Consider the following 56108-nt stretch of genomic DNA (forward strand, 5'->3'; position numbering starts at 1 on the left):
GTCATTCCGCGGATGGAATATCCCAGGCAAAAAAAAGCCCGATCTCGCTAAAGCGTTCAATCGGGCAGATGCACTCAGGAGCAATAAGTGCAAAGGGAGGTTCGATGCGCAAAACGGTTTGAAGGGAAGCGCCGAGTCAATAGACCACTCGGCGATTATCCGAAGATTAACGGCTCAGGCGACCTGGGAAAGCTTGGCGTTGGCCTGGTTCAACCCCTTCTCCTGGAAGTCGCCGCCCAGGTTCATGCCCTCGGCATGGATGAAGGTGACGTCGTGAATTCCGATGAAACCCATCACCTGGCGCAAGTACGGTTCCTGGTGATCGGACGCGCCGCCAGCATGAATACCGCCGCGAGCGGTGAGCACGAAGGCACGCTTGTCGGCCAACAGTCCCTGGGGACCGGTGGGGGTGTACTTGAAGGTCACACCGGCACGCAGCACGTGGTCGAGCCAAGCCTTCAACGTGCTGGGGATCGCGAAGTTGTACATCGGCGCCGCCATGACCAGCACGTCGGCAGCCAGCAGTTCGTCGGTCAGCTGGTTGGAGCGCTCCAGCGACGCGTTCTCGATGTCGTTGCGCTGCTCGGCCGGCTTCATCCAGCCACCCAACAGGTTGGCGTCCAGGTGCGGAACCGGATTGACGGCCAGGTCGCGAACGGTGATTTCATCGGCCGGGTGCGCGGTTTTCCACTGGCTGATGAAGGTCTGGGTCAGTTGACGGGATACCGAGTCTTGCTGGCGGGCACTGCTTTCGATGATCAGAACGCGGGACATGGCTTGTAGGCTCCATCTGAGAATGTTGTAAGTCGATGGAGTGAAGGTTAAGCGTGATCATATCGATGAAAAAGCGCAAATAATTGCTGCAAAGCATCGATAAATTCGTTTATAAGCGGAGCACACCTTATGGCGTTGCCCCGCCGCTGGCTATTTCGGCTTGCAGGTCAGCTCGATGCGCAGCTTGATGATGTTGCGGTTGAACTTGGCGGTGGCGTTCTTGAACTTGCCGGCAGCGACTTCGATGGTGCGGGTGCGCGGCGCTTCCGGGCCGTTGCGAAATACTACTTTGCAGGTCGCATCGGTGCTGCCGTAGTTGTTGACCTGGATCGAGCCGATGTCGGCGTCGGTGTCGTAGGCGGTGTAGTCGATGCTCAGGCCGTTGAGGTGTTTTTCCACGTCGATCGGGTAGGCAAACGCAGTCAGCGGCAGCAGGGCCAGCAGCGCACAACAGATTTTTTTCATTCGGCAGTCTCCACCAAGGGACCGCCAGCTTAGGACAAGAGGAGCTCAATATGAAAGCGCCCCGCGTGACCCTGGATCAATGGCGAACATTGCAGGCGGTGGTGGACCATGGTGGTTTCGCCCAGGCCGCCGAAGTGCTGCATCGTTCCCAATCCTCGGTGAGCTACACCGTGGCTCGCATGCAGGACCAGCTCGGTGTGCCGCTGCTGCGCATCGATGGGCGCAAGGCTGTGCTGACTGAAGCCGGCGGCGTGCTACTGCGCCGCTCGCGGCAACTGGTGAAACAGGCCAGCCAACTGGAAGACCTCGCCCATCACATGGAGCAAGGCTGGGAAGCGGAAGTGCGCCTGGTGGTCGACGCGGCCTACCCCAGCGCCCGCCTTGTCCGGGCACTGACGGCATTCATGCCGCAAAGCCGGGGTTGCCGGGTGCGGTTGCGTGAGGAAGTGTTGTCGGGCGTCGAAGAAGTACTGCTCGAAGGCGTGGCCGACCTGGCCATCAGCGGCTTCAGCATTCCCGGCTACCTGGGCGCGGAACTGAGCGACGTCGAATTCGTCGCGGTGGCCCATCCGGAGCATCCCCTGCATCGACTCAACCGCGAGCTGAACTTCCAGGACCTGGAAAGCCACCTGCAAGTGGTCATCCGCGACTCCGGTCGCCAGCAACCCAGGGACGTCGGCTGGCTCGGTGCCGAACAGCGCTGGACCGTGGGCAGCCTGGCCACCGCCGCGACGTTTGTCGGCAGCGGCCTGGGATTCGCCTGGCTGCCGCGACACATGATCGAACGAGAACTCAAGGAAGGCTCACTCAAGCGTCTACCCTTGGAGCAAGGAGGCAGCCGCAACTCGACCTTCTATCTTTTCTCGAACAAGGAAAAACCCCTCGGCCCGGCGACGCAAATCCTGGTCGAGCTGCTGCGCACGTTTGATACCGCGCCGCTGGATGCGCCATTCGCCGCCCCTGAACAAGCCTGACAAGGACTTCGCCGATGGCCTATTTCGAACATGAAGGTTGCAACCTGCACTATGAGGAATACGGCCACGGCGCACCCTTGGTGCTGGTCCACGGATTGGGCTCGAGCACGCGGGATTGGGAAAAGCAGATCCCCGCGTTGTCGGCCCGCTATCGCCTGATCGTGATGGATGTACGTGGCCACGGTCGCTCCGACAAGCCCCGCGAGCGCTATAGCATCGAAGGTTTCAGCGCCGACCTGAGCGCGCTGATCGACCACCTCGGCCTGGGCGCGGTGCATCTGGCGGGCTGGTCCATGGGCGGCATGATCTGCTTTCAACTGGCCGTGGACGAACCCGCGCGGGTCAAGAGCCTGTGCATCGTCAACAGCGCCCCCGAGGTCAAGATCCGCACGCCCGACGATTGCTGGCAATGGTTCAAGCGCTGGAGCCTGATGCGCCTGCTCAGCCTGGAAACCATCGGCAAGGCCCTCGGCGCCAAGCTGTTCCCAAAGCCTGAACAGACCGAGTTACGACTGGAAATGGCCCGGCGCTGGGCAACGAATGACAAACGTGCTTATCTCGCCAGCTTCGACGCCATTGTCGGCTGGGGCGTACAGGAACGCCTTTCGCAAGTTGCCTGTCCAACCCTCGTCATTTGCGCCGACCACGACTACACACCGGTGGCACTGAAAGAGGCTTATGTAAAGCTTTTGCCTGACGCACGACTGGCAGTCATCGCCGATTCACGGCACGCTACGCCGCTGGATCAACCCGAACGCTTCAACCAAACGCTGCTCGAATTCTTGACCGCAATCGATTCCACTACTCAGGATCACTGACCCCATGCTGAAGAAACTCGCCCTCGCCGCCGGCTCCGTCCTCTTTGCCGCCAACCTGATGGCCGCGCAACCGGCCAAGGCGCCGCACGTACTGCTGGAAACCACCAATGGCCAGATCGAAATCGAACTGGACCCGGTCAAGGCCCCCATCAGTACCAAGAATTTCCTTGAATACGTCGACAGCGGCTTCTACAACAACACGATTTTCCACCGTGTGATCCCGGGCTTCATGGCCCAGGGCGGCGGTTTTACCCAGCAGATGCAACAGAAAGACACCAAGGCGCCGATCAAGAACGAAGCCAGCAATGGCCTGCACAACGTTCGCGGCACCCTGTCGATGGCCCGCACCTCCAACCCGGATTCGGCCACCAGCCAGTTCTTTATCAACGTGGCCGACAACGCCTTCCTCGATCCGGGCCGCGACGCCGGCTACGCGGTGTTCGCCAAAGTGGTCAAGGGCATGGACGTGGTGGACATCATCGTCAACTCCCAGACCACCACCAAACAAGGCATGCAAAACGTGCCGATCGACCCTGTGATCATCAAGTCGGCCAAGCGCATCGACTAAACCCGCAGGGCAAGCCTGGGCGGCGTCGGCGATCCCGCGCCGCCCACAGCAAAAAAGGAGAGCCCTGCCCGGGCTATGTAACCCATGGTTTATCGCCGTTTCGAAAAACTGATCGACATCTTCCGCGACGCCCCGACCTCGGCCCCGCCGAACCGCGTCCTGCCCTTCTACACCTATTACCTGAAGCAGGTCTGGCCCAGCTTCGCCGCGCTATTGGTGGTCGGCCTGATCGGTGCACTGATCGAGGTGGCACTGTTCAGCTACCTGAGCCGCATCATCGACCTGACCCAGGCCACGCCCAACGCCGATTTTTTCAAGCTCCACGGTCTCGAACTGGCGTGGATGGCGGTGGTCGCGCTGGTGTTCCGGCCGATTTTCGTCGCGCTGCACGACCTCTTGGTGCACCAGACCTTGAGCCCGAGCATGACCAGCCTGATCCGCTGGCAAAACCACAGCTACGTGCTCAAGCAGAGCCTGAACTTCTTCCAGAACGATTTTGCCGGGCGCATCGCCCAGCGCATCATGCAGACCGGCAATTCGCTGCGGGACTCGGCGGTGCAGGCGGTGGACGCGTTATGGCACGTGCTGATCTATGCCATCAGTTCCCTGGTGCTGTTTGCCGAAGCCGACTGGCGCCTGATGATCCCGCTGTTGATGTGGATCGCCGCCTACATCGGCGCGCTCTGTTACTTCGTACCGAGGGTCAAGGAACGCTCGGTGGTGTCGTCCGATGCCCGCTCCAAACTCATGGGGCGGATCGTCGATGGCTACACCAACATCACCACCCTGAAGCTGTTCGCCCACACCAACTTCGAACAGCAATACGCCCGCGAAGCCATCGAGGAACAGACCGAAAAAGCCCAATTGGCCGGTCGCGTGGTGACCAGCATGGACGTGGTCATTACCAGCATGAACGGGCTGCTGATCGTCGGCACCACGGCCCTGGCCCTGTGGTTGTGGACCCAGTCGTTGATCAGTGTCGGCGCCATTGCATTGGCCACCGGCCTGGTGATCCGCATCGTCAACATGTCGGGTTGGATCATGTGGGTGGTCACTGGCATTTTCGAAAACATCGGCATGGTCCAGGACGGCTTGCAGACCATCTCCCAGCCCGTCAGCGTCACTGACCGCGAGCAGGCCAAGCCGTTGGCGGTGGCCCAGGGCGAAGTGCGCTTCGAGCACGTGGATTTCCACTACGGCAAGAAAAGCGGGGTGATCAGCGACCTCGACCTGATGATCAGGCCGGGCGAAAAAATCGGCCTGATCGGCCCATCCGGCGCCGGTAAATCCACATTGGTGAACCTGTTGCTGCGCCTTTATGACGTTCAGGGCGGGCGGATCCTCATCGACGGCCAGGACATCGCCCAGGTCGGCCAGGAAAGCCTGCGCGCGCGCATCGGCATGATCACCCAGGACACGTCGCTGCTGCACCGTTCGATCCGCGACAACCTGCTCTACGGCAAGCCCGACGCCACCGACGCGCAACTCTGGGAAGCGGTGCACAAGGCCCGGGCCGATGAGTTCATCCCGTTGCTCTCGGACGCCGAAGGCCGCACCGGTTTCGATGCCCATGTGGGCGAGCGCGGAGTGAAGCTCTCCGGCGGCCAGCGCCAGCGCATCGCCATTGCCCGCGTACTGCTCAAGGATGCGCCGATCCTGATCATGGACGAAGCGACCTCCGCGCTGGACTCGGAAGTCGAGGCAGCGATCCAGGAAAGCCTCGAGACGCTGATGCAAGGCAAGACGGTGATCGCCATCGCCCACCGCCTCTCCACCATCGCCCGGATGGACCGGTTGGTAGTGCTGGAGAAGGGTCGCATCGCCGAGACCGGTAGCCATGCCGAGCTGCTGGCCAAGGGCGGGTTGTATGCGCGGCTCTGGCAGCATCAGACGGGTGGGTTCGTAGGCATCGACTGATCTCTGCCCCGTGGCGAGGGAGCTTGCTCCCTCGCCACGAAGTCTCAGACAGCCTCAGCACAGCCGATAAGGCAGTGCTGTCCTGGCCTCTTCGGCATACGCCAGCACGCCCTCTTCTTCCCGAGCGAGAAAATCCGCAACCGCCGCTTTCAAGCCTGGATGGCGCAGGTAGTGCCACGAGCGCGTGATTACCGGCTCGAACCCGCGGATCAACTTGTGCTCACCCTGGGCCCCGGCGTCAAAACGTTGCAGGCCATTGGCAATCGCGTAATCCATGCCCTGGTAGAAACACGTCTCGAAATGCAGACGGTCGAATTCCGCCAGGCATCCCCAATAACGCCCATAGAAACTGTCGCCAGCCACCAGGCTGAACGCCATCGCCACCGGGCGTGAGCCTTGCTTGGCCAGCACCACGCGAATGGCCTCCGGCATGCGCTCGGCCAGCAGGCTGAAAAAAGTGCGAGTCAGATAAGGCGCCTGCCGACGCACCGCGTAGGTGTTGGCGTAACAGGCGTAGACAAAATCCCACTGCGCCTCGTCCAGTTGATGGCCTTCCAGCCACTCGAAATCGATGCCCTGCCCCGCTACCTGTTCGCGCTCCTTGCGCATCTGCTTGCGCTTGCGGGAGCTGAGGGCATCGAGGAAATCCTGGAAATCCCGATAGCCGCGATTCTGCCAGTGGTACTGGCAACCAATCCGCTGCAACCAGCCCTCCTGCCCGGCCAGAGCCGCATCGGTAGCGGCATCGGTGAAGTTGATGTGTGCGCTGGAAAGCCCTTCGATCTCCAGATACCCCGGCAGGCTGCCCAGCAGCTCCAAGCCATCCTCCACACGCGCCGTCAAAAGTCGCGGACCACTGACCGGACTGAACGGCACCGCCGTCAGCAGCTTGGGGTAATAGTCGATGCCGGCGCGGGCGCAAGCGTCGGCCCAGCCGTGATCGAAGACGTACTCGCCATAGGAGTGCCATTTGCGATAACTGGGCAACGCCGCCAGCAAGCGCCCCTCTTCGATGTGCAGCAAGTGCTCGGGCTGCCACCCGGTATGCGAACCCAGGCTGGCGCTGTCTTCCAGGGCTGTGAGAAAAGCGTGGCGCAGGAAGGGCTGATTGACGGGCACCAACGCGTCCCACTCGTGTGGCGCGATGGCGGACAAGCTGTCCAAGACGTGAAGCGGCATGCGGTTCCCCGATATCCAGACGACGGATTGCGCGAGTATCGCCGATCCGGGCCGGATGGGGATAAAAAAACCCCGCCGGAGGCGGGGTTCAAAGGAGCGTAACGGATGAAAGTGAAGCGGTGTATCAGGTCACGATTTAGAACACGTACTGGGCGCGGACTACGAAACCTTTGCCGTCGTCGTCACCGTTGACGTTGGTCACGTTGTCAGTCTTGGCCTTGACATAAGCAGCCGAGATCTTCACCGCTTCGTTGGCGTACCAGTTCACACCCAGGTTGTGCACCTTGGCTTCGGCATCGCCCACTTCGCGGGTTGCCGAGGCAGTGGTGATGTTGTCGTCTTCGACGGTCATGCTGTCGAAGCGGTAGAACACTTCCCAGGCGCCGATGGACTTGTTCTGAGGTTTGATGGAGTCAAACTTGCCGATTTTATAACCACGGGACTCGCCAGTGATGGTGTAGGCACCCTGGACGTAGAAGCCGTGGCCTTTGAGGTCTTCGAAGGCGTCGCTGTCGGCCTTGGTCTTGCGGGAGATGTATTCACCCTGGATCGACGCTGGTCCCATGGCGAAAGCGGCTTCCAGGCCAAAAGCAGTGTCGGTGTCATACGAACCGGCTGGCGAATTGTTGGCGCCGCCCAGGACCGGACGGTTGCCGTTAGGACCGGCGTCATTGCCGCCCAGGGTTTCAACACCACGCATGCCCAAGCGGGAGCGATAACGAGCGTCGAATGCGGTGTCCGAAACATCACGGGAGGCCACGTTCAAACCGAAGTGCAGCACATTACCGGCTTCGTGCATCGGGGCGAACACGAAACGACCGTTGGCTTGCTTGATGCTGTTGCCGTCGGTGTCGTCGGTGTCTTTGCTGAATACACCAGCCGAGGCGTAGAACGAATCGGCGAAGGTGCTGGAAGCCTGGATGCCCAGACCGTTCTGATGGCCGTTGGCCCAGTCAATCAGGTCGTAGGCGGCGTTACGCTCAGGCGCGGTCACCCACTTGGAGCTGGTGGCTTTTTCCAGACCGAAATCCGGGTCGAAGCGGCCGACCTTGATCGAAACCGGCTTGAAACCGTTGTAAGCCAAGGATGCTTCGTCGAAGTAGCCGTTATCGGAATCGCCGCTGTTGTGAGAGAAATCGTAGTTGATGGTGTAGGCCCAGTCCGTGTACAGCACGCCGGACAGCTCCAGGAAGCCACGGCGAATGTAAGCGGCATCGGCCTTGTCGCCGTTGTCGGTGTAGATGCCATCAAACTGGCTGTAGTCAGCCTGCAAACGACCGCCGAGCTTGAAGCTGAACTCTTTGTCAGTGGTAGCGACCTCCAGGCCGCCCTTGGTCTTGACCACGATATCGGCGCCATCGGTGGTGACGGTGCCGGCGAAAGCCTGGGCGGTTACTGCCATTGCCAGAGCGCTGGCGGCAAAACCTGCGAAGTGCTTACGGATCATCGAAGAATTCCCCTAGTTGGTAGTCTATGCGTTAGAAAACACGCGGAACTGGGCCCGCTGGTGTTGGGAGGGGATCTTGGCGGCGGGGTGTGTCAGGCAAGTTGCTATCACATAAAGATTTTATGACAGCGGAACTTTTTACTTCGAAAGGGAATAACAAAAATGCCACAAAACTGTGGGAGCGAGATTGCTCGCTCCCACAGGAATTTTATTGCATTGGACGATGGATCAACGCTTGCGCAGGATCACGCTGCCGATCGAATAGCCAGCGCCAAACGAGCTGAGCACCGCGACCGAACCGCTGGGCAGGTCGTCCTGGTACATGTGGAATGAAATCACCGAACCGGCCGAGCTGGTGTTGGCGTAGCGGTCGAGGATCACCGGGGCTTCCTCTTCGGTGGCCTCGCGTCCCAGCAGCTTGCGCACGATCAGCTGGTTCATGCTCAAGTTGGCCTGATGCAGCCAGAATCGCTTCACTTCGCCGACGTTCAGCTGGTTTTCCTCCAAGTGGGCGCCGATCAGTTCAGCGACCATCGGGCAGACGTCACGGAACACCTTGCGGCCTTCCTGGACGAAGAGTTTATCCCGGCTGCCGACGCCCTCTTCCGCCGCACGGTTGAGGAAACCGAAATTGTTGCGGATGTTGTTGGAGAACTTGGTGAGCAGCTTGGTGCTGACCACGTCGAACTGGTACGGCGAGGTCGCCTGGTCCGCGCGCTCGATGATCACGGCGGTGGCTGCGTCGCCGAAAATGAAGTGGCTGTCGCGGTCACGGAAGTTCAGGTGGCCGGTGCACACTTCCGGGTTGACCATCAGGATCGCCCGGGCCTGGCCCAGCTGCACGCTGTTGGCGGCGGCCTGGATGCCAAACGTCGCCGACGAACAGGCCACGTTCATGTCGAAACCGAACCCTTCGATGCCCAGGGCTTCCTGGACTTCGATGGCGATGGCTGGGTACGGACGCTGCAGGTTGGAACAGGCGACGATCACGCCGTCGATGTCGGCGGCGGTACGGCCGGCACGCTCAAGGGCTTGTTTCGCGGCGCCGACGGCCATTTCGCAAAGCACCGACCACTCGTCGTTGGAGCGCTCGGGCAAGCGTGGGGTCATGCGTTGGGGATCGAGAATACCGTCCTTGTCCATGACAAAGCGGCTCTTGATGCCGGAAGCCTTTTCGATGAACGCGGCGTTGGATTCGGTCAATGCCTCGACTTCGCCGCGCTCGATGGCGTCGGCGTTGTCGGCGTGGAATTGGGCGACATAGGTGTTGAAAGATTGCACCAGCTCTTCGTTGGAGATGCTGTTGGCCGGGGTGTACAGGCCGGTGCCGCTGATGACGACGTTATGCATGGGTCGTGTCTCTGATCTGTTCAGGCAGAAAGTATTGGCACCGACGTACCAACACGCAAAGGGACTTTTCCCATCCGGGGGAAGCAGCCCTGGCATCGCTTTATTCCGATCCGCCCGTGACATTGAAGCGCAAAACCACGGGACCGGCATTTATAGGCGCGAAGTTTGCCATAAACGCTGGCGTTTGGCCCATTCTCCCTTCACTACAACACTCCTCCCTGTGCGAGCTTGCTCGCGATGGCGATGGTTCTGCCTGCATTGATGTTGACTGATACACCGCTATCGAGAGCAAGCTCGCTCCCACAGGGCTTCACAGGAAGTTGATGCTGGGTGGCATCACCCCTCCACCAACCCCCACTGCTTGCCCAGGCGCTTGTCCGAGATCGGCACCTTGGTGCCCAGCTGTTGGGCGAACAGCGACACGCGGTACTCCTCCAGCCACCAGCGGTACAGTTCCAATTGCGGGTCGCGCTTGCCTTCCTGGGCGTGTTTGCTGGCGCGAGCCTGGTATTGGGCCCAGAGGTTGGAGAGTTCGCCGCTCCAGACCCGGTCCTTCTGCACCTGGCTGCCCAGCTTCTCGAAGCGTTGCTCGATAGCCTTGAGATAGCGCGGCAGCTCCTTGAGCCATTGATGCGGGGTTTCCCGCACGAAGCCTGGATACACCAGGTGGCTGAGCTGTTGCTTGATATCGTTCAGCGCCACGGCCTGGGCGAGGTCGATCTTGCCCTTGAAACGCTTTTGCAGGCCATGCCAGAGCTTGAGGATGTCCAGGGTCAGCTTCGCCAGGCGTTCGGCGTGCTCGGTCCAGCCGCCACGCTTGCGCTCGGCCAGGGCTGCCAGTGCGGCACCGTCACGGGGCAGACTCGGCTCGTCCTCAAGGATGCAACTGTCGAGGCTGGCCAGCAGGATGTCTTCCACAAGAGCGTCCACGCGCCCAAGCTCGCGATAGAGCAGGCCCAACTCCGTCAAACCGGGCAGCTTGCCACGGAGGAACTTCGCTGTTTCGGCCAATTGCTGCATGAGCAAGCGCTGCAAGGCGCGACGATGCTGGAACTCGGCTTCGGCCGGGGTCGGGAAGCGCCCTTCCTTGACCACCCCGCCCTCTTCCACCAGCGCCGGGTACACCGTCATCGACAGCCCGGCGATCTTCTGCTGGGTCTTCTCGGCCACCGGCGCGAAGACCTTCGCCTCCACCGGTTCCTGGCTCTTGGCCGTTTGCGGCACGGCCAACGCGGCCTGGCTGGCTTCGGCAAACCGCGCCGTCAATTCGGCCAGGTCTCGCCCTTCGCCGAGAAACTTGCCTTGGCCATCGACGATTTCCAGGTTCATGCGCAAGTGGCTTTCCACCTGCTGCGCCGATTCCGCCCAGGCTTCATCGCTGACTCGCGCGCCGGTCATGCGCAGCAACTCACGGCCCAGGGATTGGGGCAGCGAGCCCTCGGCAAACGTGATGCGTTGCAGCGCCGCCTTGACGAAGTCCGGCACCGGTACGAAGTTCTTGCGCAAGGCCTTGGGCAGGTTGCGCACCAGGGCGATGCACTTGGCCTCGGTCATCCCCGGCACCAGCCATTCCAGGCGCTCCGGCGGCAACATCGGCAGCAGTGGCGCCGGCACTCGCAGGGTCACGCCATCGCGGGGATGGTTGGGCTCGAAGTGATAGCTCAGCGGCAAAGTCAGGTCACCGACGCGCAAGGTGTCGGGATACAGATTGGCCGTCACCTCACTCGCCTCGCGGGCCAGCACGTCTTCCTCGCGCATGACCAGCAACTGCGGATCTTTCTGGCTGTTGATCCGGTACCAACTGTCGAACGTCGCGGTCTGGTGGATCTCGGCGGGCAGGCGCGCATCGTAGAAGGCGTAAAGGGTTTCCTCGTCCGCGAGGATGTCACGGCGACGAGCCTTGGCTTCGAGTTCGTCGAGTTGTTCCAGCAAGCGCGTGTTGGCGCTCAGGCACTTGGCCTTGGACTGGATCTCGCCACGCACCAGCGCCTCGCGGATGAACAGCTCACGGGACACCACCGGGTCCACCGGCCCGTAGTGCACCGGCCGGCGACCGACGACGATGAGCCCGAACAGAGTGATCTGCTCATAGGCCACCACTTGCCCGCGCTTCTTCTCCCAATGAGGCTCGAAGTGGTTTTTCTTGATCAAATGCCCGGCCAGCGGTTCGATCCAGTCCGGTTCGATCTTGGCCACCATGCGCGCGTACAACTTGGTGGTTTCCACCAGTTCGGCGGTCATCAGCCACTGCGGGCGTTTCTTGCCCAGGCCCGACGAAGGATGAACCCAGAAGCGTCGCTGACGGGCGCCGAGGTAGTCGCCGTCTTCGGTTTTCTGGCCGATCTGACTCAACAGGCCCGACAGCACGGCTTTATGCAGTTTCGGGTAGTCGGCCGGATCCTTGTTGAGGCTCAACTGCATGTCGCGGCAGATCAGGCTCAACTGGCGATGGGAATCGCGCCACTCGCGCAGGCGCAGATAATTCAGGAAATTCTTGCGACACCAGTTGCGCAGCGGGTTGGCGGTCAGGGCCTGGCGCTGCTCTTCGAAACCGCGCCACAGGTTGACCAGCCCGGCGAAGTCCGAGTCTGCGTCCTTCCACTGGGCGTGGGCCTGGTCGGCGGCCTGTTGGCGCTCGGGCGGACGCTCGCGCGGGTCCTGAATCGACATGGCACTGGCGACGATCAACACTTCTTGGAGGCTACCGAGTTTCGCCGCTTCCAGCAGCATCCGGCCCATGCGCGGGTCCACCGGCAAACGCGCCAACTGCCGCCCCAACGGCGTCAACTGGCTGTTGCGGTCCACCGCCGAGAGTTCTTGCAGCAGGTTGAAACCGTCGCTGATGGCCTTGCCGTCGGGCGGCTCGATGAAGGGAAAGTCGGTGATCTCGCCGAGGCGCAGGTGCAGCATCTGCAGGATGACCGCCGCCAAGTTGGTGCGCAGGATTTCCGGATCGGTGAATTCGGGCCGGCCGAGGAAATCTTCCTCGCTGTAGAGCCGCACGCAAATCCCCGGCTCGACCCGCCCGCAGCGGCCCTTGCGCTGGTTGGCGCTGGCCTGGGAAATGGCTTCGATGGGCAAGCGCTGGACCTTGGCGCGATAGCTGTAGCGACTGATGCGCGCGGTGCCGCTGTCGATCACATAGCGGATGCCTGGCACGGTCAGCGAGGTTTCGGCGACGTTGGTCGCCAACACCACGCGACGGCCGGGGTGGGACTGGAAGATCCGTTGTTGTTCAGCCGGCGACAAGCGCGCATACAGCGGCAGGATTTCGGTGTGCTTGAGCTGGGCCTTGCGCAACATTTCCGCCGCGTCGCGAATCTCCCGCTCACCCGGCAGAAACACCAGCACGTCACCGGGACTGCGGCGTTCGCTGCGCTCATGGGCGGCGATTTCGTCGAGGGTGGCGAGGATCGCCTGGTCGACGGTCAAGTCGTCCTCGACCCGGTTGCCCTCCTCGTCTTGTTCCAGGGTCAGCGGGCGATACCAGGTTTCCACCGGGAAGGTGCGGCCCGAGACTTCGACGATTGGCGCGTCATCGAAGTGTTTGGAGAAACGCTCCAGGTCGATGGTCGCCGAGGTGATGATGACTTTCAGGTCCGGACGGCGCGGCAGCAGGGTCTTGAGGTAGCCAAGCAGGAAATCGATGTTCAGGCTGCGTTCGTGGGCTTCGTCGACGATGATCGTGTCGTAGCGTTCGAGGTAGCGATCGTTCTGGGTCTCGGCCAGCAGGATGCCGTCGGTCATCAGCTTGATCAGGGTATTCGCGTCGCTCTGGTCTTCAAAGCGCACCTGATAACCCACCAGCGCCCCCAACGGCGTGGCCAGTTCCTCGGCCACACGACTTGCGACGCTGCGGGCGGCAATACGGCGTGGCTGGGTGTGGCCGATCAAGCCCTGCTGGCCGCGGCCGATTTCCAGGCAGATCTTCGGCAACTGCGTGGTTTTACCCGAGCCGGTTTCACCGGCGATGATCAGCACCTGATGCTTGAGCAGCGCCTCCTTTATCTCGTCGCGCTTGGCGGCGATCGGCAGGTTGTCGTCGTAGCGAATCGACGGCACGCTCGCCTTGCGCGCCAGCACCTGGTCGCACGACGCCTGCATGCGCGCCACCCACTGGGCCAGCTTGGCTTCGTCAGGTTTCTTGCGCAGCTCGAGCAACTGCCGCCGCAACCGGTGGCGGTCGGCGAGCATGGCGTGGTCGAGGTTTTTCAGCAGTTTGTCGATTGCAGGGGCTTGGTCAGTCATCAGGTACGCAAGGGTCGTCGGTTTGAGCAGGGGGCGATTGTCGCAGATTTGCAGCTATTGCGCCGAGCACCAGAAGCGGCCCCACCACCCTCCCACAGGGGATTTGCGTCAAGGAATGCTGTTGTGGCGAGGGAGCAAGCTCCCTCGCCACGGGGAATTCGTTCAGCCGCCTGGTTATTCGCTGTCCAGGTCCTTGCGCCGATACGGGAAAACGTCGATCACCTTCCCGGCCCGAATCGCCTCTTGCAGGCCTTTCCAGTAGTCGGCGTTGTACAGCTCGCCATGCAACTGGTCGAAGAGCTTGCGCTGCCCGGCGTCGGCGAACAGGAACGGCGGGAATTCCTCGGGGAAGACGTCCAGCGGCCCGATGGAATACCAGGGCTCGGACGCCATTTCATCTTCCGGCGTGCGCGGCTGGGGAATGTGGCGGAAGTTGGCTTCGGTGAGGAAGCAGATTTCATCGTAGTCGTAGAACACCACGCGGCCATGGCGGGTCACGCCGAAGTTCTTGAGCAACATGTCGCCGGGGAAAATATTCGCCGCCGCCAGTTGCTTGATCGCCAGGCCATAGTCTTCCAGCGCCTCATGCACCTGGGCTTCGCTGGCGCTTTCCAGGTACAGGTTCAGCGGAGTCATCCGGCGTTCGGTCCAGCAGTGGCGAATCAGCACGGTGTCGCCCTCCACCGAGACCGTGGACGGCGCCACCTCCAGCAACTCTTCCAGGCAGGCCGGCTCGAATTTGTCCAAGGGAAAACGGAAGTCGGCGAACTCCTGGGTATCGGCCATGCGCCCGACCCGGTCGACGCTTTTCACCAGGCGGTACTTCTCGATGACCGTGGCCCGGTCGACGTTTTTCGACGGCGAGAAGCGGTCCTTGATGATTTTGAACACGGTGTTGAAGCCCGGCAGCGTAAACACGCTCATGACCATGCCCCGCACGCCCGGCGCCATGATGAACCGGTCGTCGGAGTTCGCCAGATGATTGATCAAGGCCCGGTAGAACTCCGACTTGCCGTGCTTGTAGAAACCAATCGAGGTGTAGAGCTCGGCGATGTGCTTGCCCGGCAGGATGCGCTTGAGGAAGCCGATGAATTCGGCGGGCACCGGCACGTCCACCATGAAATACGAGCGGGTGAACGAGAAGATGATCGACACCTGCGCCTCGTCAGTGATCAGCGCGTCGATCTGGATGCCCCGGCCCTCACGGTGCAAGAACGGAATCACCAGCGGCCATTGGTCGTCGCGGGTGTAGATGCGCCCCACCAGGTAGGCGCCCTTGTTGCGGTAAAGCACCGAGGAAAACAGTTCGACGGTCAGCTCCGGGTCCTTGCAGACCCAATCCGGCAGGTTCTCGCGCAGTTGGCTTTCGAGGCGTTGCAAGTCGCCGGGCAGGTCGGCGTAATTCTCGCTGAAGCGATAATCGGCGAAGATCGCCGCCAGCATCGTGTCCAGTTGCCCTTCCGGTTTATAGATGCGCGTCTGGGCTGCGCGGGCACGACGCAGGCTTGGCCGAGTCGTGTGGATGAACATGGTGCCGTCGCTGATCAAGTCATGGCTGAACAAGCCGCAAAAGATCGAGTTGTACCAGGTCTCCGACAATTCATCGTCAAAACGCAGGTCAATCAGGCTGATATAGGCGCTCTTCACCAACGGCCAGCAACCGACGTCCATCAAGGCTTGGGCCTCGAAGGCCTGGCGCAACCTGGCAACGGTTTCGAAAACTTTTTCTTCATAGAGATTGATGCGCGCCGCCGAAGCCGCCTGCGCCTCCAACCATTGGGCCTGCTCGAACCGGGCGCGGGCGCCATCGGTGATCTGCCGGAAATGCTCACGATAATCGTCGAAACCATCAAGGATCGATCGGGCGATATCGGTGGCGGGCCATGGCTGCGACATAGGGTAAACCTCGGCGGGTCATGCTTGTTATTGGCGACTGAGCTTAGAGGTCAATCCCTCGGCAACGCAACCATTGCCATCGGTGTTGGGCGGGGCGACACTTGCGGCCCGATCAAGGAAGGACACATTCGTGAACCTCGTCGATATCCTGCGCTTGCTGTCACTGGCTGCCATCTGGGGCGCAAGTTTTTTGTTCATGCGCATCATCGCCCCGGTCATCGGCACGATTCCCACGGCATTTTTTCGCGTTTCCATCGCCTTCGTCGGCCTGCTGGTCATCCTCGCCCTGATGCGTGTCGACTGGAATTTTCGCGGCAAGCTCAAAGTCGTGATGCTGCTGGGCCTGATCAACTCCGGCATTCCGGCAACGTTCTATTCGCTGGCTGCCCAAGTGCTGCCGGCCGGTTACTCGGCGATATTCAATGCCACCACGCCGCTGATGGGGGTATTGATTGGCGGTTTGTTCTTCAGCGAAAAACTCACCCTGGCCAAGGTCAGCGGCGTCTTCCTGGGATTGCTCGGCGTTGGCATCCTGACTCGCGCCGGCCCGGTGGCCTTCGACCTGCAACTGCTGATGGGCGCCCTCGCCTGCCTGCTTGCCACCACTTGCTATGGCTTCGCCGGTTTTCTCACCCGGCGCTGGCTCGATCACCAAGGTGGCTTGGACAGCCGTTTATCGGCCCTGGGCAGCATGCTTGGTGCCACGGTGTTTCTACTGCCGCTGTTTGGCTACAGCGTCATCAGCCAGCCACCGGCCAGTTGGGGGGGGTGGAGCGTCTGGCTGTCCTTGCTGGGACTGGGGCTGGTGTGCACGGCGCTGGCGTACATTCTTTATTTCCGGCTGCTCAGTTCCATCGGCCCGGTCAAATCGATGACCGTGACTTTCCTGATCCCGCCATTCGGCGTGTTGTGGGGCGCGTTGCTGCTGGATGAGCCGTTGGGCATGGCGCATGTGTATGGCGGGGTGTTGATTGCGGCGGCGTTGTGGCTGGTGTTGAAGCCTGGGGCAGTGAAACCCGCCGGGGTGTCTGCCCGATAAAATGCCTTCGCGAGCCGACTCGCTCCCACAGATTATTCGCAGTCCTGGTGGGAGCGAGCCTGCTCGCGAAAGCAGTAGTGCGGTCACTGGAAATCTAAGGGCTAGCGGCTCTTACGAAACACAAACACCAACCCAACAATGATCAGCGCCATCCCCAGCAAGCTCAACAACGCCAACCGGTTGCCGAACACCAGGTAGTCCATGATCGCCGTCACCGCCGGCACGAGGTAGAACAGGCTGGTCACATTGACCAGGTTGCCCCGGGCAATCAGCCGGTACAGCAACAGCGTCACCATTACCGACACCACCAGTCCCATCCACAGCACCGGCCCGAAGAACCCCATGCTGTATTCGAAGTGAAACGGCTGGAACGGCACGAACACCGCGCACAGCACGAGCCCGGCCAGATACTGCACCGGCAGCGTGCCAAGGGGATTGTCGGTGATGCGCTTCTGCATGATGGAGCCCGCCGTCATGCTCACCAGTGCCAGTAACCCGCACAGCATGCCACCCAGGGACATGCCGGCCAGGCCGATGCCCTGGAACACCACCATGACCAACCCCACCAATCCCAGTGCCAGGCCGAACATCCGCTGCCAGGAACGCTGACGCTCCATGAGCACCACGGTAAGGATCGGCTGCACGCCCATCAACGTCGCCATTACACCGGGGGTGACGTTCAGTTGCAGCGCAAGCAGATAGAAAATCTGATAGGCGCCCAACAACACCAACCCCGTCGCTGCCGCGTACAGCATCGGCTTGCCCGTACTGGGCAGCTTGAACTTCAACATAGGGATCAACAGCAGCAACGCGCACAGCGCGATGGCGAAGCGGATCAACAAGAAGGCGAAAGGTGACGCGTGGGCCAGGCCCAGTTTGGAAAAGATCGCCCCGCTGCTCCACAGCAAAACGAACAGGCTCGTGGAAGCCGTCGCCAATAAGGCGTTTTTGGAAAAGGAAAACATGTAAACCACCTGTAGTCAGGCATTAAGCCAACTCAGCCGAAGCTGAAATCCAGTCGTTTCTTTCAGGCGGGCACAGGGAACGGCAACCGTTGCCGATCAGCCCTGAACGCCAACACCCGGCGGTGATACGCAGGCGTATACCGGTGAGCGACTGACAGGTGGGGGGTATTGACCGATCTGCTCAGGCGACCTATTCCCGCACGGCACGACGCCAGCGTTGAACGCTGGAACCACGACCGCGGTGAATGGAAATGCTGGCATGAGCCGATCTCTTGGAGGATGGGTCCGAAAACCGAGCGCCGACTATAACCAGCGCCCGACGTGTAACGCAATGTTTAAACGAACAACCAGTAACCCAGTGCCGTCAGTGCGGCTGCGGCCAACACGGGACGCATCACCCGATACGCCTTGGGATGCCTGCGCTTGAATTGCCTGACCCGACCGCTGATACCGTCGCTGAACGACTTGCTCCAGGCGTAGGCCCGGTTGATGCCGCCGACGCGTTCGTCGTCGAGATTCTGCGGCGCGGTGGCGCGGCCGAGGAACGCGCTGATGGTGCGGTTGACGCGTGTCATCAGCGAGCTTTTCAACGGACGTTCGACATCGCAAAACAGGATCACCCGAGTCTGTGGCGTTTCATTCTTGACCCAGTGGACGTAGGTTTCGTCGAACATGACGTCTTCACCGTCGTGCCAGGCATAGATCTGGCCGTCGACGAAGATCCGACAATCCTCGGAATTGGGCGTGGACAGCCCCAGGTGATAACGCAACGAACCGGCGAAGGGATCTCGATGAGGGTTCAGATGACTGCCACCCGGCAGCAGGGCAAACATCGCCCCCCGGACGTTGGGGATCCGGCTGACCAGCTCGACCGTCCTGGGACACAGCAACTCGGCCGACGGCAGCGGTTTGTCGTACCACTTGAGGTAGAAACGCTTCCATCCCTTCTTGAAGAACGAACCGAAACCGGCATCGTTGTTTTTCTCGGCAGCCCGAATGTAACCCTCGTCGAACAGGTGCATGGCCTCGTCGCGGATGACTTGCCAGTTGTCCTTGAGCACATCCAGTTCGGGAAATTGGCTTCGATCCAGGTAAGGTTTGGAGGGCACGCCGGAGAACAGATACATCACGGCGTTATAAGGAGCGAACAGCGCCGAATGGTTGACGAACTGGCGCAGCACCGGCAAACGCGCCTTGCCGCGCAAGTGCACAAAAAGCGTACTGCTCAGGAACAGCAGCAATACCGAGGACTTGGTGACAAACGAAACGGTCATTCCCTTCGACTCCTTGTATCAACGCAACTTGCGCAACGCCTTCAGCCCGACGCTACGGCGGCCATGTTAAATCTCCTCTTGCAGGTTAAACATCGCCGGGCGCGACATTCACTGTTGAGGATTACGCAACAAAGCCTTTGTTAACATGCACCACCTGAACCTGGGCTGACGCACTTTCAAACGTGCCTTCTTTTGTGGCGATGGAGCAAGCTCCCTCGCCACAAAAAGCGCCTACCGCCCTAGCCTGCCTGCGCTTACTGCTGGGTCTCCTGCTCGGTAAACAAATCACTGAACAGCATGCTCGACAGGTACCGCTCGCCCGAGTCCGGCAGGATCACCACGATCGTCTTGCCCTGCATCTCCGGCTTCTCCGCCAAGCGTGCCGCCACGGCCATCGCCGCGCCACAGGAGATACCGCACAGGATGCCCTCCTCCTGCATCAAGCGCAGGGCCATGGCCTTGGATTCTTCATCGGTCACCCGCTCGACCTGATCGACAATCGACAGATCGAGGTTCTTCGGCACGAAACCCGCGCCGATGCCCTGGATCTTGTGGGGACTGGGCTTGATCTCCTCCCCTGCCATCGCCTGGGTAATGACCGGCGAAACCTCCGGCTCTACCGCCACCGACAGGATCGGTTTGCCGCACGTATTCTTGATATACCGTGAGACCCCGGTAATCGTTCCGCCCGTTCCCACGCCCGCGACCAGCACGTCGACTGCGCCATCCGTATCGTTCCAGATTTCCGGGCCAGTGGTTTTCTCATGGATCGCCGGGTTTGCCGGATTGTCGAACTGCTGCGGCATGAAATATTTCGACGGGTCGCTGGCCATGATCTCGGCGGCTTTCTCGATGGCGCCTTTCATGCCCTTGGCCGGTTCGGTGAGCACCAGCTCCGCGCCCAGGGCCTTGAGCACCTTGCGCCGTTCGATGCTCATGGACGCTGGCATGGTCAGCATCAATTTATAGCCACGGGCGGCAGCCACGAACGCCAGGCCTATACCGGTATTGCCCGAGGTTGGTTCGACGATGGTCATGCCTGGCTTGAGTTTGCCAGCGCTTTCCGCGTCCCAGATCATGTTGGCGCCAATCCGGCATTTAACCGAATAACCCGGGTTGCGCCCTTCGATTTTCGCCAGGATGGTCACGCCGCGCGGGGCGATGCGATTGATCTGCACCAGTGGCGTATTGCCAATGGAATGGGCGTTGTCAGCGTATATACGACTCATGACCGGGTCCTTGAATGCAGAGGGAATTTAGCGCTTAAAGGTAAGCCTGTTACCCAAGGGCGTCCAGTTGCACCGAACGTTCCAGTTGTTACAGGAGTCAATGGCTTTAACAACGGAGACTACTGTCATGAAGCGTCGATACAGCTGGCCACTGTGGGCCTTCGTCGCCATCGTTGCATTGTTGGTGGCCCTGCATTTCGCCTTGCCCTACCTGGTGCGCAACTACCTGAACGACAAATTGGCGGACATGGGCGATTACCGTGGCCAGGTCGTCGATGTCGACCTGGCGCTCTGGCGCGGCGCCTATCGGATCAACGGCCTGAGAATCGTCAAGGTCGACGGCAAGGTCCCGGTGCCATTCGTCGATGCCCCACTGGTCGACCTGTCCGTGAGCTGGCACTCGCTGTGGTACGACCATGCGGTGGTGGCGGAAGTGGAGTTCGCCCGTCCCGAAGTCAACTTTGTCGATGGCGGGGCCAACCGGCAGAACTCCCAGACCGGCCAGGGCACCAACTGGCGCGAGCAATTGAGCAAGCTGTTGCCCATCACTTTCAACGAAGTGCGAATCCGGGATGGCAAGGCCACCTTTCGCAATTTCAATTCCAAACCTCCGGTCAACCTGCGGGCTACCGAGGTCAACGCCAGCTTCTATAACCTGACCAATGTGGTCGATACCGAAGGCAAGCGCGACGCCCGCTTCGAAGGCAAGGCCCTGGTGGCCGAACATGCGCCCCTGGAGGTACAGGCCACCTTCGACCCGTTGAGCGACTTCGAGGATTTCGATTTCCGCCTGCGGGCCAGGAATATCGAACTCAAGCGCCTGAACGACTTTGCCGCCGCCTATGGGAAATTCGATTTCAATGCCGGCCACGGCGACCTGGTGGTCGAAGCAGACGCCGATAACGCCCAGCTCAGCGGCTACATCAAGCCACTGCTGCGCGACGTCGACGTGTTCGACTGGCAGCAGGACGTGGAGAACGAGAAAAAGAACATCTTCCGCTCGGTCTGGGAAGCCTTGGTCGGCGCGGGTGAAACGGCTTTGAAAAACCAGCGCAAGAACCAGTTCGCCACCCGGGTGGAGCTTAGTGGCAATGTCCATCAGCAGGACATCAGCGCCTTTGAAGCCTTCCTGCAGATCCTGCGCAACGGGTTCGTCCAGGCCTTCAATGCCCGCTACGAGCAACCGCCGCCCTCAAAGGATTGAGATTTGCGGCTTTTAGTGGCGAGGGAGCTTGCTCCCGCTGGGCCGCGAAGCGGCCCTAAAAGCCTGCGAGCGCTGCGCACTCGAGCGGGAGCAAGCTCCCTCGCCACAAGACTGAGTCAACATGTGACGCCCCATTCAGAGACTGAATACAGCGTCTGCGTTCACAGTCGGCGGGGCCTCGCGGTATAGTCGGGCACGACATTTATTTCGCGCGCCCCGCCTCGCCGGGCCGGCGACACCGTTCGAGGAATTGCAGATGAAGTTCGAAGGCACCAGCGCCTACGTGGCCACCGATGACCTGAAACTGGCCGTCAACGCCGCCATCACCCTGGAACGGCCGCTGCTGGTCAAGGGCGAACCGGGCACCGGCAAGACCATGCTCGCCGAACAACTGGCCGAGTCCTTTGGCGCGCGCCTGATCACCTGGCACATCAAGTCCACCACCAAGGCCCACCAGGGCCTGTACGAGTACGACGCGGTCAGCCGCCTGCGGGACTCGCAGTTGGGCGTGGACAAGGTCCACGACGTGCGCAACTACCTGAAGAAGGGCAAGCTCTGGGAAGCCTTCGAGTCCGAGGAGCGGGTGATTCTGCTGATCGACGAAATCGACAAGGCCGACATCGAGTTCCCCAACGACCTGCTGCAAGAACTCGACAAAATGGAGTTCTACGTCTACGAGACCGACGAAACCATCAAGGCCAAACAGCGCCCGATCATCATCATTACCTCCAACAACGAAAAGGAACTGCCGGACGCGTTCCTGCGTCGCTGCTTCTTCCACTACATCGCCTTCCCCGACCGCGTCACCCTGCAGAAAATCGTCGATGTGCATTACCCGGACATCAAGAAAGACCTGGTCAGCGAAGCGCTGGACGTGTTCTTCGACGTGCGCAAGGTGCCGGGCCTGAAGAAAAAACCTTCCACTTCCGAACTGGTGGACTGGCTCAAGCTGCTGATGGCCGACAACATCGGTGAAGCGGTGCTCCGCGAGCGTGATCCGACCAAGGCCATTCCGCCGCTGGCCGGCGCCCTGGTCAAGAACGAACAGGACGTGCAACTGCTCGAGCGCCTGGCGTTCATGAGCCGCCGCGGCACACGCTGATCCTCTTCGTTTAACAAGAGCGAGGGCGATTGCCATGCTGCTTAACCTGTTCAATGAGATGCGCGCCGCCAAGGTGCCCGTGTCGGTGCGTGAACTGCTGGACCTGATCAACGCGCTGAAACAGCGGGTGATCTTCGCCGACATGGACGAGTTCTATTACCTGTCCCGGGCGATCCTGGTGAAGGACGAACGGCATTTCGACAAGTTCGACCGGGCGTTTGCCGCGTACTTCAACGGCCTGGAAAAACTCGACGATCACCTCCAGGCACTGATTCCCGAAGACTGGCTGCGCAAGGAGTTCGAGCGCTCGCTGACCGACGAGGAACGGGCGCAGATCCAATCCCTCGGTGGCCTGGACAAGCTGATCGAAGAATTCAAGAAACGCCTGGAAGAACAGAAAGAACGCCATGCCGGCGGCAATAAGTGGATCGGCACCGGCGGCACCAGCCCGTTTGGCTCCGGTGGTTTCAACCCCGAGGGCATCCGGGTCGGCGATGCCGGCAAGCGCCAGGGCAAGGCCGTGAAGGTCTGGGACCAGCGCGAGTACAAGAACCTCGACGACCAGGTGGAATTGGGCACCCGCAACATCAAGATCGCCCTGCGCCGCCTGCGCAAGTTCGCCCGCCAGGGCGCGGCTGAAGAGTTGGACATCGACGGCACCATCGACCACACCGCTCGGGACGCCGGCCTGCTGAATATCCAGATGCGCCCGGAGCGCCGCAACACCGTCAAGTTGTTGCTGCTGTTCGACATCGGTGGCTCGATGGATGCCCACGTGAAAATCTGCGAAGAGCTGTTCTCGGCCTGCAAGACCGAGTTCAAGCACTTGGAATATTTTTACTTCCACAACTTCGTCTACGAATCGGTGTGGAAGAACAACCTGCGCCGCACCTCGGAACGCACCTCGACCCAGGATCTGCTGCACAAGTACGGTGCCGACTACAAAGTGATCTTCATCGGTGATGCCGCCATGGCGCCCTACGAAATCACCCAGGCCGGCGGCAGCGTCGAGCACTGGAACGAAGAAGCCGGTTATGTGTGGATGCAGCGCTTCATGGAGAAGTACAAGAAGCTCATCTGGATCAATCCGTACCCGAAGGACACCTGGGGCTATACCGCCTCGACCAACATCGTGCGCGAGTTGGTGGAAGACCGCATGTATCCGCTGACGTTGCGGGGGTTGGAGGAAGGGATGCGGTTTCTTTCCAAGTAAGTTTTTTAGTTACCTTCGCGAGCAAGCTCGCGAAGCTTCTCAGCTGTTCAAAAACACCCGCAGGCACTCCACCTGCTGCCGATGCGCAACCTTCTGCACCACCGGCCGCAACCGCACCTGAGTACCCGGCAGACATTGCGCCAACCGCGCCAGGGACAGCGGCGTCAACGCGCCCAGGCGTGGATACCCCCCGATGGTTTGCCGGTCGTTGAGCAACACGATCGGCTGCCCGTCCGGCGGCACTTGCACGGCCCCCAGCGGAATGCCTTCGGAAATCATCGCCGGCCCCTGATATTCCAGCGCCGCGCCCAGCAACCGCATGCCCATGCGGTCGGCGCGACTGTCCAACGTCCACGCTGTATTGAACGCATCGAACAGGCTGCGTCCGCTGAACGCGCCATTCTGCGCACCGAGGATCAGGTCCAGCGGCTGCGCCTGCTGGAAATCCGGAATCCGCGTGTGCGGCATGGGCCGAGGCATCGCCGAGCCTGAATAGCTCAAGTGCTCGCCGCGACAGAGCGCCCGCCCCCGCCCATCCAGGCCACCAAGTTCCTCGCGTATTACTGTCGCCCGGCTGCCCAGGACTTGCGGTGCATCGAACCCGCCGGGTGCCGCCAAGTAGGCCCGGGCACCGAGCACGGGCTGGGTGAGCGCCAGCACCTGGCCTTTGCGCAAGCTGAAGAAGCGCCACGACGCCACGCCCTGGCCGTCTATCCGCGCGCCCAGGTCCGCCCCGGCCAGCGCCAGCACGCAATCGTCTTCGGCGACCACGGTGAAACCACCGAGGGTAATCTCCACCACCGCCGCGTCCAGGTTATTGCCAAGCATCCAGTTGGCCCACGCCATCGACAACCAATCCGCCGCGCCGCCCTGGGTCACGCCCAGGTGCCTCACGCCGAACCGGCCGGCGTCCTGCAACAGGCACAGCGGTGTGCTGGCCTCGATCAACAACCGGCTCATGCCTGGGCCTCCAACGGTGTGTCGTCGCCACCCAGGGCGATGAATTCGGCGTGGTCCACGGGAGCGAAACGCACCGTGTCACCGGGCTGCATCAGGCTGTAGCCATCGCGCTCGCGATCAAACAGTTTGGTCGGCGTGCGCCCGATCAGGTTCCAGCCACCGGGCGACATCACCGGATACGCCGCGGTCTGGCGCTCGGCAATGCCGACGCTGCCCGCCGCCACCCGCTTGCGCGGCGTGTCGAGGCGCGGGGCGGCCAACTCTTCGTCCACCAGCCCCATGAAGGCGAAGCCTGGCGCAAAGCCCAGGGCAAACACCTGGTATTCGCGCTCGCTGTGTTGACGAATCACCTGCTCCACCGTCAGGCCGCTGCGACTCGCCAGCAGGCCCAACTCCGGCCCGACACTGGCGTCGTACCAAACCGGCAGCACGTGGCACTGGCCGGCGGACCGGGCGTCCGGTGACAGATTATTCAGCGCATCGTCGATCAATTCGCGGGCCTGGCCCGGGTCCAGGGCGAGCAAATCATAATGCACCATCAATGTCGTGTAGGACGGCACCAGATCGATCAAACGCTCGGCAAACACCGCTCGCAGGCGCTCGCTGGCGGCGAGCATCCATGGCATGTTGGCCTCGGCGATTTCATCGAACAGGCGCACCATCAGGCAATCCACCGCCACCACTTCCACCCGTGGCTTCATGGCGCACTCTGCCGGTCCAGGGCTTCGCGGATGCGTTGCACGGCCGCCACGGAACTGGCGTTGTCACCGTGCACGCACAAGGTATTGGCCTTCAGGTGCAAGACGCTGCCGTCGCTGGCGGTCAAGGCATCGCCACGGGCGATGGTCAGCGCCTGCCCAATGATGATTTCGGGATCATGGTGCACCGCGCCCGGCGCTTGCCGTGAAACCAGGCGGCCGGCACTGTCATAAGCGCGATCGGCGAAGGCTTCGAACCACAGGGTCACGCCGTACTCGTCGCCCAAGGCCTGGGCGGCGTGATTGTCCCGGGTCGCCATGAGCATCAACGGCAGTTGCCGGTCGTACGCCGCGACGGCCTGGATCACCGCGCGCAGTTGCGCCGGGTTGGCCATCATGTCGTTGTACATCGCCCCGTGGGGCTTGACGTAGCTGACGCGCCCGCCCTGGGCCCGGCAGATGCCGTCGAGGGCGCCGATCTGATAGTGCAGCAAGTCTTGCAGTTCCTGGGCGCCGTAGGCCATGGAACGGCGGCCGAAGCCCGCCAGATCCTGATAGGCAGGGTGCGCGCCGATCTGTACGCCGTGGCTCAGGGCCAGGCTGACGGTCTTGCGCATGATGCTCGGGTCGCCGGCATGGAAGCCGCAGGCAATGTTGGCGCAATCGATGAAGGGCATCACCTCGGTGTCCAGACCCATGGTCCAGTTGCCGAAGCTTTCGCCGATATCGCAATTCAGTAGCAGGCGGTTCACGGTGAACGCTCCTGTGGGTTCTTTCTTCTTAGACCGTGGGATTTGCATCCCACAGGTTATCAGTTACTCGGCTTCCAACTGCTTGCCTTGGGTTTCCGGCAGGCTCAGCGCCGCCAGGATCACCACGCCGTAGGACACCGCCGCGAACGCGCCGATACCTACGCTCAACGGTACTTTCTGGCTCAGGATACCGATCAACAGTGGGAACAGGGCCGCCACTGCCCGGCCGATGTTGTAGCAAAAGCCCTGGCCCGAACCCCGAATGCGCGTTGGAAAGAGTTCGGTGAGGAACGAGCCCATGCCGCTGAACATCCCCGAAGCGAAGAAGCCAAGGGGAAAGCCCAACCAGAGCATCACGTTATTGCTCACCGGCACTTGGGTATACAGCAAGACGATGGTGAACGAACCGACGGCGTACAGGACGAAGTTCTTCTTCCGCCCGAGGATGTCCGACAGGTAAGCGCTGATGACGTAACCCACATACGACCCGACGATCACCATCGCCAGATAGCCGCCGGTGCCCAGGACGCTCAGGCCACGCTCGTTCTTGAGAAAAGTCGGCAGCCAGGACGTGATCGCGTAGTAACCGCCCAGGGCACCGGTGGTCAGCAGCGAGGCACGCAGGGTAGTGAAGAGGATCCCAGGGGCAAAAATCTCGTAGAACTTCGCCGGATTTTCCGGCGTCAGGCGGGCCTTGGTCTGGTTATAGACTTCTGGGTCCTTCACCAGCCGGCGGACAAAAATCACGAACACCGCCGGCACGATGCCGAGGATGAACAGTGCGCGCCAGGCGTCTTCCGGCGGCAGCACCGAGAACAGCAGCGCATACAGAATCGCCGTCATGCCCCAGCCCAGCGCCCAACCCGATTGCACCATGCCCACCGCTTTACCGCGGTCCTTGGCGCGAATGACTTCGCCCATCAACACCGCACCGGCCGTCCATTCGCCGCCGAAACCGAAGCCCATCAAGGTACGTGCGATCAACAACTGTTCGTAGTTCTGGGCAAAGCCGCACAGGAAGGTGAAGAACGCGAACCACAGCACCGTCAGTTGCAAGGTACGGACCCGGCCGATGCGGTCGGAGAGAATGCCCGCCACCCAGCCGCCGATGGCCGACGCGATCAGGGTGCTGGTGTGGATCAGGCCAGCCTGGCCCGTGGTGATGCCCCACATCGCAATCAGGGTCGGCACCACGAAACTGAGCATTTGCGTGTCCATGCCGTCCAGGGCGTAACCGATCTTGCAGCTCCAGAAGGTGCGACGTTCCTGCTGGTTGATGTTGCGGTACCAATCGAACGGGCCGGACCGGGCCTGGGGTTGGGGGACGCCGAGCGTGTCGGGTGCACTCATGGTGGTTCTCCACGGTTTTATTGTTGTGAGTCTCGACGACGCAGACGTGGAGACCGTTGCCCCGATTCTTGAGCGCGCAGCCGATCTCGTCCAACGAATAAAACCTTGGCCGGGTCATAAGAAAAATTTGATTGGGCAGCACATCACCCGCAAAGGCAGACCGCTTTTGTGGCGAGGGAGCTTGCTCCCGCTCGAGTGCGTAGCGCTCGCAAAATCTTGGGGCCGCTCCGCAGCCCAGCGGGAGCAAGCTCCCTCGCCACAGGAAGCTCACTGAACCATCGAGTCAGAGCCCGCGCAGGTCGCGCTCTTCGATCGGCCGGCTCTGGCGCAGGCGCTTGCCGCCCAATACCACCCAGTCGATCAGGCGGAACAGGCATTCCAGGCCGAACGACAGCAACATCGCGCCGCTGATGCCCCAGATCATTGCCTCCGGGGTCAGCAGGATCTGGTAGCTGTAGCCGTTCCAGGTTTCCTTGCGGATGTCCGGATCGGCCGCCAGCGCCACTTGCAACAGACGGATGTACCACGGGCCTTGCATCGCCTGGAACTGCTTGTCCAGGGCCTGCTGACGCACGAGCAAAGTATTCAGGCTGTCGGCGTCACTGCGAAAGATCGGGTCTTCGCTGGCGCGGTAATGGGCCACCAAGGCCTGCATGTCACCTTTGAAGAATTGATTGGCGGTGCCCTGGAACCCCTGGAGACCGGTTTGCGCCTCGATCAGATGAGCCTCGACCCGCTTGGCGTAATCATTGATAAACCCCGGCACCTGGACCCCAACCAGCAAGCCCACCGCGAACAACACCAACCGTAGATAACTGAGCAACATAACGTGACGTCCTTATTCGGTCCGGCCATGGCTGACGCATTCGCCGCGTCGCCACAGGCTCCATTGGCCCGGTTCGTAGCGGGTCCAGGTTTCGTTTTCGGTCAAGGGTTCGGTGGCGATCACTGTTACCACATCGTTGGGCGTGGTTTCCGCCTGGAAATCGACGATAACGTCCACATCCTTGAGCCGCGCCGGGCCGAACGGCGCACGACGGGTGATCTGGGCCAGTTTGGTCGAGCAATAGCAGAAGAGCCAGTCGCCATCGCTGAGCAGGCAGTTGAATACGCCTTTGCTGCGGTATTCCGAGCAGGCCTCGATCAACGAGGGCAGCAGCCGCTCCACCTCCACCGGCTCGGGGAAGGCCTGGCGCACGCGGTTGAGCAGGTCGCAGAAAGCCGCTTCGCTGTCGGTGTCGCCCACCGGACGGTAGAAGGTTGCACCCGGCTGGAAGTCGGCGAGCTGGCCATTGTGGGCGAAACACCAGTTGCGGCCCCACAGCTCGCGCACGAACGGGTGCGTGTTGGACAGGCAGACCTTGCCGACGTTGGCCTGGCGAATGTGCCCGATCACCACTTCGCTCTTGATCGGATAACGCTGCACCAGGTTCGCCACTTCCGATTCGCTACTGGCGGCGGGGTCCTGGAACAGGCGCAGGCCACGGCCTTCATAGAAGGCGATACCCCAACCGTCCCGGTGCGGCCCGGTCTTGCCACCGCGCTGCATCAGCCCGGTGAAGCTGAACACGATGTCGGTCGGCACATTGGCGCTCATGCCCAATAATTCACACATGCTCGAACCCTCGTTGGATGGGGCAGCCCGGTTACAGGCGCGGTTCGATACGCGAACGCTGGGGGTTGCTCGGTACGGGTGGGCGGCCGTAACGGTCGTCACCGGCCACACCGAACGGCGGTTCGTCGTCAGGCTCGGCAGCAGCGGCGGCTTTCGCGGCGGCGGCGCGTTCCTTGCGAGCCTTGGCAGCGCGTTCGATGGGCAAGCGGATCAGCACCACAATCAGATACAAGCCAAAGGCGATCATCGCGTACATGAGCAGGTCGGACGCGGCGCGCCATACGTTGTTGCCCACCTTGAACAACACGTCCAGGGCGACGATGGCCAACGCCGGGGCGACCTTTTCCTTCACCGGGTCGACGATGGTGGGGCTGAACAGCAACACCGCCATCAGCAACCGCAGCGGCTCGCGCAACCAGCGCCACATGAAGCGGGTCATGCGCATCCATACCAGGAGGCAGCCCAGGGCGGCGAAGGCGTAAAGGCCCCAGGCAATCAGATAGTCGTTCTCGGTCATGGTGTCCATGGCAAGGCAGGCAGAGAGGCGCTTATAGTAACGGCTTTTCGCTCGTCAGGCTGCCCCGGCGTCTTGCGCATGCCCGGCAGGGTGAGTTTTTCGTCCGGCGACAGAACCGACCCCGCCAGCCACTTGTCCCTTTTCGTATTACGCTCGAGAGTTTCTCCATGCCCCGATCTGCCCACGTTTTCGACGCCCCGATAGCCCGCAGGAACCCGGGTGTCGACCCCTATGCCTGGTTGCAGGACCGCGACACTGACGCCGTGCTCGAATACCTCAAGGCTGAAAACAGCTATCAGGAAGCCGTGCTTGCCGACCAGGCCGAACTGCGCGAAACGCTGTTCCAGGAAATCAAGGGACGGATCCTCGAGACCGACCTTTCCCTGCCCTCGCCCTGGGGGCCCTACCTGTATTACACCCGCACCACGGCGGGCGATGAGTATCCGCGTCATTACCGCTGCCCGCGTCCAGCCGACGACAGCCTGACCGTGGACGAAAGCCAGGAACAGCTATTGCTGGACCCGAACGCCCTGGCCGGCGGCGGATTCTTCGCCTTGGGCGCGTTCAGCATCAGCCCCGACCACCAGCGCCTGGCCTACAGCCTGGATACCACGGGCGATGAGATCTACACGCTGTTCGTGAAGGAATTATCCAACGACAAGGTCAGCGAACTGTCCTTCGAAAACTGCGACGGCAGCATGACCTGGGCCAACGACAGCCTGACGCTGTTCTTTGGCGAACTGGACGACACCCATCGCCCGCACAAGCTGTTCCGTTATCGTCTGGACGGCACCGCCGCCGAAGAGGTATTCCATGAGCCGGACGGGCGTTTTTTCCTGCATTGCTACCGTTCGAGCTCGGAGCGCCAACTGATCCTGTCCCTTGGCAGCAAGACCACCAGTGAAGTCTGGGTGCTCGACGCGGCGCAACCGCATCTGCCGTTTACCTGCGTGGCGCCACGGGTAGAGGACCACGAATACGACATCGATCATGGTCTGCTCGACGGTCAATGGACCTGGTTCATCCGCAGCAACCGCGACGGCATCAACTTCGCGTTGTACCAGGCCGCCGACACGGGCGAGGCGCCGACCGAGGCCGACTGGCAGATCCTGATCCCCCACAGCGACACGGTGATGATCGATGGCTTGAGCCTGAACGCCACGGCCATGACCTTGAGCCTGCGCGAAGGCGGCCTGCCCATTATCGAAGTTCACCCACAAGGCTTGCCGAAATATCGGGTGCAATTGCCAGACGCGGCCTACAGCCTTCACGTACAAAACAGCCTGGAGTTCGTCAGTGAGCGCATCCGCCTGCGCTACGAGGCACTGAATCGCCCGGCGCAGATCCGCCAGTTGATGTTGGCCAGCGGCGATCAAGTCGTGCTCAAGCAAACCCCGGTCCTGGGTCCGTTCGATGCCGATGCCTACGTCAGCCAACGTCTCTGGGCCACCGCGCCGGACGGCACGCAGGTGCCCATCAGCCTGGTGGTCAAGCGCGAAGCCCTGGGCCAGCCGGTGCCACTGTATCTGTACGGCTACGGCGCCTACGGCGAAAGCCTCGACCCGTGGTTTTCCCACGCGCGGCTGAGCCTGCTGGACCGCGGCGTGGCGTTCGCCATCGCCCATGTGCGAGGTGGCGGCGAATTGGGCGAAGCCTGGTATCGCGCCGGCAAGCAAGAGCACAAGCACCACACCTTCAGCGACTTCATTGCCTGCGCCGAACACTTGGTCGCCAATGGCTTCACCACCGCCGACCAACTGGCGATCAGCGGCGGCAGCGCCGGTGGGCTGTTGATCGGCGCGGTGCTCAACCAGCGTCCGGAACTGTTCAAGGTCGCAATTGCCGAAGTGCCGTTTGTCGATGTGCTCAACACCATGCTCGATCCCGACCTGCCATTGACCGTGACCGAATACGACGAATGGGGTAATCCCGAGGAGCCGGACGTCTATGATCGGATCAGGGCCTACGCCCCGTACGAAAACGTCCGCGCCCAGGCGTACCCGGCAATGCTGGTGATCGCTGGCTACAACGACAGCCGCGTGCAGTACTGGGAAGCAGCCAAGTGGGTGGCAAAACTGCGAGCCACCAAGACCGACGACAACCCGTTGCTGCTCAAGACCGAACTGGGCGCCGGCCATGGCGGCATGAGCGGTCGCTACCAGGGATTGCGTGACGTAGCGCTCGAATACGCGTTTGTGTTGAAGGTTTTGGCGGTGGCCTGAGGAACTCTCTGGGATGGCCGGGTCTTAGCTCCATGCGCTGGGCCCGGGCATGGCACCGCCATAAGGGTTTGACTTACATTCAAGACAATCCAGAACCGCAACAAACACAAGAAAAAAGACCGTCACGACATGTCAGAACCGACCTTACTGAACAACGAAATCCGCGACTGGCTGATGGACTGCGGTCTGTTCGACCAATTGCTGCCCGTCGATTTTGCCGCTGCGTCGGGTTACTTCAGCATCAGCACCGTCGCCCAGGGCGAGGCGATTTTCCGTGAAGGCGATGCGGGCAGCTTCATGTGCATCCTCCACACCGGCCAAGTGGCCGTGCAGAAAACCGGCCCTGACGGTCAACCTGTCACCATTGCCACGCTGCGCAGCGGCCGGGCATTCGGCGAAATGGCCGTGCTCGACGGGGAGCGGCGCTCGGCCAGTTGCATCGCCGCCACCAATTGCCAGTTGCTGAACCTGGGCAAGGACTCCCTGGAAAAAATGCTCAACGATGCACCGAAGGTCGCCGCCAAGATCATCCGCGCCCTCGCCGTTTCCCTGTCCAAGCGCCTGCGCATGGCGGATGGTCAGTTGTTGTCGCAGCAAGTCTAGCCCCCCGGCGACTTCGCCTTCGCCGGCTTCGGCTCCAGCCCCGGTATCGGTTGGTCCTTCGGCGGTCGAGGCACCTCGATGGGCGGCAGCAGGGGCGGGCCGTTCCCGGGCGCCACCTTGGGCACTCCGCTGGGCGTAACCTTCGGATACGGCATGGGCGTGGCGGTGCCGGGAGAGCCGGGAATGCTCGGCGGCGCGACTGGAATCGTCGGTTGCTGGGCCTGGGCGCAACTTATCGAGAGCACCGCCAGGGCCATGGCCGTTAGAATGATGCACTTCATCAATGGCTCCGTGGCTATTGTCTGCTTTCAGGCTAGCCCCTGCCGGGCCGGTCTGCTCTTTCCCCATGAGATTTCCATGAAACGTTTTGTTCTGCTCGACACCACGCCCATTCCCGACAACGGCGGTGCCTTGTGCCTGTTCGAGTACGGCGAGGACTTCGTGATCAAGATCCAGGGCGGCGACGGCGGGCAACTGATGAACACCCGCATGCACGGTTCCGAAGACGCCTTGGCCGAGATCCCATGCCGCAAAGTCGCCGGTCGCCCCGGCTCGCGCGTGCTGATCGGCGGCCTCGGCATGGGCTTCACCCTCGCCTCGGCGCTCAAGCACTTGGGCAAAAGCGCCGAAGTGGTGGTCGCCGAACTGGTGCCCGGTGTCGTGGAATGGAATCGCGGCCCGCTGGGCGAAAAGGCCGGGCGACCGCTGTCGGACCCGCGCACGGTGATCCGCTTGGAAGACGTCGCCAAGGTGCTGCAAGCCGAGCCCCAAGGGTTCGACGCGATCATGCTCGATGTCGACAACGGTCCCGAAGGCCTGACCCAGAAGGCCAATAGTTGGCTGTATTCGGCCGGTGGCCTCGCCGCCTGCGCCAAGGCCCTGCGGCCCAAGGGCGTGCTGGCCGTGTGGTCGGCCAGCGCCGACCGGCAGTTTTCCGACAAGCTGAAGAAGGCCGGTTTCAAGGCCGAAGAGGTACAAGTCTTCGCCCACGGCAACAAAGGCACCCGCCACACGATCTGGATTGCCGAGAAGCTCAAGGGCTGAGCTAAACTCTGTCCAACCGTCATCAGTCTCTTCTACAAAGGTGAACCCATGAGTTCGTCCACCCCACCGTCCAACACCGCCAAGCTGGACCGCATCCTCGCCGACGCCCAGCGCGACCGGGAAATGGGCTACCGCGACAAAGCCCTGAAAATGTACCCACACGTCTGCGGCCGCTGCGCCCGTGAATTTTCCGGCAAGCGCCTCAGCGAACTGACCGTTCACCATCGCGACCACAACCACGACAACAATCCCCAGGACGGCTCCAACTGGGAACTGCTGTGCTTGTATTGCCACGACAACGAACACTCGCGCTACACCGACCAACAATATTTCGGCGACGGCTCCCTGAGCACCCCGAAGATCGCCAAGGCGACCCATAACCCGTTCGCCGCGTTGGCTGGGTTGATGAAGAAAGACGAGTAAGGCCGCCCAGTACAATCCGTGACCAGGAAGCACCTTTCTCGCCACGGCTCCTGCCCCCATCCGTGTCTGCTTCCTGTTGCCCGACCTGACAAAAATGCAATTCGTGCGTCAGGTCGCTGACAGCTTCAGGCCTTTAGCATGCCGCTACTTGTCTGTTTCCGGGCCAAGCGAACCCAGTCTGACGCAAGTCAATCTTCCGGCTTACGCCTTATCTATTCTCCAATGACAGGTCGCGGGCGACTCGCCAGGCCGATAGGAGCATTCCATGAACGACCACGAGCATCCAAGCGACGGTCCAAGGCCCTTCTGGAAGAACAAGACCGGCGTTGTCTTGATCATGTCATTGGCGATCGGCCTGTTCTATCTGGTGCGGGAGCACTTTGGTCACATTTCGGCCAACTGGCCTTATTTGATCCTTCTGGCATGCCCATTGATGCACATGTTTGGACACCATCATGGCAGGCATGGGCAACACAGCGAGTCGCCGAAAAAACCAAGGGATCCGCAGGGGCGCTAGCCATGCCACACACCACCGATCATGCACACCACCGCATCTCAGTAGCCGAAGGCGTCACAACCGAATACACCTGTCCCATGCACCCGGAAATACGCCAGCCTGGTCCAGGCAGTTGTCCCAAGTGCGGCATGACGCTGGAGCCTGTGCTGCCGATACAGGGGGAAGAGGACAATGCCGAACTCAAGCAACTTAGCCGGCGCTTCTGGTGGAGCCTGCCACTGACGGTGATCGTGACCGTGCTCGCCATGGCTGGCCATTCCTTTTCGCTGTTTCATGCCAACACTCAGAATCTTGTCGAATTCCTGTTAGGCACCCCAGTGGTGCTGTGGGCGGGTTGGCCGTTCTTCAGCCGGGGATGGGCGTCGGTTCGCCAACGCAGCCCGAACATGTGGACGCTTATCAGCCTGGGCACTTCGGCAGCCTATCTGTACAGCGTTTGCGCAACGTTTTGGCCTGGCATTTTTCCCTCCACATTCATGAAGGAAGGACGTATCGGCGTTTACTTCGAAGCCGCCGCGGTCATCATTTCCCTGACCTTGCTCGGGCAAATGCTTGAGCTCAAGGCACGCTCACAAACGAGCGCCGCCATCAAATCGTTGCTCGGCCTATCACCCAAGACTGCCCGCAGGATCAACGCTGATGGCCAAGAGCATGACGTCCCCCTCGCCCATGTGCACAGGGGCGATCGGCTGAGAATCAGACCGGGTGAAAAAGTACCGGTAGATGGTTCAGTGCTCGAAGGCGAAAGCGCCGTAGACGAATCCATGCTCACGGGCGAACCGGTACCGGTGAGCAAGCACGTCGGTGACAGCCTGATCGGTGCGACAATCAATACCCATGGCAGCCTGGTAATGATCGCGCAGAAGGTCGGCGCCGAAACCGTGTTATCGCAGATCGTCCAGATGGTGGCCCAGGCCCAGCGCTCCAAGGCCCCTCTGCAGCGATTGGCGGATGTAATCGCTGGTTACTTCGTGATGGCGGTGATCGCCATCGCCGCACTGACATTTGTCGGCTGGGGATTGTCAGGCATCGAGCGCGGTTGGACCTTTGGCCTGATCAACGCCGTTGCCGTGCTGATTATTGCCTGCCCTTGCGCGTTGGGGCTCGCTACCCCGATGTCGATCATGGTGTCCACCGGCAAGGCGGCCGGCATGGGGGTGTTATTCCGCGACGCCGGCGCCATCGAGAATCTGTGCAAGATCGACACGCTGATCGTCGACAAGACCGGCACCCTGACAGAAGGGCGCCCGGTGTTTCACAGTGTCCAGACCACTCGAGGCTTCGACGCTCGCCAAGTATTACTCTGGGCAGCGAGTCTTGATCAGGGCAGTGAACATCCCCTGGCCCAGGCCATCGTCGAACAGGCCCGGAAAGAAAACCTTGACCTGATCAAGCCCGACGCATTTGACTCCGGCAGCGGCATTGGTGTCAGTGGACTGGTGGATGGCAAACGGCTGCATTTGGGCAACAGTGTCCTGATGAGAACGGCCCATGTGGGTGTCACGTCGCTGCAGCAACAAGCCGAACAGTTGCGCTCGCAAGGCATCAGTATCGTTTATCTCGCGGTCGATGGTGTGCTGGTCGGATTGCTGGCCGTATCGGACCCGATCAAGCCAACCGCCGGGGAGGCAATCCACCAGCTCAAGGCCTACGGCATTAAAATCATCATGGCCACGGGCGACGGCCTCACCACCGCACGCGCCGTGGCCAAGGCACTGGACATCGAAGAGGTGCACGGGGAAGTCAAGCCCGAAGACAAGGAGCGCCTGGTGGCTGATCTTCAGCAATATGGCCGTCAAGTCGCGATGGTTGGTGATGGCATCAACGATGCCCCCGCCCTGGCCCGTGCCGACGTTGGAATTGCGATGGGCACCGGCACCGACGTCGCGATGAACAGCGCTCAGCTGACACTGGTAAAAGGCGACTTGATGGGCATTTTGCGGGCCCGCACCCTGTCGGTGGCAACCGTCAGGAACATGCGCCAGAACCTCGGGTTCGCCTTTGTGTATAACGCGATGGGCATTCCCCTGGCTGCCGGCCTGCTGTATCCCCTGACCGGCCATTTGCTCTCTCCGATGGTCGCCGCCGTCGCCATGAGCATCAGTTCGGCGTCGGTGGTGTTCAATGCGCTGAGGTTGCGTAACGCTCCCGCCCAATAATCCACGCACCAAAAACAGGCGCCACCAGGGCGCCTGACCGTCTTAAAAACAAAGGAGAACAAACGAGACGGTAATCAACCTCCATTCGGACAGTTTTCGCCCAAAAGCCTGTATTCCACGGTATTGAGCTTGCCGCTCGAGTCTTCATAAGTCATGCGGGCCGGCCCAACACCACAGCCCTTATTGGCCGGTGTACTACTCACCACTTTTTTTACATCGAGCTTCATGCCGTATTCGTAATGAACGATTTCGGGGACGGCTTTGCCTTTTTCGGCGGCGTACTGCGCCATGGCTTGTTGATTGTTGCGGATCATCTGGCCATAAACCCGATCACTTCCTCCTTCCGCCAAGGCAAGGGAAGAAAGGGAGAGGATCGAAACGGCGAGCAAGGCATTAAAGGTTTTCATGAGGGAACTCCGGCAGTCATAGGTCAGGTAAACCATATCGACTGGGGCCTTTCACGACGCTGGCTGGGACGTTACCGATTGGTCAGGTTCGTAAACAGGCTGCCTACCATTCGCCCCCACGAACCCAGTGTGGCAGCGAGCTTGCTCGCGATGACGATCAAACAAACACCACTGATCTCGACACTGACCACCCTCCCCCATTCGCCGTATAATCGCGCCTTTTCCCCAAAGGCACCCCGCCCGTGGCCAACAAACGCTACAGCTGCATCGGTCTGTTCAACCCCAAGTCACCGGAAAACGTCGGTTCGGTCATGCGCGCCGCCGGCTGCTACGGCGTGGCGTCGGTGTTCTACACCGGCAAGCGCTATGAACGCGCCGCCGACTTTGTCACCGACACCAAGAAAGTCCACTACGACATCCCGCTGATCGGCATCGAAGACTTGAAGAAAATCCTGCCCCTGGGCTGCGTGCCGGTGGCGGTCGAACTGGTGGAAGGCGCCCGCCCCCTGCCTGAATACACCCATCCGGACCGCGCCTTGTATATCTTCGGCCCGGAAGACGGCTCGCTGGACAAAGACATCCGCGACTGGTGCGAAGACGTGATCTACATCCCCACCAACGGCTGTATGAACCTGGCGGCCACGGTCAACGTCGTGTTGTACGACCGCATGGCCAAAGGCAACAACACTCGCTCGGGACCGCAATTCCGCTGACCGGCGGGAAATTCCATGGAACGACGGATTCGCTCAGGCAGTCAGCTTTATACACATTCCCACACTGGAGACAGATCATGAGCGATAACAATCCGTTCGGGCCGGTTGAGACCACCCCCTTCCAATCCCGCAGCCCGCAGAACGTCCACGGCTGGGAGCGCATTGGCTCACTGGCTGGTGGGGTGCTGATGATGGGCAAGGGTCTACGTCGCGGCGGAGTGCTCGGCCTGGCTCAGTTGGCAATCGGCGGCATGGCCCTGGCCCGGGGCATCACCGGGCACTGCTCGGCCAAAAGTATGCTGGAAAGAAATCGTCAGCATCTGCACGACGCCCGTGCTCGCATCGAGCAGGCTGGCGACGAACTGAGCCGCATGAAGGCCAATGCCCAGGCGGCGACCGGCACGGCTACGGTGACGGGGAATGATTCGTTGGTTTCGCCTAAGGCTGGGCTCTGATTTTTGCAGTGCAGTTGATGGCCTCATCGCGAGCAAGCTCGCTCCCACATCGGATTTGTGGTGTTCACAAGAACCCTGTGGGAGCGAGCTTGCTCCGGGCGGCGTTCCGACGAAAGCGCTATTACTGAAGTAACCGGGTATCCAGGACAGTTGAGCCCGCACCCAGGATACTCTCGCTAAGCTGCACGAACTCCGCGGTATCCACCGTTTCCAGCCGCATCGCCGCCTGCAACACATCATCGAGCGAGCGCTTGTTGTGGGTCTTCAAGCGAATCTCCCGGTCAAGCTCCTGCAACAGCAGCACCGCCTTGGACACCATCGCCGGGCTCACCTGCTCTCCGCGCAAGGTGGTGACGCCCTTGCTGTCACGGGCGAGCCGATCGTTCAGAGCCTGATAACGTTCGTCGCTCATGCCGCCGGCGCGGCGCAGCAGTTCGATGGCGTAGTACTCGTTGAGCCCTTCGCTGATCCAATCACTGCGATCATCGTCGTTGATGCGCGCCAGCACCTGCATCAGTTCGCGCAGCAAAGGACTGCTGCCCCGTTCGCTGACCAGCGCTGGGCGGCTGTGCAGATAGATCGATTCGCGACCGGCCTTCGCGCCACGCCACAACGGATCGCCGGCACCGACAATCAGCAACTTGGCGGGATGGCGCGGCACCACCGCCTGCACCTGCGGCCAGACAAACGTCAGCAGCGTCAGGACATCCATCCTGCGCATACCCTGCCCCTTGGGCGAGGCCACCGTCACGTCTGTCTCACCCAGGCGCGTGCGGCGGCTGCCGAGCTTGCCCGCAAGCATCCAACCCGTAGGGCGATCGAACAGGCGCGAAGGGTTATCGATACGAAAACGTTGCTTACCGATACGCGGCCAGGCCGTCTCGATGCTTTGCCAGCCGCTCGGCAATTCGAACGTCAGGCGCGACACCAATTCCACACCGTCCTGCTGATCCAGCTTTGCCGGCGGTACCAGGTCATCACCTCGCAGCAGCGCCCAGCCGGGGGTCATGCGGGTTTCGAAGGTAGCGTTCTTGCGCGATTGGCTGATACGCACGCGGTACGTCAGGCTGGCCTTGTCGGCAGTCGGACGCCAAACGCCGCGTGATGCCTGGCCAGGCGTGAACTGCCATTGACCGTCGGCCTTGAAGTCGCTGTAGCGCCCGTCGTCGCCGAGGTCGAAATCCAGGCTTCGCACCGCCGAGCCCCGGGCCAAGGTGAGGCGCACCTCGGCCTGGTCGCTCTGCGGCAACAAGTGCACGTGATAATCCAGATCGACTTTCTGCGCCGCCCACAGCGGTCCGCACATCACCAGCAGCCCCACCGCCAGTACCTGTTTGAATCCTGCAGCCATGGGCATTCCCCGTGATGCGATGTCTTTGGTTCAGCCAGCGCGGAAAATCAGATGATCTTCCCAGTCGTCTTCAGCCACGCTGCCTTCGGCCAGCATGCGCCCGGACTGGGAAATGCGTTCGTGATGCACGGCATCCCGGTCGCCACAGACCAAGTGATGCCACAACGGCAGGTCCTTGCCCTCGCTGACCAGGCGATAACCGCAGGTCGGAGGCAGCCACTTGAACTGATCGGCCTTGCCGGGTGTGAGCTGGATGCAATCGGGGACGAAGTCGCGGCGGTTGGGGTAGTCGGTGCACTGGCAGGTTTTCAGGTCCAGCAGTTTGCAGGCGATGCGCGTGTAGTAGACGGTGTTGTCGTCTTCGTCTTCGAGCTTTTGCAGGCAGCACAGGCCACAGCCGTCACACAGCGATTCCCACTCCTGTGGGTCGAGCTGATCGAGGGTTTTGCGTATCCAGAACGGTTCGACTTTGGCGGCCATGGCTCGAGCATCAACATCACGTAGTGAAAAGGCCGACAGTCTAGTGCCGGGGCCTCTTGAGGCCAAGCATTGGCGACTGTCGGTAGCAGGGACTTCTCAGGCCGCGAAGCCCGCACTACGGTGGCTCATAGGCCCTGAGTAACTTTGTGCTTAGTAGCCTCGGGCGAAATCCACTTCCCCACGCAGCGCTTCACCAGCCTGGTAGGCGCGCAGATTCTCCAGGAACAACTGCACCATCATCGGCGGCGAGGTCGGTGCCGAACTGTGGCCGGTCAACAGCAGGCCCCAGGCCGTCCAGAACGGATGCCGCTGTGGCAACGGCTCCTGGCGACACACGTCGATGACCGCACCGGCCAGATGCCCTTCCTTCAAGGCTTGCACCAAGTCTGCATCGACCACGGCCACGCCTCGGCCGACATTGATAAACAACCCGGTGGGCTTGAATCGCTTGAACAGCGCGGCGTCGTAGATGTCATGGGTGTCCGGGGTGTTCGGCAGCAGGTTGATCACGTAGTCCGCTTCGCCCACCAGCCGTGGCAAGTCCGCCAGCGCACCGACTTCGATAAACGGCGCCAACTCACGGGCTTCGCTGGCGATGCCGTACAGATGCACCCCAAACGGCACCAGGAACTGCGCCACGCGCTGGCCGATATCGCCGGTCCCGACGATCAACACCTTGCGCCCCGCCAGGCTTTGCCCTTGGCGGTTGTCCCACTTGCGCTCCACCTGGCTGACCAGCCGCGCCAGGACTTCGCGTTCATGCCCGAGCATGTAGGTGAGGACATATTCGGCCATCACCTGGCCAAAGATGCCGACTGCGCGGGTCAGGCGATAATCGCGGTTCAAGCCCTCTGCCAAGAGCGGCGTGATGCCCGCCCAGGTCGATTGCAACCAACGGGGCTGGCGCCCTTGACGCAATAGCGTCGCCAGGAGATCAGGCTGGCCGAGCCAGACCGGGCAGTCGGAGGCGAGCCGCGACAGCTCGGCAGAGTCGCCGCTGGTCAGGACCTCGATATCGGGTGCAGCCTGACGCAGGAGCTGGGCATACACCGCGTGGTCGTGTTCGGCAATCAGAACGCGCATGAATCAAACCTTTCAAAAACAGTACAGACGACCGCTGACAGAGTATCGCTCCATCCTTGCGGCCTATCGCCAATAATCATTTTTCATTTCAAGGGGCGCCTGGACAGGCGCCCCGCGCATCGTCAGACCGGATCGTTGCGTCGCAGCAACTCTTCAGGCAGATGCTCGATGTACTCGTCTTCGGCCGGTGGCATTTGCAGGTGATAGCCCTGGGTATCGAGATTCTCCAGCACCTTGGCGATGTCCTCACGGGACAGCTGGCGCTCCGGGCTCAGCACCAGGTCGAACGCGTGGATAGCCTTGCCAAAGGCCGCCATCAACGGCTCCGGCACACGGGCCAACGCGTCGCTCTTGAGCACATAGAGGTACATCTCGTTTTTTTTCGAGCTTCGATAGATGGAGCAGATACGTTTCAAGGCTGTTCTCCGGCGGTGGCCAGGCTGTCGAGCAACGCCTGGCCCATCAACTCGCGGCGCCAGCCACGCAGCGAGTCGGGCAATTGGTAAGGACCTTCTGGGAAGCCGCTCTTGATCAAGGCTTCGAGGGTTTTCTTGCGCAGCATCAGTTCCGGGGCAACGCCCAGGCGCTCGGCTTCAGCCTGCCCCAGCGCCTTGAGGCGCTTGAGCAGCGCCGAGGCCTCGATGGGCAACGGTTCGGCCACGGCGGGTGGCCACTGCTCCGGCGGCACGCTGCCGGCGCGCTTGATCAGGTCCAACAGGAACTCGCCGTCCTGACGTACGGTACGCGGGTGCATGTCTTCGATTTTCGCCAGCGCGCCGAGGTTATCCGGCTGGGTGCGGGCCAGGGGCCATAGCGAATGCTCGCGGATGATCCGGTTGCGCGGCAAATCGCGAGCCCGCGCTTCGCGCTCGCGCCAGGCACACAGTTCGCGTAGCACGGCCAGTTGCGCACGGGACAGTTTCCAGGCCAGCTTGGCCTCGCGGTAGACCTCGTAGGGGTCCACTTCGCGGCGCAAGTTGGCGACCAGTTCGGCGCCATCTTCCAGCACCCAGGCGTACTTGTCCTCGGATAGCTTAGGACGCAGCTCTACGAACACTTCCGCCAGATGCACCGCGTCCTCCGCGGCGTAGCTGATCTGTGTCTCGGACAAGGGGCGCTGCAACCAGTCGGAACGCGTCTCGCCCTTGGGCAACTCGATGCCCAGCACTTCCTGCACCAACCGCGAATACCCCATGGAAAAACCCAGGTTCAGGTAGGCGGCGGCCAGTTGGGTGTCAAACAGCGGCGCAGGCAGGCTGCCGGTCAGGCGTAGCAGGACTTCGAGATCTTCGCTGCAGGCGTGCAATACCTTGAGCACCGCCGGATTCTCCAGCAGCGCGGCCAAGGGTTTCCAATTGTCGATGGTCAAGGGGTCAATCAGGTACGCACTTTTGCCATCGCCAATCTGCAGCAAGCCGGCGATGGGATAAAAGGTGTCGACCCGCATGAATTCGGTGTCGAGGGCGACGAACGGCAACTGTTGCCATTCGGCGCAAAACCGAGCGAGGCTATCGTTGTCGCGAATCCAGTGAATATCGATGGCCACACGGCTCTCCCTTGAAGAATGGCGCGCAGTATATATCGCCGTCGGCGATTGCGAGCATCTACGGAGCAAGAGCTTGAGAGAAATCGCCTGCGCAATCGCAAGAATAGTCCTACATCGGAAATTAACTGACCTTGCGTAGTACATAAACCCGTTTCACGGCGAAACCGGGAAGGAAATCCTGATACCACAGGATGGAGAAACCGGCCTGCAGGAACTCCGCCTCGACGTTGCTTCTGTCAGCCAGCACTTGTCGCGGCGCTTGGCCGATGTTGAAGCGCCCTTCGATCCGGACCGCCACGATCACTGTGTCGCGACTGACCCGATGAAACTCTTGCAACAAGGCCAGGCGATGTTCGCTGGCCTTGATGTGCAGAAACAATTGCAGACAGAAAATGCAATCCACCGCATTGCCAGACAACCCAAGGGTAAACGCCGAGCTGGGGAAGGTCTTGACCCGCTTGAGCAATGCGCCAGCGTGATGGCTGCGGGCATGCTCGAGCGTGTCCGGCGAGGGGTCCGCTGCGAGGATGACCCGGTTGGCATGTTCGGCCAGCACCGGCCAGAACCGCCCCGCCCCGCACGCGACGTCCAGCACCAGCCCCGGCTCACCGGCGACCTTCATGGCGTTGCGCACCAGCTGTTCGTCACGCCAGAAGGTCAGGCGCAGACGGCGCGGCACCGGCTGGCGACAGATTTGCGCATGCTCCTGGTCATGCTGCCTGGCGAATTCAAGCTCGACGGTGGATGGGGGTTGCCCGGACATACTCACAGCTCATGCACGAAGGTTGAGCAACAGGTTAAACAATGCCGCGTGAAAAAAAGGTGTAGGAATCATTCCCGGGCAAGTACACCGTCGATCACCGCGCTTCGACACCCGGCAAACATATCGAGGTCCTGGTTGTAGACCTTGCTGTTGACCTCCAACAGCCCAAGCATCGAATGGAACAGATTGTCCTGGCTCAGGGGCTTGTCCCGGCTCAACTGCAGGCAATGGGTGTCGACCGCAAAGGACTTCTGGTAGCTGTCGGAGAACCAGGCCAGCATCGCCACATGCTTCTGTTGCTCCGGCGCGAGCATGTAGGGCGTGCCGTGGAGGAACAGGTTGTATTCGCCCAAGGACTCGCCATGGTCCGACAGGTACAGCATGGCGGTATCAACCTTGCCCTGGTTGGCCCGCAGCAGATCGATCAGCGTCGACAACACGTGATCGGTGTACACCAACGTATTGTCGTAGCCGTTGACGATGCTCTCCCGGCTGCAATTGTTCAACGCGTTGCTCTCGCATACCGGGGTGAAATGCTCGTACTCCTTGGGGTAGCGCTTGAAATATTCAGGCCCGTGACTGCCCATCTGGTGCAATACCAGCACCGTGTCCTTGTCCAGGGTGTCGATGAAGTGCTGCAAGCCCTGGAGCAGGATTTCATCGCGGCACTCGCTGTTGGCGCACAGGGTCGGATCCTTGAGATTGCTCACGTCCTGCACCGTGACCCGGTCGCAGGTGCCTTTGCAGCCGGACTGATTGTCACGCCAGATCACGTCCAGCCCGGCGCGCTTGAGCACATCGAGCAGGCCCTCTTCGTTCTTGGCCGTGCTCGCGTCGTAATTCTTGCGCCCCATGTTGGAAAACATGCATGGCACTGACACGGCGGTTTCGGTGCCGCAGGAATGCACATCGGTAAATGCGATCAGGCCGGCCTCTTTGTCCAGTTGCGGCGTGGTATCGCGGGTATAGCCAAGAATGCCGAAATTCTCGGCCCGGGCGCTCTCGCCCACGACCAGCACGGTGAGGGATTTTCGAGAATGGGTCTGCCAGGCCGGGTTTCGGATCGCATCCTCGCCCAAGGCAATGAACGGTTGCTTGGCCGATGCGACCTGCTCGCGCACATAGCCGATCGACGCACCGATGTAGTTGCTCGGTACGAGCATCAAGTGCAACTCATGATGATTGCGAAACAGCGACGCCAAGCCCTGGTAGTTGATCTGCGCCACCCCACCGAGTACCGCAGTCGTGACCACTGCGACAATAAACTTACTTAGCAACTCTCTGGGCCAGCGACGATAGTGTATGGGTGTCTTGAATAACAACCAGGCAGGCAGGACACCCAACAGGAGCAAATAGGCAAACAACTTCAACGACAACAGGTCACGAACTTCCGTGGCATTGGTTTCGGCGAAGTTGCGCAACATGCCCGTATCGATCAACACGCCGTACTGCGCCATGAAATACGCCACGCCGGCGCTGATCACGAACAGCGCCATCAACACTGGCTTGAGCAGCGGACGGAAAGCCAACAGCGTGAGCACCAGGTTGAACGCGCAGAACACCATCACGCCAAAGGCCAGGCAAAGCAAGACACCGTGACCATCCGATGCCGTGATGGTGGACAGGTGCTGCCACAGGACCAGATTGAAACCCACTACCAAAAAGGCACTGGCAACCAGCGTCACCCACTCGGGGCGCACGGCTTTAATAGTCAGCATGATGATTGGAAACTTCCTGAAAGTTGCTCTTTTAAAAGAAGGCGCCGTAGGCAAATGTGAAAAAACGTTTCCCTACGGCAGCACAAACTTTAGGCAGCCCACCATCAATTTTTCGTGAAAAAGTTGCTGTTAAATAATTATTTAAATAGCAACCTGAAAACCTTCAGGCCTGGTTCAGGTACCAACGCCAATCCTGCTCGCCGACTTCACCCATGAACTGGCGATATTCGGCGTGCTTGACCGCCAGGTAGACACCGAGGAACGCCTCGCCAAAAGCGTCCCGCGCCCAAGTCGAATTCTCCAGGGCGCGCAAGGTGGTGAGCCAGTCGGTGGGCAATAAGTGGGCGGTCTGGGCGTAGCCGTTGCCTTCGACAGGCGCACCAGGGTCACGCCGCTCCCGGATGCCGCGATGGATGCCAGCCAAAATTGCCGCCGCGGCCAGGTAGGGATTGGCATCGGCGCCGCAAATACGATGCTCGATGTGCCGCGACGCGGCCGGGCCGCCAGGCACCCGCAGGCTGACGGTGCGATTGTCCACGCCCCAGGTCGCCGCCAGCGGCGCGTAGCTGTTGCTTTGAAAACGACGGTAGGAGTTGGCGTTCGGACAAAACATCAATAGCGAGTCCAGCAGCGTTACGAGCATTCCGCCCACCGCTTGGCGCAATAGCGGCGTGCCATCGGCGGCTTCACTGGCAAACAGATTGTTGCCTTCGCGGTCCGCGAGACTGACGTGCATGTGCATGCCGGATCCCGCCAAGTGCTCGAACGGCTTGGCCATGAAACACGCCGCCATCCCGTGTCTATGGGCCACGCCCTTGACCAGCCGTTTGTAGCGCACCGCTTCATCCATGGCTTGCAGGGCGTCGGAGCGGTGTTCAAGCGTGATCTCCACCTGCCCCGGCGCGTATTCCGAAATGGCTGTCCGGGCTGGATTGTCTTGTAGTTTGCACGCGGCGTAGAGGTCTGCAAGGAAGGGCTCGATCTGCTCCAGCTCACGCAAACCGTAGACCTGGGTCTGGCGAGGCCTGTTGCCGTCGGCGTCCCGCGCGGGCTGCGGTCGACCCTCGCTGTCACGCTGCGCATCCAATAGATAGAACTCCAGCTCCGCCGCCATCACCGGGAAATAACCCTCCGCCTGCAAGCCTTCGATGACCCGGCTGAGCAGATAGCGGGGATCGGCGATGACCGCCGGCATGCCCTCCCGGGGATGCATGGCGACTTGCACCGAGGCAGTCGGGATCAGCCGCCAGGGCATGCGTTGCAAGCTGCCATCCAGAGGGTAGGCCCGGCAATCGATGTCGCCGACGTCCCAGACCAGGCCGGAATTTTCCACGTCGTCGCCATTGAGGGTCAGCCCCAGAATCGTACTGGGCAGTGGCCGGCCACTCTGATAGACCGCGAGCAATTCGTCCCGATGCAGCCATTTCCCCCGGGGCACGCCGTTGTTGTCGACAATAAACAGTTCGAACAGCTCGACATCCGGGTTTTCCGTCAGGAACGCCTGGGCCTGTTGCTCGGATGCAAAAGAAAGATTCATGGAAACACTCGTATATTCATGTCGGACGGGCGACCAGGCGCCGTCAGCCTGTGCTCGCCAACGACGAGCACGGTTCAAGGATCAACAGGAAATACAGAGGTCTGGAGGGCGTGCATGGCGACAATGCCACAGCGCCCAGAACGCCAGTTCACAAGGCAGCGCGCAAGATGAAGGGGCTGCGGCAGGTGCGTGGCCGCCGGCCGGACCATTGGCGGCGAGTGGCGGGTATGCAGGGCCTGCGGGACAACCGTCCATAGGGGATATCACAGGAAGTGTTCGGTCGAAGCGTCACACGACGCCATGTTCCGTTAAATCATCATTTAGCGGAGTCTGGATCAACACCCGCTAAACAATTGTCCCCGTCCCACTCGACTTAAACGCCGATCGCGGCCTTGGCATAAGGGACGCGGTCAATATCCAGCAACTCCACGCACAACTGCACGCTGACGCCAGCGGGCCAAGGGCCCAAGTCCTGCAGCACGGCCAGCAGGCTGTCGGCCAGCTGCTTTTTGATTTCCGGCGAACGCCCGCTGAGCAAGGCCAGTTTCACGTGCAGGAAGCCCCGCTCCCCCATGCCGGTCCCGACGCGGTATGTCTCGAGCTTCACGGCCCGGCTCTTGATGTCGAACTCCGCAGCGAACTGCCCGGATGCCACCAGTGCATTGTTCAAGCGCAACAGCGCGACGTCGGCATTCAGCTCGGTCAGGTTGGCGGTGTACTCCATGTGCAGATGAGGCATGCGTTCGACTCCGATTCGAAAATGTGTTGTTGGAATTGGTTTGCGCAACCATACCTCGACTTGATGCGTTCAGGCAGGTTTTGTTTCTTGCGCCAGAGGCACCCGCTCACTCATGAACGCCTCCAGCCGCGACCTCAGCCACCGCTCGGCCGGGTCGTTGTCGACGTGGCTCAGCCAAACCATGGACAAATCCACGGTCGGCGTCTCGAAGGGGAAGGGTTCACAGAACAATTGGCCGGAAGCGGCCATGGCCGTGGCGGTGTAGTCCGGCAGGCTGGCGATCAGATCAGTGCCGGCCAACAACGCCGGCAAGGCGCTGTACTGTGGCACCGACAGCACCACGTGGCGCTTGCGGCCGATTTCCGCCAGCCATTCGTCAGCCAGGCCGGCAATGTTGGCCGTATGGGACACCAGCACCTGTGGCCGCGCGCAGTATTCATCCAGCGTCAGCGGTGTTTCCGAGGCATCGGCCCGTAGCACGCGAGCCCGGATGTGCCGCAGCAGCTTGCGCTTGGCGTTGGCCGGCAGCCCCCGGGTCTGGCTGATGCCGACCGTAATGTCGCCCGAGGCAAGCAAGTCGGGAATGCGCCAGTAATCGACGTGCTGGACCACGAACACGACGTTGGGTGCTTCTTGGCGCAGACTGCGCAACAGCGGCGGCAGCAGGCCGAATTCCACGTCGTCCGACAGGCCGATGCGGAATGTCATGGTGCTGCTGGCAGGGTCGAAATCATGGGTCAGGCTCAGTGCCACCGAGAGCGAATCCAGTGCCGGCGACAGGTGCTGGATGATTTCCTCGGCCCGCGCCGTCGGCTCCATGCGATGCCCGACGCGGATGAACAACGGATCGTTGAACATCGCCCTGAGACGATTGAGGGCCGAGCTGATGGTCGGTTGGCCGAGGAACAGCTTTTCTGCAGCCCGCGTCACGTTACGCTCTAGCATCAACGTTTCGAAAACCACCATCAGGTTGATGTCGGCCTTGCGCAATTCGTTGCGGTTCATCCATTGCTCCTGGTTCCAGTCGGTGCGGCAGGCCCTGCAATTTGCTGAAATATCTCACAATCATTGGAAACGTATTGCCAATAGCGAAAATTATCAGCTTGGCTAGGCTTGCGACGACATGTTCAGAACATGTCTTGAATAAATAAATCGCATGGAGCGAACCGATGTATTTTGAAATCTACAGACAGACCCGAGGCACCCCAAGCACCGGACAAGGCCAATGGCGCTGGCGCTTGAGGGCCGGCAATCACGAAACCATCGCCAGCGGTGAATCCTACGTGAACAAGGCTGATTGCCTGCATGTCATCGGGTTGATCAAGAGTGCGCACGGCGAGACACCTGTAAAAGAAATCTGAAGCAGTCCACGGGCCGACCATCCTGAAGTATCGTATGCAGCGAACAGCGAGAGGTCGCGCCCATGACTCAACCCGATAACCGTAGCGACTGGCTGGTGCGCGCGCCTGAATCGAGGAAACTGGAACGCATCGAGGCCTATTTCAGTGGTCACGGCTACAGCGCCCACCGGCATGACACCTACGCCATCGGTTTTACGCTGTCCGGCGTCCAGAGCTTCAACTACCGGCACAGCAAACGTCATAGCCAGCCCGGTGGAACCATCGTGCTGCACCCCGATGAGGTTCATGACGGCGAAGCAGGCACCAGCGACGGCTTTCGTTACCGGATGTCCTACATCGAACCGTCCCTGATCCAACAAGTGCTCGGCGGCAGGCCATTGCCCTTTATCGAGGGCGGGCTGTCGAACGATCCCCGGCTCAACATCGCGACCCGCAGGTTGCTCAGTACATTGGAGCATCGCCTTGATCCGCTGGAGGAAGACGACGCCATCTATGATGTGGCTCAGGCGCTCGCTGTCGCCGCGGGTCGTCGACGCGGACGCCGGCTGCTGGACTATCCCGCCGCGGAGCGTGCGCGCCGGTTTATCCATGATGCCCTGGGCCAACCCATCACCCTGGACGATCTGGTCGAGGCCAGCGGTCGGGATCGGTGGAGCCTGTCGCGGGACTTTCGCGCGTTGTATGGCACCAGCCCCTATCGCTACATCACCCAGCGTCGATTGAACGAAGCCCGGCGCCTGGTATTGCATGGCCTGCCATTGAGCGAAGCAGCCCTTGCCTGCGGTTTTTTCGACCAAAGCCACATGACGCGGCTGCACACCCAGGCCTTCGGCATTTCGCCAGCGCGCTGGTTGAAAATGCTGCGTTGAAATCCTGCGCCGCCCGGCGCAAAAAGCTGCACGATCATCCAATACCCGCCTCACCCCCGGACCCTAAGATAGTGCTCATCTTCCACTATGGAGCGTGTCCCGATGAATCAGTACTCCCCCATTAACTTCGCTCAAAAATACGCGCTGTTCCACGAGCAGTGGGCGCCAAAGGTTGTCGCCGAAATGAACGACTATCAGTTCAAGATCGCCCGGCTCGAAGGCGATTTCATCTGGCACACCCACGCCGATACCGATGAAACCTTCTTCGTGCTGGACGGTGAGCTGCGTATCGATTTTCGCGACGGCACCGTCATGATTGGCCCGGGCGAGATGTATGTCGTCAAGAAAGGCGTCGAGCACAAACCGAGTGCCGAGCGGGAAGTGAAACTCTTGTTGATCGAGCCTCGCGGCGTCACCAATACCGGTGAAGAAACCAACGAGCGAACGGCGGTCAATGACGTCTGGATCTGACCGGGCCTGGCTCAGTCGTATTCCGCTTCTTGATGGTCGCCGAGCAGCCGCCGCTGGCGAGGCGTCGCGGCGGCGAGCACTGCGGGGTTGAACCGCCACTGGAGATAGGGCGAGAACTTCTGCGCAACCATTCGCCTGCCATAGTGCACCTGGAGCATGTACCGCGTACGGTCGGCGGTCCGGTTGTCACTGCCTGCGTGCCATAACTCGCTGCGCAGTACCAGAACATCGCCCGCTCGACACAACACTGGCTGCGCCGGACGCTCCTGCCACTGCGTCTCACCCGCCGCTGGTGCACGGCCCGCCTTGTGGCTGCCGGGTATCACCTGTGTCGGGCTCAGGTCAGCGTCGATGTCATCGAGGTAAAACTGTGCGGTGAACACCTGCATCGGCAGCTCGAAACCGGGATCGGCCAACAGGGCCGGCGGCAGCTCCATCGGCAGGTAATCCAGATGCAATGGAGCGCCGACAAAACCGGGATGGCAGCGCCAGGCCGTCTGCCCGATGATGTGGCAATCGTCCCCCAAAGCCGCTTCGGCGAGCTCGATCACCCCGCTCACCTCCAAATACGGCAACCAGAACGGATCCCGATTGAAGACGCACTTGTAATGATCGATGACGCCGCTGTAATCCCAGTGCTGGGGTTTGAGCACGTCGATAGCGCGACGCAGGTCGGCGATCTGCCCGGCATCCAACACACCGGGCATCAGGACAAAACCGTCCTGATGCAGGGCTCGCAGAAGGTCGTCAGTCGCCACGACACCACCTGTTTCAGGTACGGAAGCGGCCGGTCAGCTCTGCGAGGTTTCTCGACAGATTGGATAGCTGCTGGCTGGCATGCATGCTCTGGGCAGAATTGGCGGCCGCTTCGTTGGACAGGTCACGGATATCAGAAATGTTGCGGGCTATTTCCTCTGTGACGCTGCTCTGTTCCTCACAGGCATTGGCAATCTGCGCGGCCATGTCGTTGATCCGCTGGATCGAACCGCCGGTACCGCTGAGCACTTGATCGACCCCCGCTGCACGTTCGACGCTGTCCCGGGCCTTGCTGCTGCCCACGTGCATGGCTTGTACAGCCTTGGCGACGCCGCTCTGCAAGCGCTCGATGCGAACCTGGATGTCCTTGGTGGAGTCTTGCGTGCGGGCCGCGAGCGCCCTCACCTCGTCGGCCACCACGGCGAAGCCACGGCCCTGCTCACCGGCCCGCGCCGCTTCGATGGCTGCGTTCAGCGCCAACAGGTTGGTCTGCTCGGCAATGCCACGGATCACTTCGAGCACGGCGCCAATGCTGGAAGTTTCCTGGGCCAGCGCCTCGATCGTACCCGAGGCACTTTCCACTTCCTGGGCCAACTGGCGGATCGAATCGATGGTGCTGCTGACCACCTCGGCGCCATCACGAGACTGGCTGCTAGCCTGTTGCGCAGCATCCGAAGCACTCACCGCGTTATGCGCCACTTCATGCACCGCCGCGCTCATCTGGGTTGCGGCGGTACTGACCTGATCCAGCGCCGCGTGCTCGCTGCTGATCAACCGATCGTTGGTCGCGGCCATATCGGCCATGGCGCGCGCTGCGGAATCCACCTCGCCGGTCACCCGCCCAACCTCGGCGATCAACGGCTGCAGCTTGTCGAGGAAACGGTTGAAGGCACCGCTGAGCTGGCCCAACTCATCGGCCGAGCGTACCTCGAGGCGGCCTTTCAGATCGCCACCACCCTCGGCAATTTGCTCGACGCGGTGCAGCAGCCGGCGCATCGGGCTCAACACCACCAGTGGCAGGGCAACCAATACAAGGATGCAACCGAGCAGGCCGACCAGCAGAATCATGCCCTGATGCACCCCGACCGCCTCGCCGTTTTCGATCGCCGCATCACCTTCGCGGTGCGACGCTGCATCTTCCAGCTCACCCAGTTTATCGATGGCGTCCCGCGTGGCTTCGAACAGGCGCTCACTGTCCCCAAAGCTCAGGGCGCTGGCACCCTGCGGATCGCCTACCGACAGTTCGAGGACCCGCCGCGAAACCTGCATCCACTTTTCAAAGCTGTCATTGAACTGACTGACCAACGCCTGCGCCTCGGCACCGGGCTGCATCGCGGCATATTTCTGCACTCGGTCGTAAGCCTGCTTCGCATTCTCGCTGTGACTGGCGCTCAGCGCTTGCAGGTGCTCATTCGCATGACCATCCAACAGGCTGCGCTCGGCAACAAACGCCTGATAAAGATCACGATCGGCATTGAGCAACAGGCTGATGGCCGGGAGATAACGTTTGGTCAACTGCGTACTGGACTCAGTCACCTGACTGATGCCGCGCATCCCAGCCCCCCCCATCAAGACCAGTAACACGGCCAGGAACGCAATCGGGAGAGTGATTTTCCAGCGAAAGCCCAAGTCGGCGAAGAACCGCAGCATGGTGTCATTCCTTACACGGGGGGGATTACCTGCCTATCGGCAGCCTTGTCTTGAGCTATAGACCATTAGTCTGATTGTCACAAAGGTTTTGGTGTGAAGGGCTGTGGTTACGCAGGATGCGGAGGGGAGTTGAACTGGATAAAAAAGTATGGGCTGGACGCCGTACCGTCGGGGAATTTTCTGACATTTTCCGCTCACATAATTCAGGGAAACGTCCTACGCATCGTTTGATTGATGATCTCTACAGAAAGACCCTATAGTCCAAGCGCCGTTCGTAAGAGCGGCTTGGGTTTGGCGACTCGATGACAAATGGTAAGAAGGCCTTCAATCAAACGGAGTTTGAAATGAACAAATACATGGCTCTTACTAGTAACGCCGACGATCAACCCTTTTCGTCGATACCTCCGCACCGTTGCACGTCCTGCCTGACACGGCGAGCTATAGAATTCGCGCGGTTACCCAGCTTTTAGAGAACCTGGCAATGCGAGGGGATATTCCGAGTGACTCGGTAGTCCTTCAGGACTTTGCACAACTGTGCTGCATTTCCTTGAGGGATGGTTGTGACGTGCTCGATGTCATCGCCCGACGCCTGGACGCAAAGCCGGCCTAGTTCAAAGGGCCTCTCACGAGGCCCATTTCGTCGAAACGATCATGATTCGATGACACCGAAACCCTACCGAGTTGCCCGGACTCGATTTATCACATAAGCCAAACAGCACGAATAAACACACCTCGGAGGCTCCGATGTCCACCACAAAACAAGTCGAAAAAAAGCTCAGAAAAATTACTCACGAAGAGCTGACATTTCTTGACGTTCGACAAGCTGCTCGTGATGGTCAGAAAGTGTTCGATAAATTTGTAATCACTGGCAAGCTTGCTACTAAATAGTTCTGGGTGCCAACCGTTAAATTCGCGCCCCTTTTGAAGAGGCAAAGAGCCGTAAATATTACCGCACACTTTTATAACGACGAAGTGTGCGGCGAGATACCGGTCATCTTTGACAACAGAATCGTGATCTATCCTCACCGCGCCTCATAGGTCAGACGGCCGCTGCCCCGAAACTTACGCTCGCGGTACCGTCGCGCAATCCATCACGTTACGCTCCCGTACGCCACCAAACCCCAGAAACAAAAAAACCCAGCGAATACCCCGGGCTTTATGGGAAACGGATAGCTTTACTCCTCCTCCGTTCCTGTCGTAGAACTTCCATATTCCAAGACGCAGCAAGCCGCGATGAGGTCGGTGTAGGAATTAGGCATTTTTCCGTTTAGGAGCATTGCGGTGAAAACTGCATACACATCATTTTTATCGCCATCTTTCCTCAACGTTTTCTCATCATTGAGCCACGCATAGATGATGGTCTTCGGCGCCTCGGATCTGAACTGAAAAAACAGGCGATACCGTGGGGGTATCCCTTGCTTCTTCACTCGAAACCAATGTTTGAAGTCACGCCCCAGCGTGTTTCCCTGGCGATAGCAGGGGTGGGTCGGATCGGACGGAACATTTATTAGGATATTCGCGCTCACCGCATCGAAAAGCTTGTAGACCGGATGATGGTGAAAGCCTTCCGGGTCATTAGCCATCGCCCTCTCAACAGCGACGGTAATTTCTTCGAGGCGCGCAATGAATAACGGGTGAGCATAAAGTGCCCACCCGTTTTTAGATATGAATCGTGCTTTCAGTCACGCTTAGCCTTCTTGAAGCTCGCGACGACGATTATCGTCCGCCTGACTGCGAATTGCTTGAATTCGCTGCAGCAAGCCGCGAGGGATAGGCTGGATACCTTCAGGATTTTCCTTGATATCCCTGTCAAGCAGATCAAGGAACTCGATACCTGCTTGAATCTCTGCCTTTCTGTCGGTAAACGAGACGACATTGCCTTTAGACATGACCTCTCTCCATCGCAAAATTTTCCTGCACTTTCAACAGGACATGGCCTGAACGCTTCATGGCGAGCATGGCCTCACTGGGCATTTCCGTGCCCTCTGTAGGATCACTGTAGATCACTATGGTTCACGAGGAGTGCATTTAACACCATCAAAGCCGAATAAAGGAAGCCTGATGATGTAACAGATGGCGAAGCCTGTGCGAATGACCAGACAAGGCGAAAATGTCATATCAGACGTCGACTTGCATGCCTCTGTGCCGCAAGACAGGTTTCGCCCGATCAAGCCGTGGTCCATCGAATACACTTGCTTTCTGACGGGCGGCTATACCACCCGTGCAACAGAAAAGACCAAGGCGGTGTCTGGGCGGAGTCTAGGAAGATTCCAGCATGGTTGGGGAATGACATCCACCCTCATTCCCGCAAATACAAAAAACCCCGAGGCGGTTAAGCGCTCGGGGCCTTTAAATATGGCGGAGAGATAGGGATTTGAACCCTAGGTACTGTCGCCAGTACAACGGATTTCGAATCCGTCCCGTTCGGCCACTCCGGCATCTCTCCAGTGGCGCGCATCATACCAGCACATTCGCCGGAAGCGAACCCCCGGGCGAAATTTTTTCCGTGCTATCAGATGCTTGCGTCGATTACAGCGGTACACCCAGGCGTTGGGCGACTTCTTCGTAGGCTTCGATGACGTCACCGAGGCCTTGGCGGAAGCGGTCCTTGTCCATCTTCTTCTTGGTGTCCTTGTCCCAGAGGCGGCAACCGTCCGGGCTGAACTCGTCGCCCAGGACGATGGAGCCGTCGCTGAACACGCCGAATTCAAGCTTGAAGTCCACCAGCAGCAGGCCGGCGTCGTCGAACAGCTTGGTCAGCACGTCGTTGACCTTGAGGGACAACTCCTTCATACGGGCCAGTTGCTCGGCGGTGCCCCAACCGAACGCCACGACGTGGGATTCGTTGATGAACGGATCGCCCTTGGCGTCGTCCTTCAGGAACAGTTCGAAGGTGTAAGGGTTGAGCTTCATGCCCTCTTCCACGCCCAGGCGCTTGACCAGGCTGCCGGCGGCGTAGTTACGCACGACGCACTCGACCGGGATCATGTCCAGCTTCTTGACCAGACACTCGTTGTCGCCCAGCAGCTTGTCGAACTGGGTCGGCACGCCGGCGGCTTCGAGCTTCTGCATGATGAAGGCGTTGAACTTGTTGTTCACCATGCCCTTGCGGTCGAGTTGTTCGATGCGCTTGCCGTCGAACGCCGAGGTGTCGTTGCGAAACAGCAGGATCAAGCGGTCAGCGTCATCGGTCTTGTAAACCGACTTGGCTTTGCCGCGGTAGAGTTCTTCACGTTTTTCCATGATGGGCTCCGCTTGCTAAGTAGATGGGCTAGGCGATATGTCGCCAGTCGAGCCCTGAATCTTGATCGGCCAATTGCAGCCAGTCCGGGTCGCACCCGAGGGTGTCGACAAAACATTGCCGGGCCAACTGCGGCAGGTTGTTCTTGCTGCTCAGATGGGCCAGGACCAGGTGTTGCAGGCCTTGCCAGCCCAACTCGGCCACCAGGAACGCTGCCTGGTGGTTGTTCAAATGTCCGTGTTCCCCGCCTACCCTCTGCTTGAGGAAGTACGGGTAGTAACCACGCGCCAGCATGTCACGGCAGTGGTTGGACTCGATCATCAGTGCATCGAGGTCCCGGTAACTGTCCATCACCCTGTCGCAATACGACCCCAGGTCGGTCAGCAAGCCGAAGCGCCGCTCGCCGTCGCTGAATACATATTGCGTGGGTTCACGGGCATCATGGG

At 60.7% G+C, this 56108-nt stretch carries 55 protein-coding genes, 1 tRNA gene and 2 pseudogenes (1 of these 58 only partly in view); 21 read left to right on the forward strand and 37 right to left on the reverse strand.

All coding sequences use genetic code 11. The features are described 5' to 3' along the window. Window positions 1–174: 174 nt before the first annotated feature. Window positions 175–774, reverse strand: coding sequence for an FMN-dependent NADH-azoreductase (locus J3P79_RS19375; protein WP_434605152.1), 600 nt, complete (start codon window positions 772–774; stop codon window positions 175–177). A 150-nt stretch (window positions 775–924) separates the two neighbouring features. Next, complete coding sequence (locus J3P79_RS19380; RefSeq protein WP_039593364.1) at window positions 925–1239, reverse strand: hypothetical protein; 315 nt, start codon at window positions 1237–1239, stop codon at window positions 925–927. Window positions 1240–1289: 50 nt separating this feature from the next. Between J3P79_RS19380 and J3P79_RS19385 the strand changes: the two genes are divergently transcribed. The 4 genes from J3P79_RS19385 (at window position 1290) to J3P79_RS19400 (ending at window position 5516) form a co-directional block, all read left to right on the forward strand. After that, window positions 1290–2213 (forward strand): LysR family transcriptional regulator, encoded by a 924-nt coding sequence (locus tag J3P79_RS19385; RefSeq protein WP_434605154.1) that lies wholly within the window; start codon window positions 1290–1292, stop codon window positions 2211–2213. Between the two features lie 14 nt (window positions 2214–2227). Continuing rightward, complete coding sequence (locus J3P79_RS19390; protein ID WP_434605156.1) at window positions 2228–3031, forward strand: alpha/beta fold hydrolase; 804 nt, start codon at window positions 2228–2230, stop codon at window positions 3029–3031. Window positions 3032–3035: 4 nt separating this feature from the next. Continuing rightward, on the forward strand, window positions 3036–3599 hold the full coding sequence (locus J3P79_RS19395) for a peptidylprolyl isomerase (RefSeq protein WP_434605158.1): 564 nt from the start codon (window positions 3036–3038) through the stop codon (window positions 3597–3599). 84 nt (window positions 3600–3683) lie between these two features. Beyond that, the gene (locus J3P79_RS19400; RefSeq protein ID WP_434605160.1) at window positions 3684–5516 is read left to right on the forward strand and encodes an ABC transporter ATP-binding protein; all 1833 of its coding nucleotides are present in this window, start codon (window positions 3684–3686) and stop codon (window positions 5514–5516) included. 54 nt (window positions 5517–5570) lie between these two features. Here the strand turns inward: J3P79_RS19400 and J3P79_RS19405 are convergent, their stop codons facing one another. The 5 genes from J3P79_RS19405 to aceK all read right to left on the reverse strand — a co-directional run bounded on the left by J3P79_RS19405 (window position 5571) and on the right by aceK (window position 15636). Continuing rightward, window positions 5571–6695 carry a GNAT family N-acetyltransferase gene (locus J3P79_RS19405; RefSeq protein WP_434605162.1) on the reverse strand — a complete coding sequence of 375 codons (1125 nt, stop codon included), beginning with the start codon at window positions 6693–6695 and terminating at the stop codon, window positions 5571–5573. A gap of 136 nt (window positions 6696–6831) precedes the next feature. Next, window positions 6832–8142 (reverse strand): OprO/OprP family phosphate-selective porin, encoded by a 1311-nt coding sequence (locus J3P79_RS19410; RefSeq protein WP_434605164.1) that lies wholly within the window; start codon window positions 8140–8142, stop codon window positions 6832–6834. Between the two features lie 228 nt (window positions 8143–8370). Continuing rightward, window positions 8371–9492: a beta-ketoacyl-ACP synthase III gene (locus J3P79_RS19415; protein ID WP_434605166.1), complete on the reverse strand. Its 1122-nt coding sequence runs from the start codon at window positions 9490–9492 to the stop codon at window positions 8371–8373. Window positions 9493–9828: 336 nt separating this feature from the next. Beyond that, window positions 9829–13740 carry an ATP-dependent RNA helicase HrpA gene (gene hrpA, locus J3P79_RS19420; protein ID WP_434605168.1) on the reverse strand — a complete coding sequence of 1304 codons (3912 nt, stop codon included), beginning with the start codon at window positions 13738–13740 and terminating at the stop codon, window positions 9829–9831. A 174-nt stretch (window positions 13741–13914) separates the two neighbouring features. Continuing rightward, window positions 13915–15636 carry a bifunctional isocitrate dehydrogenase kinase/phosphatase gene (gene aceK / locus J3P79_RS19425; protein ID WP_434605170.1) on the reverse strand — a complete coding sequence of 574 codons (1722 nt, stop codon included), beginning with the start codon at window positions 15634–15636 and terminating at the stop codon, window positions 13915–13917. A 130-nt stretch (window positions 15637–15766) separates the two neighbouring features. Here aceK and J3P79_RS19430 point away from each other — a divergent pair, with 130 nt between their 5' ends. After that, window positions 15767–16675, forward strand: a complete 909-nt coding sequence (locus J3P79_RS19430; RefSeq protein WP_434605172.1) for a DMT family transporter — start codon at window positions 15767–15769, stop codon at window positions 16673–16675. A gap of 101 nt (window positions 16676–16776) precedes the next feature. On the opposite strand, the gene J3P79_RS19435 is transcribed toward J3P79_RS19430, so the two are convergent. The 3 genes from J3P79_RS19435 to cysK form a co-directional block, all read right to left on the reverse strand. Continuing rightward, complete coding sequence (locus J3P79_RS19435; RefSeq protein WP_434605174.1) at window positions 16777–17640, reverse strand: DMT family transporter; 864 nt, start codon at window positions 17638–17640, stop codon at window positions 16777–16779. A gap of 335 nt (window positions 17641–17975) precedes the next feature. After that, window positions 17976–18914 carry an aspartyl/asparaginyl beta-hydroxylase domain-containing protein gene (locus J3P79_RS19440; protein ID WP_434605179.1) on the reverse strand — a complete coding sequence of 313 codons (939 nt, stop codon included), beginning with the start codon at window positions 18912–18914 and terminating at the stop codon, window positions 17976–17978. 254 nt (window positions 18915–19168) lie between these two features. Beyond that, window positions 19169–20143 (reverse strand): cysteine synthase A, encoded by a 975-nt coding sequence (gene cysK, locus J3P79_RS19445; RefSeq protein WP_434605181.1) that lies wholly within the window; start codon window positions 20141–20143, stop codon window positions 19169–19171. Between the two features lie 127 nt (window positions 20144–20270). Here cysK and J3P79_RS19450 point away from each other — a divergent pair, with 127 nt between their 5' ends. From J3P79_RS19450 to J3P79_RS19460, 3 genes are all read left to right on the forward strand, one after another. Continuing rightward, entirely contained in the window at window positions 20271–21347 is a 1077-nt protein-coding gene (locus J3P79_RS19450) for a DUF748 domain-containing protein (RefSeq protein WP_434605183.1), read from the forward strand. A 256-nt stretch (window positions 21348–21603) separates the two neighbouring features. After that, window positions 21604–22449, forward strand: coding sequence for an AAA family ATPase (locus J3P79_RS19455; protein WP_003184225.1), 846 nt, complete (start codon window positions 21604–21606; stop codon window positions 22447–22449). Window positions 22450–22483: 34 nt separating this feature from the next. Continuing rightward, entirely contained in the window at window positions 22484–23662 is a 1179-nt protein-coding gene (locus J3P79_RS19460) for a vWA domain-containing protein (protein WP_003198888.1), read from the forward strand. Window positions 23663–23701: 39 nt separating this feature from the next. Here J3P79_RS19460 and J3P79_RS19465 read toward each other — a convergent pair whose 3' ends face one another. The 7 genes from J3P79_RS19465 to J3P79_RS19495 all read right to left on the reverse strand — a co-directional run bounded on the left by J3P79_RS19465 (window position 23702) and on the right by J3P79_RS19495 (window position 29563). Continuing rightward, window positions 23702–24622: a biotin-dependent carboxyltransferase family protein gene (locus J3P79_RS19465; protein WP_434605185.1), complete on the reverse strand. Its 921-nt coding sequence runs from the start codon at window positions 24620–24622 to the stop codon at window positions 23702–23704. Continuing rightward, a complete protein-coding gene (gene pxpB / locus J3P79_RS19470) occupies window positions 24619–25323 on the reverse strand; it encodes a 5-oxoprolinase subunit PxpB (RefSeq protein ID WP_434605187.1) in 705 nt (234 codons plus the stop codon). Before pxpB ends, J3P79_RS19465 begins: the two co-directional genes overlap by 4 nt. Next, window positions 25320–26072 (reverse strand): 5-oxoprolinase subunit PxpA, encoded by a 753-nt coding sequence (locus J3P79_RS19475; RefSeq protein WP_434605189.1) that lies wholly within the window; start codon window positions 26070–26072, stop codon window positions 25320–25322. Before J3P79_RS19475 ends, pxpB begins: the two co-directional genes overlap by 4 nt. Window positions 26073–26135: 63 nt before the next feature. Next, complete coding sequence (locus tag J3P79_RS19480; RefSeq protein ID WP_434605191.1) at window positions 26136–27422, reverse strand: MFS transporter; 1287 nt, start codon at window positions 27420–27422, stop codon at window positions 26136–26138. A 283-nt stretch (window positions 27423–27705) separates the two neighbouring features. Next, entirely contained in the window at window positions 27706–28248 is a 543-nt protein-coding gene (locus J3P79_RS19485) for a DUF2937 family protein (protein WP_003184238.1), read from the reverse strand. 12 nt (window positions 28249–28260) lie between these two features. After that, window positions 28261–29037 carry a class II glutamine amidotransferase gene (locus J3P79_RS19490; RefSeq protein ID WP_434605193.1) on the reverse strand — a complete coding sequence of 259 codons (777 nt, stop codon included), beginning with the start codon at window positions 29035–29037 and terminating at the stop codon, window positions 28261–28263. A 31-nt stretch (window positions 29038–29068) separates the two neighbouring features. Continuing rightward, complete coding sequence (locus tag J3P79_RS19495; protein ID WP_039593343.1) at window positions 29069–29563, reverse strand: hypothetical protein; 495 nt, start codon at window positions 29561–29563, stop codon at window positions 29069–29071. A gap of 158 nt (window positions 29564–29721) precedes the next feature. On the opposite strand from J3P79_RS19495, the gene J3P79_RS19500 reads away from it, so the two are divergent. Together J3P79_RS19500 and J3P79_RS19505 are read left to right on the forward strand one after the other, a co-directional pair. After that, on the forward strand, window positions 29722–31776 hold the full coding sequence (locus tag J3P79_RS19500; protein WP_434605196.1) for a S9 family peptidase: 2055 nt from the start codon (window positions 29722–29724) through the stop codon (window positions 31774–31776). 129 nt (window positions 31777–31905) lie between these two features. Then, window positions 31906–32379: a cyclic nucleotide-binding domain-containing protein gene (locus tag J3P79_RS19505; RefSeq protein WP_434605198.1), complete on the forward strand. Its 474-nt coding sequence runs from the start codon at window positions 31906–31908 to the stop codon at window positions 32377–32379. On the opposite strand, the gene J3P79_RS19510 is transcribed toward J3P79_RS19505, so the two are convergent. Continuing rightward, window positions 32376–32660 carry a hypothetical protein gene (locus tag J3P79_RS19510; RefSeq protein ID WP_434605200.1) on the reverse strand — a complete coding sequence of 95 codons (285 nt, stop codon included), beginning with the start codon at window positions 32658–32660 and terminating at the stop codon, window positions 32376–32378. The two genes, J3P79_RS19505 and J3P79_RS19510, sit on opposite strands and share 4 nt — an antisense overlap. A 76-nt stretch (window positions 32661–32736) precedes the next feature. Here J3P79_RS19510 and J3P79_RS19515 point away from each other — a divergent pair, with 76 nt between their 5' ends. The 4 genes from J3P79_RS19515 to J3P79_RS19530 all read left to right on the forward strand — a co-directional run bounded on the left by J3P79_RS19515 (window position 32737) and on the right by J3P79_RS19530 (window position 36522). Then, window positions 32737–33423: a spermidine synthase gene (locus tag J3P79_RS19515; RefSeq protein WP_039593339.1), complete on the forward strand. Its 687-nt coding sequence runs from the start codon at window positions 32737–32739 to the stop codon at window positions 33421–33423. Window positions 33424–33471: 48 nt separating this feature from the next. After that, entirely contained in the window at window positions 33472–33846 is a 375-nt protein-coding gene (locus tag J3P79_RS19520) for a YajD family HNH nuclease (protein ID WP_003184246.1), read from the forward strand. Window positions 33847–34111: 265 nt separating this feature from the next. Further along, on the forward strand, window positions 34112–34363 hold the full coding sequence (locus J3P79_RS19525; RefSeq protein WP_434605202.1) for a DUF2933 domain-containing protein: 252 nt from the start codon (window positions 34112–34114) through the stop codon (window positions 34361–34363). A 2-nt stretch (window positions 34364–34365) separates the two neighbouring features. After that, window positions 34366–36522, forward strand: a complete 2157-nt coding sequence (locus J3P79_RS19530) for a copper-transporting P-type ATPase (RefSeq protein WP_434605204.1) — start codon at window positions 34366–34368, stop codon at window positions 36520–36522. 74 nt (window positions 36523–36596) lie between these two features. On the opposite strand, the gene J3P79_RS19535 is transcribed toward J3P79_RS19530, so the two are convergent. After that, window positions 36597–36929, reverse strand: coding sequence for a DUF2790 domain-containing protein (locus tag J3P79_RS19535; RefSeq protein ID WP_434605206.1), 333 nt, complete (start codon window positions 36927–36929; stop codon window positions 36597–36599). A 242-nt stretch (window positions 36930–37171) separates the two neighbouring features. Here J3P79_RS19535 and J3P79_RS19540 point away from each other — a divergent pair, with 242 nt between their 5' ends. Together J3P79_RS19540 and J3P79_RS19545 are read left to right on the forward strand one after the other, a co-directional pair. Continuing rightward, on the forward strand, window positions 37172–37642 hold the full coding sequence (locus tag J3P79_RS19540; RefSeq protein ID WP_434605208.1) for an RNA methyltransferase: 471 nt from the start codon (window positions 37172–37174) through the stop codon (window positions 37640–37642). A gap of 77 nt (window positions 37643–37719) precedes the next feature. Next, window positions 37720–38097 carry a YgaP family membrane protein gene (locus J3P79_RS19545; protein ID WP_434605210.1) on the forward strand — a complete coding sequence of 126 codons (378 nt, stop codon included), beginning with the start codon at window positions 37720–37722 and terminating at the stop codon, window positions 38095–38097. A gap of 121 nt (window positions 38098–38218) precedes the next feature. On the opposite strand, the gene J3P79_RS19550 is transcribed toward J3P79_RS19545, so the two are convergent. The 10 genes from J3P79_RS19550 to J3P79_RS19595 all read right to left on the reverse strand — a co-directional run bounded on the left by J3P79_RS19550 (window position 38219) and on the right by J3P79_RS19595 (window position 48319). Beyond that, window positions 38219–39448, reverse strand: a complete 1230-nt coding sequence (locus J3P79_RS19550; RefSeq protein ID WP_434605212.1) for a hypothetical protein — start codon at window positions 39446–39448, stop codon at window positions 38219–38221. A 30-nt stretch (window positions 39449–39478) separates the two neighbouring features. Beyond that, window positions 39479–39928 (reverse strand): YcgN family cysteine cluster protein, encoded by a 450-nt coding sequence (locus J3P79_RS19555; protein ID WP_039593336.1) that lies wholly within the window; start codon window positions 39926–39928, stop codon window positions 39479–39481. 150 nt (window positions 39929–40078) lie between these two features. After that, a complete protein-coding gene (locus J3P79_RS19560) occupies window positions 40079–41011 on the reverse strand; it encodes a D-2-hydroxyacid dehydrogenase (RefSeq protein WP_434605214.1) in 933 nt (310 codons plus the stop codon). A 122-nt stretch (window positions 41012–41133) separates the two neighbouring features. Continuing rightward, window positions 41134–41427, reverse strand: coding sequence for a YcgL domain-containing protein (locus J3P79_RS19565; protein ID WP_039593334.1), 294 nt, complete (start codon window positions 41425–41427; stop codon window positions 41134–41136). Continuing rightward, window positions 41424–42557, reverse strand: coding sequence for a ribonuclease D (gene rnd, locus J3P79_RS19570; protein ID WP_434605216.1), 1134 nt, complete (start codon window positions 42555–42557; stop codon window positions 41424–41426). The genes J3P79_RS19565 and rnd overlap by 4 nt, the downstream gene beginning before the upstream one ends. Before the next feature lie 121 nt (window positions 42558–42678). Further along, window positions 42679–43320 (reverse strand): class I SAM-dependent methyltransferase, encoded by a 642-nt coding sequence (locus J3P79_RS19575; RefSeq protein WP_434605218.1) that lies wholly within the window; start codon window positions 43318–43320, stop codon window positions 42679–42681. 68 nt (window positions 43321–43388) lie between these two features. After that, window positions 43389–45038, reverse strand: a complete 1650-nt coding sequence (locus tag J3P79_RS19580; RefSeq protein ID WP_434605220.1) for a phosphoethanolamine transferase — start codon at window positions 45036–45038, stop codon at window positions 43389–43391. 163 nt (window positions 45039–45201) lie between these two features. Further along, on the reverse strand, window positions 45202–46575 hold the full coding sequence (locus J3P79_RS19585) for a glutamine synthetase family protein (protein WP_434605222.1): 1374 nt from the start codon (window positions 46573–46575) through the stop codon (window positions 45202–45204). Window positions 46576–46948: 373 nt separating this feature from the next. Further along, window positions 46949–47314, reverse strand: a complete 366-nt coding sequence (locus J3P79_RS19590; protein ID WP_434605224.1) for a 5-carboxymethyl-2-hydroxymuconate Delta-isomerase — start codon at window positions 47312–47314, stop codon at window positions 46949–46951. A gap of 69 nt (window positions 47315–47383) precedes the next feature. Next, complete coding sequence (locus tag J3P79_RS19595) at window positions 47384–48319, reverse strand: LysR substrate-binding domain-containing protein (RefSeq protein ID WP_434605226.1); 936 nt, start codon at window positions 48317–48319, stop codon at window positions 47384–47386. Window positions 48320–48483: 164 nt separating this feature from the next. On the opposite strand from J3P79_RS19595, the gene J3P79_RS19600 reads away from it, so the two are divergent. The 3 genes from J3P79_RS19600 to J3P79_RS19610 all read left to right on the forward strand — a co-directional run bounded on the left by J3P79_RS19600 (window position 48484) and on the right by J3P79_RS19610 (window position 50015). Further along, window positions 48484–48675 carry a YegP family protein gene (locus J3P79_RS19600; RefSeq protein ID WP_039593327.1) on the forward strand — a complete coding sequence of 64 codons (192 nt, stop codon included), beginning with the start codon at window positions 48484–48486 and terminating at the stop codon, window positions 48673–48675. A 62-nt stretch (window positions 48676–48737) separates the two neighbouring features. Then, window positions 48738–49544 carry an AraC family transcriptional regulator gene (locus J3P79_RS19605; RefSeq protein ID WP_434605229.1) on the forward strand — a complete coding sequence of 269 codons (807 nt, stop codon included), beginning with the start codon at window positions 48738–48740 and terminating at the stop codon, window positions 49542–49544. Window positions 49545–49646: 102 nt separating this feature from the next. Beyond that, window positions 49647–50015 (forward strand): cupin domain-containing protein, encoded by a 369-nt coding sequence (locus tag J3P79_RS19610; protein WP_434605231.1) that lies wholly within the window; start codon window positions 49647–49649, stop codon window positions 50013–50015. A gap of 11 nt (window positions 50016–50026) precedes the next feature. On the opposite strand, the gene J3P79_RS19615 is transcribed toward J3P79_RS19610, so the two are convergent. The 3 genes and pseudogenes from J3P79_RS19615 to J3P79_RS19625 all read right to left on the reverse strand — a co-directional run. After that, the gene (locus J3P79_RS19615; RefSeq protein ID WP_434605233.1) at window positions 50027–50773 is read right to left on the reverse strand and encodes a phytanoyl-CoA dioxygenase family protein; all 747 of its coding nucleotides are present in this window, start codon (window positions 50771–50773) and stop codon (window positions 50027–50029) included. Window positions 50774–50786: 13 nt separating this feature from the next. Further along, window positions 50787–51575, reverse strand: coding sequence for a methyl-accepting chemotaxis protein (locus J3P79_RS19620; protein WP_434611549.1), 789 nt, complete (start codon window positions 51573–51575; stop codon window positions 50787–50789). 117 nt (window positions 51576–51692) lie between these two features. Next, a pseudogene (locus tag J3P79_RS19625) lies at window positions 51693–52421 on the reverse strand (MCP four helix bundle domain-containing protein); the annotation flags it as partial. Window positions 52422–52765: 344 nt separating this feature from the next. Between J3P79_RS19625 and J3P79_RS19630 the strand changes: the two are divergent. Both J3P79_RS19630 and J3P79_RS19635 read left to right on the forward strand, forming a co-directional pair. Beyond that, a pseudogene (locus tag J3P79_RS19630) lies at window positions 52766–53031 on the forward strand (short-chain dehydrogenase). Between the two features lie 134 nt (window positions 53032–53165). After that, the gene (locus J3P79_RS19635; RefSeq protein ID WP_434605234.1) at window positions 53166–53309 is read left to right on the forward strand and encodes a hypothetical protein; all 144 of its coding nucleotides are present in this window, start codon (window positions 53166–53168) and stop codon (window positions 53307–53309) included. 287 nt (window positions 53310–53596) lie between these two features. Here the strand turns inward: J3P79_RS19635 and J3P79_RS19640 are convergent, their stop codons facing one another. From J3P79_RS19640 to J3P79_RS19660, 5 genes are all read right to left on the reverse strand, one after another. Further along, window positions 53597–54103, reverse strand: coding sequence for a type II toxin-antitoxin system YhaV family toxin (locus J3P79_RS19640; protein ID WP_434611551.1), 507 nt, complete (start codon window positions 54101–54103; stop codon window positions 53597–53599). Between the two features lie 6 nt (window positions 54104–54109). After that, window positions 54110–54310, reverse strand: a complete 201-nt coding sequence (locus J3P79_RS19645; RefSeq protein WP_434605236.1) for a hypothetical protein — start codon at window positions 54308–54310, stop codon at window positions 54110–54112. Between the two features lie 467 nt (window positions 54311–54777). Continuing rightward, window positions 54778–54867 (reverse strand) — tRNA-Ser (locus tag J3P79_RS19650). 83 nt (window positions 54868–54950) lie between these two features. Further along, window positions 54951–55664: a phosphoribosylaminoimidazolesuccinocarboxamide synthase gene (purC, locus tag J3P79_RS19655; protein WP_030141208.1), complete on the reverse strand. Its 714-nt coding sequence runs from the start codon at window positions 55662–55664 to the stop codon at window positions 54951–54953. A gap of 28 nt (window positions 55665–55692) precedes the next feature. Continuing rightward, window positions 55693–56108 carry the 3' portion of an MBL fold metallo-hydrolase gene (locus tag J3P79_RS19660; protein WP_434605238.1) on the reverse strand. Its footprint extends 343 nt past the window's final position, so the window shows 416 of its 759 coding nt (coding positions 344–759); the start codon falls outside the window, past its right edge; it ends in the stop codon at window positions 55693–55695.

This window comes from Pseudomonas sp. R1-7, assembly GCF_051132105.1.
Taxonomy (GTDB): Bacteria; Pseudomonadota; Gammaproteobacteria; order Pseudomonadales; family Pseudomonadaceae; genus Aquipseudomonas.

Excerpts from the sequence above, each read along its gene's own strand:
- J3P79_RS19375 (WP_434605152.1), bottom strand. The coding sequence starts at position 774 with ATGTCCCGCGTTCTGATCATCGAAAGCAGTGCCCGCCAGCAAGACTCG.
- J3P79_RS19380 (WP_039593364.1), bottom strand. The coding sequence starts at position 1,239 with ATGAAAAAAATCTGTTGTGCGCTGCTGGCCCTGCTGCCGCTGACTGCG.
- J3P79_RS19385 (WP_434605154.1), top strand. The coding sequence starts at position 1,290 with ATGAAAGCGCCCCGCGTGACCCTGGATCAATGGCGAACATTGCAGGCG.
- J3P79_RS19390 (WP_434605156.1), top strand. The coding sequence starts at position 2,228 with ATGGCCTATTTCGAACATGAAGGTTGCAACCTGCACTATGAGGAATAC.
- J3P79_RS19395 (WP_434605158.1), top strand. The coding sequence starts at position 3,036 with ATGCTGAAGAAACTCGCCCTCGCCGCCGGCTCCGTCCTCTTTGCCGCC.
- J3P79_RS19400 (WP_434605160.1), top strand. The coding sequence starts at position 3,684 with ATGGTTTATCGCCGTTTCGAAAAACTGATCGACATCTTCCGCGACGCC.
- J3P79_RS19405 (WP_434605162.1), bottom strand. The coding sequence starts at position 6,695 with ATGCCGCTTCACGTCTTGGACAGCTTGTCCGCCATCGCGCCACACGAG.
- J3P79_RS19410 (WP_434605164.1), bottom strand. The coding sequence starts at position 8,142 with ATGATCCGTAAGCACTTCGCAGGTTTTGCCGCCAGCGCTCTGGCAATG.
- J3P79_RS19415 (WP_434605166.1), bottom strand. The coding sequence starts at position 9,492 with ATGCATAACGTCGTCATCAGCGGCACCGGCCTGTACACCCCGGCCAAC.
- hrpA (WP_434605168.1), bottom strand. The coding sequence starts at position 13,740 with ATGACTGACCAAGCCCCTGCAATCGACAAACTGCTGAAAAACCTCGAC.
- aceK (WP_434605170.1), bottom strand. The coding sequence starts at position 15,636 with ATGTCGCAGCCATGGCCCGCCACCGATATCGCCCGATCGATCCTTGAT.
- J3P79_RS19435 (WP_434605174.1), bottom strand. The coding sequence starts at position 17,640 with ATGTTTTCCTTTTCCAAAAACGCCTTATTGGCGACGGCTTCCACGAGC.
- J3P79_RS19440 (WP_434605179.1), bottom strand. The coding sequence starts at position 18,914 with ATGACCGTTTCGTTTGTCACCAAGTCCTCGGTATTGCTGCTGTTCCTG.
- cysK (WP_434605181.1), bottom strand. The coding sequence starts at position 20,143 with ATGAGTCGTATATACGCTGACAACGCCCATTCCATTGGCAATACGCCA.
- J3P79_RS19450 (WP_434605183.1), top strand. The coding sequence starts at position 20,271 with ATGAAGCGTCGATACAGCTGGCCACTGTGGGCCTTCGTCGCCATCGTT.
- J3P79_RS19455 (WP_003184225.1), top strand. The coding sequence starts at position 21,604 with ATGAAGTTCGAAGGCACCAGCGCCTACGTGGCCACCGATGACCTGAAA.
- J3P79_RS19460 (WP_003198888.1), top strand. The coding sequence starts at position 22,484 with ATGCTGCTTAACCTGTTCAATGAGATGCGCGCCGCCAAGGTGCCCGTG.
- J3P79_RS19465 (WP_434605185.1), bottom strand. The coding sequence starts at position 24,622 with ATGAGCCGGTTGTTGATCGAGGCCAGCACACCGCTGTGCCTGTTGCAG.
- pxpB (WP_434605187.1), bottom strand. The coding sequence starts at position 25,323 with ATGAAGCCACGGGTGGAAGTGGTGGCGGTGGATTGCCTGATGGTGCGC.
- J3P79_RS19480 (WP_434605191.1), bottom strand. The coding sequence starts at position 27,422 with ATGAGTGCACCCGACACGCTCGGCGTCCCCCAACCCCAGGCCCGGTCC.
- J3P79_RS19485 (WP_003184238.1), bottom strand. The coding sequence starts at position 28,248 with ATGTTGCTCAGTTATCTACGGTTGGTGTTGTTCGCGGTGGGCTTGCTG.
- J3P79_RS19490 (WP_434605193.1), bottom strand. The coding sequence starts at position 29,037 with ATGTGTGAATTATTGGGCATGAGCGCCAATGTGCCGACCGACATCGTG.
- J3P79_RS19495 (WP_039593343.1), bottom strand. The coding sequence starts at position 29,563 with ATGGACACCATGACCGAGAACGACTATCTGATTGCCTGGGGCCTTTAC.
- J3P79_RS19500 (WP_434605196.1), top strand. The coding sequence starts at position 29,722 with ATGCCCCGATCTGCCCACGTTTTCGACGCCCCGATAGCCCGCAGGAAC.
- J3P79_RS19505 (WP_434605198.1), top strand. The coding sequence starts at position 31,906 with ATGTCAGAACCGACCTTACTGAACAACGAAATCCGCGACTGGCTGATG.
- J3P79_RS19510 (WP_434605200.1), bottom strand. The coding sequence starts at position 32,660 with ATGAAGTGCATCATTCTAACGGCCATGGCCCTGGCGGTGCTCTCGATA.
- J3P79_RS19515 (WP_039593339.1), top strand. The coding sequence starts at position 32,737 with ATGAAACGTTTTGTTCTGCTCGACACCACGCCCATTCCCGACAACGGC.
- J3P79_RS19520 (WP_003184246.1), top strand. The coding sequence starts at position 33,472 with ATGAGTTCGTCCACCCCACCGTCCAACACCGCCAAGCTGGACCGCATC.
- J3P79_RS19525 (WP_434605202.1), top strand. The coding sequence starts at position 34,112 with ATGAACGACCACGAGCATCCAAGCGACGGTCCAAGGCCCTTCTGGAAG.
- J3P79_RS19530 (WP_434605204.1), top strand. The coding sequence starts at position 34,366 with ATGCCACACACCACCGATCATGCACACCACCGCATCTCAGTAGCCGAA.
- J3P79_RS19535 (WP_434605206.1), bottom strand. The coding sequence starts at position 36,929 with ATGAAAACCTTTAATGCCTTGCTCGCCGTTTCGATCCTCTCCCTTTCT.
- J3P79_RS19545 (WP_434605210.1), top strand. The coding sequence starts at position 37,720 with ATGAGCGATAACAATCCGTTCGGGCCGGTTGAGACCACCCCCTTCCAA.
- J3P79_RS19550 (WP_434605212.1), bottom strand. The coding sequence starts at position 39,448 with ATGGCTGCAGGATTCAAACAGGTACTGGCGGTGGGGCTGCTGGTGATG.
- J3P79_RS19555 (WP_039593336.1), bottom strand. The coding sequence starts at position 39,928 with ATGGCCGCCAAAGTCGAACCGTTCTGGATACGCAAAACCCTCGATCAG.
- J3P79_RS19560 (WP_434605214.1), bottom strand. The coding sequence starts at position 41,011 with ATGCGCGTTCTGATTGCCGAACACGACCACGCGGTGTATGCCCAGCTC.
- J3P79_RS19575 (WP_434605218.1), bottom strand. The coding sequence starts at position 43,320 with ATGTCCGGGCAACCCCCATCCACCGTCGAGCTTGAATTCGCCAGGCAG.
- J3P79_RS19580 (WP_434605220.1), bottom strand. The coding sequence starts at position 45,038 with ATGCTGACTATTAAAGCCGTGCGCCCCGAGTGGGTGACGCTGGTTGCC.
- J3P79_RS19585 (WP_434605222.1), bottom strand. The coding sequence starts at position 46,575 with ATGAATCTTTCTTTTGCATCCGAGCAACAGGCCCAGGCGTTCCTGACG.
- J3P79_RS19590 (WP_434605224.1), bottom strand. The coding sequence starts at position 47,314 with ATGCCTCATCTGCACATGGAGTACACCGCCAACCTGACCGAGCTGAAT.
- J3P79_RS19595 (WP_434605226.1), bottom strand. The coding sequence starts at position 48,319 with ATGAACCGCAACGAATTGCGCAAGGCCGACATCAACCTGATGGTGGTT.
- J3P79_RS19600 (WP_039593327.1), top strand. The coding sequence starts at position 48,484 with ATGTATTTTGAAATCTACAGACAGACCCGAGGCACCCCAAGCACCGGA.
- J3P79_RS19605 (WP_434605229.1), top strand. The coding sequence starts at position 48,738 with ATGACTCAACCCGATAACCGTAGCGACTGGCTGGTGCGCGCGCCTGAA.
- J3P79_RS19610 (WP_434605231.1), top strand. The coding sequence starts at position 49,647 with ATGAATCAGTACTCCCCCATTAACTTCGCTCAAAAATACGCGCTGTTC.
- J3P79_RS19620 (WP_434611549.1), bottom strand. The coding sequence starts at position 51,575 with ATGGCCGATATGGCCGCGACCAACGATCGGTTGATCAGCAGCGAGCAC.
- J3P79_RS19635 (WP_434605234.1), top strand. The coding sequence starts at position 53,166 with ATGTCCACCACAAAACAAGTCGAAAAAAAGCTCAGAAAAATTACTCAC.
- J3P79_RS19645 (WP_434605236.1), bottom strand. The coding sequence starts at position 54,310 with ATGTCTAAAGGCAATGTCGTCTCGTTTACCGACAGAAAGGCAGAGATT.
- purC (WP_030141208.1), bottom strand. The coding sequence starts at position 55,664 with ATGGAAAAACGTGAAGAACTCTACCGCGGCAAAGCCAAGTCGGTTTAC.